Source organism: Dysgonomonas sp. HGC4 (assembly GCF_001261715.1).
Taxonomy (GTDB): domain Bacteria; phylum Bacteroidota; class Bacteroidia; order Bacteroidales; family Dysgonomonadaceae; genus Dysgonomonas_A.
On the sequence record NZ_CVRU01000191.1, the window covers coordinates 1 to 43,498 of the forward strand.

25 protein-coding genes are annotated in these 43,498 nt (G+C 36.7%); 10 read left to right on the top strand and 15 right to left on the bottom strand.

What is annotated here, in order from left to right; genetic code table 11:
* Positions 1 to 539: 539 nt before the first annotated feature.
* Entirely contained in the window at positions 540 to 1,364 is an 825-nt protein-coding gene (gene pdxY, locus HGC4_RS17625; RefSeq protein ID WP_050711457.1) for a pyridoxal kinase, read from the top strand.
* 34 nt (positions 1,365 to 1,398) lie between these two features.
* Here the strand turns inward: pdxY and HGC4_RS17630 are convergent, their stop codons facing one another.
* The 11 genes from HGC4_RS17630 to HGC4_RS17680 form a co-directional block, all read right to left on the bottom strand.
* Positions 1,399 to 2,715, bottom strand: coding sequence for a TolC family protein (locus tag HGC4_RS17630; RefSeq protein ID WP_050711479.1), 1,317 nt, complete (start codon positions 2,713 to 2,715; stop codon positions 1,399 to 1,401).
* A gap of 31 nt (positions 2,716 to 2,746) precedes the next feature.
* On the bottom strand, positions 2,747 to 5,794 hold the full coding sequence (locus HGC4_RS17635) for an efflux RND transporter permease subunit (protein WP_050711458.1): 3,048 nt from the start codon (positions 5,792 to 5,794) through the stop codon (positions 2,747 to 2,749).
* Between the two features lie 102 nt (positions 5,795 to 5,896).
* The gene (locus HGC4_RS17640) at positions 5,897 to 6,988 is read right to left on the bottom strand and encodes an efflux RND transporter periplasmic adaptor subunit (protein WP_050711459.1); all 1,092 of its coding nucleotides are present in this window, start codon (positions 6,986 to 6,988) and stop codon (positions 5,897 to 5,899) included.
* Positions 6,989 to 7,181: 193 nt separating this feature from the next.
* Entirely contained in the window at positions 7,182 to 7,997 is an 816-nt protein-coding gene (locus HGC4_RS17645; protein WP_050711460.1) for an SDR family oxidoreductase, read from the bottom strand.
* Positions 7,998 to 8,013: 16 nt separating this feature from the next.
* The gene (uxuA, locus tag HGC4_RS17650; RefSeq protein ID WP_050711461.1) at positions 8,014 to 9,189 is read right to left on the bottom strand and encodes a mannonate dehydratase; all 1,176 of its coding nucleotides are present in this window, start codon (positions 9,187 to 9,189) and stop codon (positions 8,014 to 8,016) included.
* A gap of 76 nt (positions 9,190 to 9,265) precedes the next feature.
* The gene (locus HGC4_RS17655; RefSeq protein ID WP_050711462.1) at positions 9,266 to 11,389 is read right to left on the bottom strand and encodes an alpha-glucuronidase family glycosyl hydrolase; all 2,124 of its coding nucleotides are present in this window, start codon (positions 11,387 to 11,389) and stop codon (positions 9,266 to 9,268) included.
* A 172-nt stretch (positions 11,390 to 11,561) separates the two neighbouring features.
* The gene (locus HGC4_RS17660) at positions 11,562 to 14,213 is read right to left on the bottom strand and encodes a glycoside hydrolase family 3 C-terminal domain-containing protein (protein ID WP_185099988.1); all 2,652 of its coding nucleotides are present in this window, start codon (positions 14,211 to 14,213) and stop codon (positions 11,562 to 11,564) included.
* 77 nt (positions 14,214 to 14,290) lie between these two features.
* Positions 14,291 to 16,225: a sialate O-acetylesterase gene (locus tag HGC4_RS17665; protein WP_199327724.1), complete on the bottom strand. Its 1,935-nt coding sequence runs from the start codon at positions 16,223 to 16,225 to the stop codon at positions 14,291 to 14,293.
* 6 nt (positions 16,226 to 16,231) lie between these two features.
* Positions 16,232 to 18,739 (bottom strand): glycosyl hydrolase 115 family protein, encoded by a 2,508-nt coding sequence (locus tag HGC4_RS17670; protein ID WP_050711465.1) that lies wholly within the window; start codon positions 18,737 to 18,739, stop codon positions 16,232 to 16,234.
* Between the two features lie 225 nt (positions 18,740 to 18,964).
* Entirely contained in the window at positions 18,965 to 20,920 is a 1,956-nt protein-coding gene (locus HGC4_RS17675; RefSeq protein ID WP_050711466.1) for a RagB/SusD family nutrient uptake outer membrane protein, read from the bottom strand.
* Positions 20,921 to 20,931: 11 nt separating this feature from the next.
* A complete protein-coding gene (locus tag HGC4_RS17680; protein ID WP_050711467.1) occupies positions 20,932 to 23,988 on the bottom strand; it encodes a SusC/RagA family TonB-linked outer membrane protein in 3,057 nt (1,018 codons plus the stop codon).
* 460 nt (positions 23,989 to 24,448) lie between these two features.
* Here HGC4_RS17680 and HGC4_RS17685 point away from each other — a divergent pair, with 460 nt between their 5' ends.
* Both HGC4_RS17685 and HGC4_RS18750 read left to right on the top strand, forming a co-directional pair.
* A complete protein-coding gene (locus tag HGC4_RS17685; RefSeq protein ID WP_050711468.1) occupies positions 24,449 to 28,552 on the top strand; it encodes a hybrid sensor histidine kinase/response regulator transcription factor in 4,104 nt (1,367 codons plus the stop codon).
* A 268-nt stretch (positions 28,553 to 28,820) separates the two neighbouring features.
* Positions 28,821 to 31,526 carry an endo-1,4-beta-xylanase gene (locus tag HGC4_RS18750; protein WP_157258383.1) on the top strand — a complete coding sequence of 902 codons (2,706 nt, stop codon included), beginning with the start codon at positions 28,821 to 28,823 and terminating at the stop codon, positions 31,524 to 31,526.
* A gap of 91 nt (positions 31,527 to 31,617) precedes the next feature.
* Here HGC4_RS18750 and HGC4_RS17695 read toward each other — a convergent pair whose 3' ends face one another.
* Positions 31,618 to 32,424, bottom strand: coding sequence for an MBL fold metallo-hydrolase (locus tag HGC4_RS17695; RefSeq protein ID WP_050711469.1), 807 nt, complete (start codon positions 32,422 to 32,424; stop codon positions 31,618 to 31,620).
* A 179-nt stretch (positions 32,425 to 32,603) separates the two neighbouring features.
* Between HGC4_RS17695 and HGC4_RS17700 the strand changes: the two genes are divergently transcribed.
* The 5 genes from HGC4_RS17700 (at position 32,604) to HGC4_RS17720 (ending at position 39,308) form a co-directional block, all read left to right on the top strand.
* On the top strand, positions 32,604 to 33,053 hold the full coding sequence (locus HGC4_RS17700) for a GNAT family N-acetyltransferase (RefSeq protein WP_050711470.1): 450 nt from the start codon (positions 32,604 to 32,606) through the stop codon (positions 33,051 to 33,053).
* 191 nt (positions 33,054 to 33,244) lie between these two features.
* On the top strand, positions 33,245 to 36,466 hold the full coding sequence (locus tag HGC4_RS17705) for a S41 family peptidase (RefSeq protein WP_242047121.1): 3,222 nt from the start codon (positions 33,245 to 33,247) through the stop codon (positions 36,464 to 36,466).
* A 207-nt stretch (positions 36,467 to 36,673) separates the two neighbouring features.
* Complete coding sequence (locus HGC4_RS17710) at positions 36,674 to 37,219, top strand: lipocalin family protein (RefSeq protein WP_050711471.1); 546 nt, start codon at positions 36,674 to 36,676, stop codon at positions 37,217 to 37,219.
* A 256-nt stretch (positions 37,220 to 37,475) separates the two neighbouring features.
* Positions 37,476 to 38,336 (top strand): deoxyribonuclease IV, encoded by an 861-nt coding sequence (locus HGC4_RS17715; RefSeq protein ID WP_050711472.1) that lies wholly within the window; start codon positions 37,476 to 37,478, stop codon positions 38,334 to 38,336.
* Positions 38,337 to 38,375: 39 nt separating this feature from the next.
* Entirely contained in the window at positions 38,376 to 39,308 is a 933-nt protein-coding gene (locus HGC4_RS17720) for a DUF1848 domain-containing protein (protein ID WP_050711473.1), read from the top strand.
* A gap of 46 nt (positions 39,309 to 39,354) precedes the next feature.
* On the opposite strand, the gene HGC4_RS17725 is transcribed toward HGC4_RS17720, so the two are convergent.
* Positions 39,355 to 39,810: a GNAT family N-acetyltransferase gene (locus tag HGC4_RS17725; protein ID WP_050711474.1), complete on the bottom strand. Its 456-nt coding sequence runs from the start codon at positions 39,808 to 39,810 to the stop codon at positions 39,355 to 39,357.
* A 147-nt stretch (positions 39,811 to 39,957) separates the two neighbouring features.
* On the opposite strand from HGC4_RS17725, the gene HGC4_RS17730 reads away from it, so the two are divergent.
* Entirely contained in the window at positions 39,958 to 40,377 is a 420-nt protein-coding gene (locus HGC4_RS17730; protein ID WP_050711475.1) for a VOC family protein, read from the top strand.
* A 105-nt stretch (positions 40,378 to 40,482) separates the two neighbouring features.
* Complete coding sequence (locus HGC4_RS17735) at positions 40,483 to 41,418, top strand: helix-turn-helix transcriptional regulator (protein WP_185099989.1); 936 nt, start codon at positions 40,483 to 40,485, stop codon at positions 41,416 to 41,418.
* A gap of 167 nt (positions 41,419 to 41,585) precedes the next feature.
* Here HGC4_RS17735 and HGC4_RS17740 read toward each other — a convergent pair whose 3' ends face one another.
* Together HGC4_RS17740 and HGC4_RS17745 are read right to left on the bottom strand one after the other, a co-directional pair.
* On the bottom strand, positions 41,586 to 42,170 hold the full coding sequence (locus tag HGC4_RS17740) for a sugar O-acetyltransferase (RefSeq protein WP_050711477.1): 585 nt from the start codon (positions 42,168 to 42,170) through the stop codon (positions 41,586 to 41,588).
* Positions 42,171 to 42,290: 120 nt separating this feature from the next.
* Positions 42,291 to 43,445, bottom strand: coding sequence for an aldose epimerase family protein (locus tag HGC4_RS17745; protein ID WP_050711478.1), 1,155 nt, complete (start codon positions 43,443 to 43,445; stop codon positions 42,291 to 42,293).
* Positions 43,446 to 43,498 lie beyond the last annotated feature (53 nt).

A 43,498-nucleotide genomic window follows, 5' to 3' on the forward strand; every position in this document is an offset into this window, starting at 1 on the left:
AATTGTATTAGATAAAATATGGAATGTAATTTGTCAATATCATCACGTAATGAAAGGATTAAGTGATAAAAGAAGATACTATTAGATTGTAATGGAAATGGTAAATTCATAATTTATTTTCTGAAGATAATAGTATGAGCATTTATGTGTTGTTTTAATGTTTTCACATTTAGATGTTTATAGTAGTTTGTGCCTGTGTGTGATATTTATTATGTTTTATAGCATGTTTAGGATCTGAATAAAAATATGTTTCGAAGATTGGCTTGGTTCAGTGATTTTCTATAAAGGGAGTATATGACTGATTGTAAAGAAAAGGGTTGTTTTAATATTAGTATTTGGCATTCTTTATGACCGTGTTTTATACAAATTCCACTCTTTACGTCGAAAAATAAATCGATTAATACTATAATCAAAATCTGTTTAGCAATTCTTATTAGGTGATCATGGAGCACTATTTGGAAAAATATGAGAAAATTTAGATACTATTACTATTTTTCGTACATTCATATTATAATCTTCGAAAGAAACAGATTCTTATAATGAAAAATAAAATACTTTCTATACAAAGTAAGGTTGTATATGGTTATGTAGGAAATAATATTGCAGAGTTGGCAATCCAATTACATGGATTAGATGTGATTTCGTTTCCAACAGTTTTTTTATCAGCACATACAGGGCATAGACCCATTCATGGAAAAGCTATTTCAAAAGAATTTTTTGAAGAACTGATTCTGGGAATCGAAGAGATTGATGTCTTGAACTCTACATTTTGTGCTATCACAGGGTATATAGGTTCTGAAGATATTTTACTCTCTTCGTCAGAGTTTATACAAAGAATAAAAAAAGCGTACCCCGAAAAGTTATATATCTGTGATCCTGTGATGGGTGATATAAGTACGGGACTTTATGTTCCGGAAAGTGTCGCGGCAAAGTTGATGGCTACTCTTATTCCTCATTGTGATATACTAACGCCCAATTTTTTTGAACTGGAATATATTCTTCAACGTAAAATATCTACAATAGGGGAGATTAAGGAGTCTGTAAAAGCCAATTCACTTTTAGCCAAAAAGATTATAATTGCAACAGGTTGTCATTTAGAAGATACCCCCGAAGGACAGATTGAAACTATTGTGATAGAAGGAGATAGAATAGAACGAATTTACTCATACAATATAGATATTGATACAGTAGGTACGGGAGATCTTTTTACGGCGATTTTTGCATCACAGCTAGCTAAGGGTAGAGATATTGTTGCTGCTGCTATAATAGCTTCAGAAACAATAAGCAGTGTGCTTGGTTATATAGTAGAAAAAGGGATGGATGAAATGAATGCCGAATGTTTACTGAAATATATCAGAGAGTGAAAGATCGTGTATAACCTTTCACCCTCATTATAATTTAATATATGTAAGACAGCATTTTTCCACTAAGCTGAATTAATGATATTTCGCAAAGCTTAGTGTTGTATTGTGCAAGTATGAGCCGATCTTCGGCTTCTAATAAACTGTTTTGTGCTTCACGCAATTCTATACCAGATAAATCACCCAGTTTATAACGTTCGAGAGCAATTGTATAATTATCTTGGGCGGTTTGGAGATTCTCTTTCTCCAGATTGGTAAGTTCCATGTTATTTTGGTATGCCATCCACATTTTCGAAAGATCGGTTCGTAGAGAAAGTTCTACTTGTTGATATTCAAGCTCTTTATTTTGAACTTCTATTACGGCATTTTTACGTTTACGCTCTCTATTAAAACCGTCAAAAATATTGAATCCGACAGTAACACCATAGTTAAAGCCTAAGTTTTTCTGACGGTCAAAAGAGCCTACCTCATACATGTTTTGAGTGACTCCGTATCCTGCATTTACTTTTACATAAGGAAAGTACTGACTTTGTATGGCTTTCAGATCGAGAACACTAATGTTTTTGTCTCTTTTATATAATTGAAGGAAAACATTCGAACCTTGTAAATTTCTCCAGATATCATCTTTGTTAAGAAATGGATTAAAGTCAATGATAGAGTCAGTGATTGATAAAGGTTGTTCTACATCATCCATCGCCATCAGTTGATTGATTTGTACAAGGGAAGTAAATATAACTTCGTTTTGCTTGATCAGCATCGAGCTGTCTGCATTGAAGTCTACCTTTGCTTGTTGTAATTCGAGTCTCGATCCCGCACCTATACTGTAACGAGCCTCTACTATTCTAAGACGTTCTCTCGATAGTTTTACTGCGTATCTAAGGTTATTTAACCTTATCTTTTGTTGTATGTAATTATAATATTCATTGGAAATATTCATCACGAAATTTTCAATGGCTAATCTTGTATTTAAGTCTCCTATTTGTTGAAGTTCTTTTAAGCGCCCATAATTTGCCTGAATATTAAATCCATCAAAAACAGTCCAATCTAAATTAATACCGGCATTTAATGCCTGATTATGCACGCCATTATTCTTATTTATATCTCCCGAAGTTAAACGCTGTTCCGTATTATTTACCGTTCCCGAATAACCACTATTTAGGTTTAAATAGGGTAGGTATCCGGCATTACCTATGGTTAAATTATTATCGGATATACGTTCATCATTGCGGGTTATTCTTATTTCATAATTACGATCTAAGCCTATTTCAATACAGCGCTTTAAATCGAAAACATCCTGCGCAAATAGACAATAGGGTAGGGCGAACAGTAATATAATAATGTAATGTTTCTTCATAATTTCAAAAAAATCAAATTTAATCAAAGCCTTAAGCTTTCTCTTCATTTTTTTTAGGCTTCTTTGTTCTATCAGTAGATATATATAAATACATAACAGGTACAATAAATACTGTAAGGAATGTAGAGATAGTCATCCCTCCAATTACAGCAATACCCATTGCAATACGTCCGTTTGAACCTTCGGCATTAGCCAATACCAATGGTAATAAACCTAATATGGTTGCAAAACTGGTCATAAGAATAGGGCGTAAGCGTTGTACTGATGCTCCTCGAATAGCTTCAAGTCTATTCATGCCGGTTTCTTGACGTTGATTAGCAAATTCGACTATAAGAATACCATTCTTTGCAACTAAACCAATGAGCATAATAATACCTATCTGACTAAATATATTCATTGTAATACCTCCAATATACATGAACAGCAATGCACCTGCAATAGCTAATGGTACGGTAAGCATTATGACAAGAGGGTCTTTGAAGCTTTCGAACTGCGCTGCTAATATGAGGAATATAAGTACTATGGCTAATAGAAATGCAAACATAAGGCTTGAAGAACTTTCTCTGAAATCTTTAGAATCGCCAGCTAATGCTGTGCGAAAATTCTCATCCAGAGTTTCTTTTGCTATGCGATCCATTTCGTTTAGTCCTGCACCTATTGTTACTCCTGGTGATAATCCTGCGGATACGGTTGCCGAGTTGAAACGATTGTAACGATATAGTTGTGGAGGTGCTACACTCTCTTCGAGTTCTACCAAGTTATCTAATTGAATCATATTTCCGGTTAGATTTTTGACATATATCGATTTTAAATCTAATGGAGTATTTCGTTGTTGGCGATTTATTTCTGCTAATATCTGATACTGTTTTCCATTCATATAGAAATAGCCCATACGCTGTCCGCTCAGTGCATATTGAAGCGTTTGCCCAATATCGCGAGTGCTGACACCCAATAAGGCAGCTTTATCTCTATCTATTTTTATTCGGGTTTCGGGTTTCGTAAATTTCAGATTTACATCAGCCATCTGAAATAAAGGGCTTTCATTTACCTTTTGCATAAATAGAGGTATAAACTCTTCCAACTTTTTAATATTGGGGGCTTGCAAAACGTATTGAATAGGCATACTTGTACGACGTCCTCCAAAAGTAGATTGTTGTTGAACAAAAGCCCTGGCTTCGGTTTCCTTGCGAAGTATGGGAGAAAGTCTATCGGCTATCTCCATCTGACTCTTTTCGCGATCGTGAATATCGGGTAGTATCACAGTTATATTTCCGCCACCACTTCTGGCACGCATAATATTAGACAGCCGTTCAGGTACTACTGAGTCAACTATCAGAGATACCTTTTCTATATAATCTCTATAAAATTCGTATGTAGCACCTTCGGGGGCACTCACTCTTATCGATATTTGAGATCTATCTTCTAATGGAGCCATTTCTGATGGTATATTTTTACCTAGAAAGATAATTCCTATAAATGTGATTATTATGATAGGCCATACTAGAAATTTATGAGCTAAGAAGTAATTTAAACCTTTACTATATAAAGAATTCAGCCCTTTGAAGAAAGGATCGGTAACGCGGTAGAACCATCCCGGTTTATCATTCCTTTTTAGCAATTTAGTGGCTAACATTGGGGTAAAAGTAAGAGCGACAAAGGATGAAATAATTACAGACCCTGCAATAACCATACTAAATTCGCGGAATAAACGCCCTGTCATACCTTCAAGAAAGACAATAGGGAAAAATACTGCTACTAATGTTATTGTTGTAGAGATAACGGCAAAAAGAATTTCTTTAGTACCTTCTATACCAGCTTCAAGTGGAGCCATTCCGTCCTCTATCTTCAGATAAATGTTTTCTGTGACCACAATGGCATCGTCAACTACCAATCCTACTGCCAGAACAACGGCTAACATGGATAAGACATTAATAGAATATCCTGCAATATACATTACGAAGAAAGCACCAATCAATGATATCGGAATCACCACACAGGGCACTAATGTGACACGCCAGTCGCGTAAAAAGAGAAATATAATTATTACTACCAGAAGAAAAGCTATGTAGATTGTTTCTTCTACTTCGCTGATAGATGTTCTGATGAATTTAGTGTTGTCAAAAGCAATTCCAAGTTGTATATCATCGGGCAAATCTTTTTTCATTTGTTCCAATCGAAGCATTGTTTCGTCTGAAATTTCTATTTGATTGGCTCCGGGTTGAGGGATGATAACGACACTAACCATGGGTATGCCGTTTTTGCGCATAATGTTTCTTTGATTCTCTGGTCCTAGTTCTGCTGTACCGATATTCCCGAATCTAACAACATTATAATTATCTTCTTTGACAACGAGGTTGTTAAACTCCTCGGGTGTCTCCATCAATCCGAGTGTTCTGATCGATAGTTCTATTTTGTCACCTTCTATACTTCCCGAAGGCAGTTCGACGTTTTCTTTATCAATAGCATTTTTTACATCCATGGGAGTTATTCCATAGGCAGCCATTTTAACGGGATCGAGCCATAAACGCATCGAATATCTATGCTGCCCCCATATTTCAACGGCACTCACATTGGGGATGGTTTGCAGACGCTCTTTAACAGTAAGTTCGGCTATCTCACTTAATTCGAGTAGAGATCGTTTTCCACTCTGAATAGTCATTTGTATGATTGGATTGGCATCGGCATCAGCTTTCGATACAGTCGGAGGATCACAATCACGAGGTAAATATCTTTGTGCACGTGAAACTTTATCGCGTACGTCATTGGCTGCTGTTTCCAGATCAACATTTAATTCAAACTCAACCGTAATATTGCTCGAACCTTGACTACTACTACTTACAAGTGAGCGAATACCTGGAATACCGTTGATATTTTGCTCTAAAGGTTCGGTTATCTGACTTTCTATAATTTCAGCATTTGCTCCCGGATAAGATACGCTTACTGTAATAATAGGGTTATCTATATTAGGATATTCCCGAACGCCCAGATAAGTATAACCAATCATCCCCAAAATGAAGATAATTAGCATAAATACCGTTGATAGAACGGGACGACGTATACTTAATTCTGAAATAGTCATATGTATGTAAACTTTAGATCGTAACTTGAAAACAACAACTTAGCTATCCTTATTACCCGATTGGAAACTTGAATAACAATAGAAAAAAGGTTCTTTTAGACCTTAATCTATATTATCGAGTGTGACTGGCATTCCATCTCGTAATTGCATAACTCCGCTAACAAGAAGAGTATCTCCCAATTTCAGCCCATCTAAGACCTGAATTGAAGAAGCTGTTCTCATTCCTTTTTTTAATTCTACCTGATGCGCTTTTCCATCTTTATAGATATAAGCAATATCTCGTCCCATTTCGGCAACTGTTGATAAACTGGGAATAACTAATGTGTTTTTTATCTCCTGTAATTGTATCTCAATATTAGCAGAGTGTCCGGGCTTTAATTTGCCTCCTTCATTTTGATAAATGGCACGGGCTTTTAAAGTAAGTGTTTGCTTGTCCAGATTGGACTCAATAGCGTATACTGAAGCTTTATATTTATTAAGATCATTATCTAAGGTGAAAATAAGGGGAGTGCCTGCTTTTATATCATTGGCTTGTCTTTCGTTGACCGAAAATTCGATTTTAAGGGGAGATATTTTTGTGAGCTTAGAGATAATTGTTGAAGAGGTAGCGTAAGCACCTTCACTCACAAGACGTAGACCGATAACTCCCGTAAAAGGTGCTCTAAGTTCAGTTTGAGCTATCTTTGCTTTTACTAATTCTATGTCGGCATGCAATTTACCTAATTCGGTGTTTACTGATTCGTATGCTTCTTGACTTACTGCATCTTTTGCTAAGAGTGATTTTTGACGAAAAACACGATCTTCAGCCAGAGGTTTTTGAGCTTCGAGTTTCTTTAGTTCTGCTTGTAGAGGGCTGTCATTTACTTTGGCTAATAAATCTCCTTTTTTGACGAAAGATCCTTCTTTAAAATAAATCTCAGTAATTTTCCCAGAGGTTTCGAATGCTAAATCAACTTCTTCATCGGGAATCAATATTCCCTTTGTTCGAAAAACATCATTTAAATTCTCAAATTTTAATACCTGAGCATTTACATTCAATGATCTTTGTTCTCTACTTCCTCCTTTATCCCCTCCAAGTATTTGAGAGTCTTTATTTCCCAATGGGAGCATGTTTTTTATGTTGGGGTAAAATGCCATTCCGGCAATTATCAATACGATAGCAATTATCAGTGCTATTTTAGCCTTTTTATTCATAAATATAATCAGTAAGGGACAATTGTGTAACTACGTAAGGTGTTTGACAAATATAAAGACAAAAGGTTTAATCTGGTATTCGAATTTATTTAATTATTCTACAAACAAAATAACAGACAGATATAAATAAAGTAAAAAACCGCCTGTTATTAATCCTAATAACAGGCGGTTTTTATTTTATGATGTAAATTATTTATACTCCGCTAAAGGCTGAAAATCCACCATCTACAGGAAGAACAACACCTGTAATAAAACTGGCGGCAGGACTACACAAAAATTGCACGGCTCCGTTCAGTTCCGTAATGTCTCCGAAACGATTCATAGGTGTTTTTGCTAAAACCTTTTGACTTCGTTCGGTCAGAGACCCGTCGGGATTGATAAGTACGGCTCTGTTTTGATCTCCAATAAAAAATCCGGGAGCCAATGCGTTTACTCGTATACCATCACCATATTTCAGCGCCATCTCGGTAGCCAACCATTGAGTGAAATTGCTGATTCCTGTTTTTGCAACCGAATAACCGGGTACTCGTGTAATAGCCGAATAGGCAGCCATAGAAGAGATGTTTATAATGCTTCCGCTTTTTTGTTCTGACATTACTCTACCGAATACCATAGATGGATAAACCGTGCCATTCAGATTGAGGCTGGTTACCTTTTCCCAATCGGCTATCTTCATATCAAAAAATGCCTGATCGGGTGCTAATGTTGCTCCCGGCATATTACCACCGGCTATATTCAGAAGTATATCAATACGTCCCCATTTGGCGAGGATTTCCTGTGCTACCTTTTCGAGACTTTCTATATCAAGCACATTACCTATGATTCCGATCGCTTCGCCTCCCAGATCGGTAAGCTCTTTGATCCTTACATCGAGTTGTTCCTGACGAATATCTATGGCAACTACTTTGGCGCCTGCCTCTACAAAACTCTTTGCTATGCTACCACCAAGAACGCCTCCTGCCCCTGTAATGACAGCAACTTTACCTGCAATACTAAATATTTCGTTCATCTTATTGTGTTTTTATTTATTGTATTTTCAAATCATTATTTATTGTTGCCATCACACCATCTAATTGGGCTAGGGCGTACATTCTCCCATAAAATGAATAACCGGGATTATATCTTTTTTCGCCATCATCCAACATCAAACGACCGTGATCGACACGCATGGGAAGCGAAGGATTTTCCTTTTCGAATACTCTGACTACGTCAATCAAATGTCCTCTTCCTTCCAGATGGGGAGCTTCTATAAAATTTCCATTTTCAAGAATATCGGTACTGCGGAGATGCACAAAGTGCGTGCGTGAAGCAAATTGAGCGGCCAATTCCGGTACATTGTTGTGTATTCCCGAACTTAGCGATCCACCACAGAATGTCAATCCGTTATGGGGGTTATCGACAGCCTTCAAAATCCAGCTAATGTCATCACCACTGGTCACGATACGAGGTAATCCTAACATCTGATAGGGTGGGTCATCGGGATGTACACACATATTCACACCATATTTTTCACAGACAGGCATTATCTGTTCTAAGAAATATTTCATATTTTGGCGTAATGTATCACGGTCTATCCCATCATACAGCGAAAGCAGGCGTTTGAAAATAGCTATGGGATTTTTGTCTCCTTCTTTGATATTACCATTTATAAAACCTTGTGTTTTTACGATAATAGTATCTATTAAAGCATCTTTTTCGGCTTCGGTTATTGTTTTACCAAGTTCTTTGACCCGTGCTAACTCGTCGGTTGTATAATCTTTTTCTGCACCTTCACGTTGAAGAATATAGCAATCGAAATAAGCAAATCGGGTTTTATCGAAATAAAGAGATGAAGTTCCATCCTCCCAAGGATATTCCAGATCAGTACGAATCCAGTCGATCACAGGCATAAAGTTGTAGCATATTGTTTTAAGACCTCCTTTACCCAGATTTTCCAGACTTATTTTGTAGTTTTCGATCAATCTGTCTCTGTCTTCTCCTGCATATTTGATAGCTTCGCTAACAGGCAGACTCTCAACTACTGACCACCGAAGTCCTGTATCCTCAATATACTTTTTCAGATCGAGAATAGCTTCTAAAGTCCAGATTTCGCCATTAGGTATATCATGTAGAGCTGTCACTATTCCTTCTACACCTATCTGTCTGAGTATTGGAAGGGTTATTTTATCTTTCTTACCAAACCATCTCCAAGTTTTTTCCATGATTCTAATAATTATAGTTTGTAGTAGCAAACCTATGTGTTCATCCTATTTTAGATGAATACATAGGTTTACTGCTTTAATTGTGATGTTTCATATCCAGTTTTATCTTCTTCAACTCTTCCAATTTGTGCATGGGCGGTTCTATATCTGAAGGAATTGGACGTTTAGAAAATGTCTGAAAATAAAGCAGACACGCATCTTTCCACCAAACAGCATCCTGTGATTGTATCTCTAATTTCGATTTTACATCATTGAAACGCTGTTCATCTATATATGGCTGCATTTGATTCCATGTTTTCTGAAAGCTTCTGACTTGTTGAACTCCTGAGTCGTATTTATAACATAGTTCATCCCACATAATATCTCCGTTTTTCATCTTATAGTTCCAAGGTATATGATGAAACCAAAGTAGTAAATTTTCAGGACAACGTGATGGATCATTATAAATTTCTTTCAAAGGCGAGAAATATTGCGAAACAGCATTGCTTCCTGTCGTAGTACGATCGAATCCGAGTCCGATAGAGTCGGCATTGTGATAATACCAAGGCATCCAATCGGGGCGAGCATTAGGCACATTTCCCCAAGGTTCAGGGCCATAATGATGTCCGAAAGCAAATATGTGATGTAAGCCCATCGGCATCATGTAGTCAACAACTGCTTCACGAGATGTTAGCATGATATCTTTCACAGGATTCACAAAGTCTTTGTTATTAGAGAAAGTCATCTTTATCCATTCATCAGCAATCTGTTCCGAGGTCAATTGATTATCCCAAGCCAATCGCCCGAAAGCGTACCAGTTGGACTGGGCAAAATGATGTCCGCACCAATTAGTATCTTCGCCGATATTGGCAACGGCTGAAATGGCGGTCAGTGTATGAGGTCTCAATGTACCGTCTGTTATTTTAGAAATAGTAGAACCTTCTCCGTTTGAATAGGTATCACTGTCGAGTGTTTCTTTGAATAAGGGTGCTAAATAAGCCAGATGATTCGAAAACCCGAGATACTCTTGTGTAATCTGAAATTCTACCATTTCGGACGTTTTTTGCATAGCTCCAAATAATGGGCTGAGCGGTTCACGAGGTTGAAAATCAATAGGTCCGTTTTTGATCTGTATGATTACATTATCTCTGAATTGCCCGTCCAAAGGCATAAACTCCAGATAGGCTTGTTTTGCCCTGTCTTCATTGCTTGGGTTGTAAACAAATGCACGCCACATCACTATTCCGTTATATGGTTTTAAAGCATCTGCTAACATATTGGCACCGTCGGCATGAGTATGCCCGTAATCTTGAGGACCCGGTAATCCTTCGGAATTGGCTTTTACTAGGAAACCTCCGAAGTCGGGAATCAGATTGTATATCTCTTTTGCTTTATCGTTCCACCATTTTATAACCTCTGTGTTTAATGGATCGGAATTGGGTAGTCCTCCTAACTGTTTAGGGGATGAAAAGTTAACAGCCAAATATACTTTTAGACCATAAGGACGGAATACATCTGCTAAAGCTTTTACTTTGGTCAGATATTCTTTACTCAGTATTTGGGGACTGGCATTTACGTTATTTAAAACCGTTGCATTTATACCTATTGAGGCATTTGCACGGGCATACGCTTCGTATCGTGGCGATAAAGTATTGGGTAATTCATCCCATTTCCAGAGCGAATATCCTGCATAACCCCTTTCGACAGTTCTGTCCAGATTATCCCAATGATTAAGGATGCGGATATCGTATTTAGGAGTTTCTTCGATATTTACAGATGCTGACAATTGATTTGTTTGGATCAATCGCAGAAAATGGAATACTCCGTAAAGTAACCCTATCTCAGTGTTCGATGCAATGGCAATACTATTTTTGCCTCCCCTATTTATATCTCGGATAATGTACCCATCCTTGCCTAAACCATCAAAGTCTTTTTGTGGAATAATAGAAGCTATATTTTTACTCTTTGAAGTTCCTATAATCAAAGAACTATTACCGATTGTTTGGCTTATTTGTATATCTTTTCCTGAGAAAGATTGCCATGCAATAGAAAGTTCATTAAGAGCTTTATCTAAAGTAGGACTGTTTTCATCCATCGTTACTTTCGAAAAATCATAAAGTATTTCAGGAGGTGTATATCTTAACCATAGTTTGCTCCCCTCTTCCGCAAAAAGCGAAAAGGCGAACAGAAAAAGAATCAATGCGTTTATTATGTATTTCATAAGTTGTAAGGTTTCAGACCTGTTAAAGTACACCATTTTGTTAAACACAAAGTACACAAAGTCAATGCACAAAGCACGGAAAGCTTTTTCTAGTCATTATTTAGAAGTGTTCTTTGTGAAAAATCTTAGTGATCTTTGTGTTTAACTCAATGGATATTATTTTTAAATGGAATTAGTCTTTGATATAAAACGTATTTCCAGTAATCTGAATTTCTTTTTGAACCACTTGTTTCGAATTGATGGCTTTGCTGTCAGGTTGTTTTCCTCCGATCGAAAGTAATACTTTACCTGTAGAAACCTGAGCCAGATTTTCTTTATCACGTCCGGCCATTTGTTTTGGAGTTACAGTGAATTCAACGGTTTTGGTTTCTCCTGCTTTTAAGTGAATACGTTTGAATCCCTGCAAAGCTCTGATGGGAGTTTTCAATTTGCTGTCGGGTAGGGAAACATAGAGTTGAACAACTTCGTCACCATCCATCTTGCCTGTGTTTTTTACATCTACCGAAATAGTTATGTTATCACCAGACTTGATTGTTTCGGGTGCATTTTTGATAGCGTATTCAAAAGTGGAATAACTTAATCCATAACCAAATTCATACAGTGGAGCACCTTTGAAATAACGGTATGTCTTGCCTGTCATATCATAATCGCTGAAAGCAGGTATTTGATTGATATCCTTATAGAATGTCAACGGTAAACGTCCGGCAGGATTGTAATCTCCGAAAATAATATCGGCTAGGGCAGTTCCACCCTCTTGCCCGGGATACCAAGCTTCGATAATGGCAGGCATGTTTTCGGCTTCCCAATTGAATGCTAATGCACTACCGTTCAAAAATACCAATACGGTTGGTTTTCCTAATTTGTGAATCTCACGAATCAAATCGGTTTGCGTACTCGGTAGTTTTATATCCAAGCGGTCGCCACCCGAAAAGCCTTCTACCTTTACAGGCATTTCTTCACCCTCTAATAAGGGGCTTAGTCCCATACAAAGTACGATCAGATCAGATGATTTTGCTAAATCAATAGCTTCCTGTTTTAAGTTTGGTTTCGGTGTGCCCCAAAGCAAGCGCATAATGGCATATTCGGTATTATCCTGAACATATTCTAAGCGAATATTATAGGCTTTTCCACCCTCCAGTTTCATCAATTCATATACTTTACGAGGATGGTGTACATCTTTCCATTTGGTAACTAACGAGTCATTCAAATATAGGTTGAATCCTGAGAAACCTTCACCTCCTAAAGCATATTCACCCGATGTGGGAGGTACAAGTACACCTGTCCATCGTACAGAGAATTGATCGTATTTCATGTCTTTGAAAGGAGCAGTTGTCCACCAGATAAAATCTACATTCGGATCGATTTGCGAGTGTGCAGGTTTTCCCTCCCATTTGATATTGAAGAAATACTCAGCCTTAAGACCTTTTTGAGATTTACTTGCATCCGTAAATAAATATTCGGAAGGGATGGCTTCAAAGTAGGGTAGTTTTTCAGCCAAAGCACACCCTTGGGCATAAACGACTTCTGCATTCGGTAGTTTTTCACGCAGCCCTGTTAACGGGGTTTTAGGATTAGTAGGGTAGCCGTTGTAGTTTCCCAGCAGTACCTCTAAGTCATCTGCATTGGGTCCTATAACAGCTACCTTTTTCACCTCTTTGCTGAAAGGCAATAGATTATTTTCATTCTTTAGTAATACCATTGATTTGCGTGCAGCATCCAATGATAATGCCTGATGTTCTTTACTTTCTACTACATCGTAAGGTATTTGAGCGTATTTTACATCTTTATCATTGTCCATCATGCCGAGTTTAAGCAAGGCAAGGAGCACACGATGAACCGAAACATCCAATTCGGCTTCGGTAATTAAACCCTGCTCAACAGCGGCTACCAAATGTATATAAGTATCACCGCAATTGAGGTCTGTGCCTGCCTTTACTGCCATTGCAGCCGCTTCTTCGGGAGTAGATACTATGTGATGAGCATTTTTTTCGTAAAAATCACGAATCGCCCAACAATCGGAAACAATATACCCTTTGAATCCCCATTTTTCACGAAGCATGCTTTCCAAAAACTTATTACCGCAACAAGGTGCTCCTCTGAAACTCTGATAAGCACACATCACCGAATATACATGGGCATCCTGCACGGTTCTTTTGAAATGAGGCAGATATGTTTCTTCCAGATCGTAATCGTTAGGCCATACATCAAACGAATGTCGTGTAGATTCGGGTCCGCTGTGAACGGCAAAATGTTTGGCAGTAGCTACCAGTTTAAGGTATTTATCGTCATCTCCCTGCAATCCTTTGATGAAAGGAACAGCCAGCTCAGCAGTCAGATAAGGATCTTCTCCGTATGTTTCCATTCCCCGTCCCCAACGTGGATCACGGAAAATGTTGATATTCGGAGTCCAATAAGTTAATCCCTGATAAATACCACGCTTACCTCTCGAAGCATACTCGTGATGTTTGGCACGTGCTTCGTCCGAAATAGCGTCTGCAATACCAAACATTTCGTCACTGTCCCACATGGCAGCCATACCGATTGCCTGAGGAAAAACGGTTGCTTTACCCGAACGGGCAACACCGTGCAGGCACTCATTCCAGAAGTTATGAGCAGGAATGCCCAGATGTTCTACTCCGGGACAATCGTATCGCAGCATATCTACTTTTTCCTGTAACGTCATTCGTGATACAAGATCGGAGGCTCTTTCCTCAAAAGAAAGAGAGGTGTCCTGATAAGGTTCAATCTTTTTGCTGTTGCATCCCGTCAATGTTAGGATGCTTAGACCAAGCAAAAAAGGTTTTAAGTTTTTAAATATTTTCATAATTATCATTATTAAGGTCTGCGACCTATTGTTACTTACTGTTTATATCTATATGGATAATAAAAAGGCCTGTGACCTTACCAATTATCTGTTCTGAAGGGACTAGAGGGTAGACCTTCTTTATTCCGTAAGTTAGCTCCTTCGGGATTGTCTGCCCAAGCATATCTGACAGCAAGAGGACTCTTCACTTTGTCACTCCATACAATCACTTTATCCCCTTCAGTTTTAGCATCTGCCCAAACAAATTGTTTGTCTTTTCCTGCAACAGCAAAGCCTTTGAGTTTTTCAGTAGAGGCAAAACCGTTTCCAATCTCAGTAAACGAAAGGGTTATTTTACTGCCATCCACAACCATGCTATTGTATCGAGGTGCTGAACTTATGATCTTTTTATCACCGTAAGCGATTTTCATTGCGCAGAGAGCCAAACGGTGTCCAACTTCTTTTTTATTTAAAGGATGAATGTCGTTCCATTCTCCCAAATCTATATTAACAGTCATCCCTGTATTTGGAATCTCTAAAACTTTTGATTGTGCTTCTCGTAACATTGCCCAATTGCTCTCGGAAGGCTGTTTTTTAGCCATCATAAAGTTGGGAAGCTGTGCTAAAATAAATGGTAAATCAGCTCTGTTCCATTTCATCCGCCAATCAGTGATTAATGCCGAAAGCAGGGCACTATATTCAGTGGGTTTGGATGTATTTGCTTCACCTTGATACCAGATCACACCTTTGATAGGATAATCAATTACCGGAGCTATCATGCCATTGTAGAGCCCCATGGGTTTATACTGAAAAAAGGTCTGTGGAGCTAAAGGTTTCATTTCTGCCCCTAATTTATATTTCCATTCTCCTGTCAGGTCAATGGATTCATCCCCAACAATAACTTGATATGGTTTGTCTTCTACAAATCCGCCTTTTCCTATGGAGTTAATAACACGTACTGCTACTGAATTTTTCCCTTCATGGAGAATCCCCAAAGGAATAGTATAAATACGTGGAGGATATTGATAGGAGGTTGTTCCCACAAATTTGCCATTGATATATGCCGAATCGCTATCCACAATACAACCTAAACGAAGTACGGCAGGTTTACCGACCGTTGAAGCCGGAAGTTCAAAATCTTTGCGAAACCAAAATGAACCGTTTATATTTCCGATTCTTTTATCAACCCAATATCCGGGTAAATTGATTGTTCCCCAATCGAATGTATTCAAATCACTTTTAAACCAATCGGATATACCTTTGTCTTTCTGATTTAAAGTAGAATACCATTGATTTGCGATTTTTTTCTCCTGAGCTTTGATACTATCTATGTAACCGACTTGAGCAAATTGCTCGGCTGTTTGTAAATCGGACGGAAATTCTTTCAAAGCATCTTTGCTAAGCCAGGCTTCGATGGGCGAGCCTCCTGCACTCGAGTTGAGTAATCCTATCGGAACTTTATATTTATCGTATAATTCTTTGGCAAAGAAGTAAGCTACTGCCGAAATATCTAGTATATTTTCAGGCGTTGCCGATTTCCACGAACCGCCATTAAGGTCATCATTCGTCTTTTCAAAGTTGTAGTTTAGAGGAACTTTTAAATGTCGGATATAAGGATTATTTATCTGACTGACTTCCTGTTGATATAAATCCAATACCCTGCGGATCGGAATTTCCATATTCGATTGCCCCGAACACAGCCAGACATCACCAATCAAGATATCATGGATAGAAATATCATTTATCTGCATCTGATAAGGACCTCCTGCCTGTTGAGGAGGAAGTGAGACTTCCCATTTCCCATTTGAGTCAGCGGTAGTCTTATATGACTTATTCAAAAAACTAATTTCAATGCTTTCGTTCTCAGATGCCCATCCCCAAAGTTTTAGCTCTGTATCTCGCTGTAAAACCATACCATCACTAATCAGGACGGGGAGTTTTACCGATGCTCTGCCCGAAACAGTACATAGTAAGGTGAGTAGCATTATAAATGCTACCTTCCTTATTGATATGTGTTTTTTTATGATTTTCATCTCATTCTATTTTTTGACCTTACTTTCAGGAGCACCTAAGTAACTGGTTTTTAAACCTCCTAAATCGAGCATTACTTTTTGTAAGACAATTCCCGGATCTAATATTCTGAATCGTATGGTATGCAATCCCGCCTTGTCAATCCGATGGTTTGTAACCGATTCGATAATGCTGTTGGCAACCCAAACTTCTCTTTCCTTTTCAGTATATGTCTGATTGAAATTGACTATTTGTTCTTCACCTCCATCAATAGATACAGCATATCGTAACCCTTTATTCGAATTAAAGTTGAGGGTGGGAGAGAGCAACACAATCAACCGTGCCTCACCTGTACTTGTCAGATCCATATCGTATTCAAGATATACATTATCGCCTTCTTTGGGAGAAACTGTTACAGGGAAAGTGGTAATTCCCGAAAGAGTTTTTCCGAAATCGGGAATCACTTTCCACGATATGCTATTGCCATCTTGTAGACGGGTAAAATGTTCAGCTTCAATAGATACATATCCGTCTGCTTCGGAGAATACTTTTTCTTTGTATTCCATGGTTGACATTATGTACTCGACATGAGGCATCACGCTTTCTTTGGGTTGCTGCCAATAAGTATATCCGATACGGACTTGATCCATCATATGTGCCCATTTACCACCTGAGATATTCTCGTTGTAATGTACGGTCAAAAGCGAATCCCTCTCGAAACATTCTTTAGCCTTATCTGCCCAATAATTTGCCTGAACGTCTTGTTTCTCGGCATAAAAACGATTCTTAGCAACAGCAAAATACATTTCATATAGATTGGAGCAGGTATTGATAGGGAATAATACCAATTGATCGAAAGCATCTTTGTAATTATTAGGAATCACATTGTATAAACGCATGGCATCTATAACCAGATTTCTGTAATCGTTAACTACGGTTTCGAATTCATTGTAATTTTCGAGACTGTATGTCTTCTCATTCAACAATTCAGGAGTAACCCTGCGATTGTATTTTGTATAGAGATTTATCAGACGAGCTGACTCTTTACTATATTTTTCTCCAAACTGTTGTGCAGACCATTTTTCGGTATGCTGTAAGAGATTATCTGCATTGAACCGATTGGGATTCCAAGCCATATCCAAAAAGAAACTGATCGGATATTCCATCGGTTTAAGATCGCCTACGTTTACGATCCATATTTTATCAACACCATATTGATAAGTCAGGTTCATTTGTTCCCAGATACGTTGGACTTGGCTGACATTTATCCATTTATAATTACGAGGTCCACCTACATAATCGAAATGATAATACATACCATATCCGCCTTTACGTTTGGGAGCATTCAGGTCGGGAAGCTTGCGTACATTTCCCCAATTGTCATCGCACAGCAAAAGAGTAATATCATCAGGTACACGCATTCCTTTGTCATAATAGTCTTGTACTTCTTTGTATAAAGCCCATACTTGTGGCACGGTTTCCGCTTTTTTACCTGTAACTTTCGATATAATATTTCGTTGATCTTTCACTATCTTTTGAAGCAGGGTAACATTGCTTTCTTCGCTCATGGGTTCGTCTCCATCGCCACGCATGCCCACTGTTACTATGTTTTCCCAGTTTTTCATACGTTCGATACCTTCCCTCCAAAATTCCTGTAATATCTTTTGATTTTTGTCGTAATTCCAAGCACCCTTTCCGTATCTGCTCCATTCGGCATGAGCACGCCCCATTGGTTCGTGATGCGAAGTACTTATTACAATCCCGAACTCATCGGCTGTTGGTCCATTAAGAGGGTCATCATCATAAAATGCACTTCCCCACATGGCAGGCCAGAGAAAATTACCCTTTAAGCGAAGAATCAACTCAAATACTTTCTCATAAAATTGATGATTGTATCCTCCGAAAGTAGCTTTACTCCATCCTGTTAAGGCAGGAGCTTCGTCATTTAAGAAAATGCCCCGATACTGAACGGCGGGTTCTCCTTCGGTGTATGTGCCCGGTTTTACATATAAATCTTTCTTGTTTTCGACAGGTACATCTGCCCAGTAGTACCACGGCGAGACGCCTATCTGTGCCGATAATTCGTAAATACCGTATATTGTACCTCGTTTGTCGCTGCCTGCGATAACTAAAGCGGCATCTATTCCGTCGGTGGGATTCTGTACTGTTTCTATAATGTACTTTTCGTTCTTTCCTGTAAGGTCTTTAGCTTCTATTTTTCCTTCCTGTATCAGATTATCAATAATTGACGATTGACCGACAGTGCCGATAATTACAGAAAACTTCGTAGCTTCCGATGAAGGAATATTTCCCGTTACTTTTCGTAAATCTTCTTTAAAATCGTTTACTGCACGCAGTACACCTTTGTAATCCGTATCATCTGTAAGTATAGATGCAGGCTTTCCATCAATAGCTAAAGGAAAGTAAGAGGCATTCTTCTGAGTGAATACAAACTGCTCTTTGTCAAAAGCAGATATTGTATTCGAGAAAATAAGAAGCTGTAAAAATATGATCAGGTATAAATTTCTTTTAGCCATAGTTTTCTATTTATAATCATACAATTTTACATATTGAATACTACACTCCTTTATTGAGATACAGAAATGTGAGCCTTGATTCCTTCCTTAAATTTGACTTCATCAATAACTTCTGTTTCAATTTAATAAAGTAAGACAATATACTTTATTTTCATGTATTATATTCTTTATGTAATGAGAAATCAGCCGGACGAACCGAATCGTCCGGCTGATCTCCATGATTTATTAATAACCCGGATTCTGATAAGCTGCTTTATCGGCAGCACTCATTTCCATACCATCTATCTGACCTGTAGGAATAGGTCGTAAATAGAGATAGGGTTGAATATTTCTGGTACCTTTTTTAGGTGTATGATCTCCGGGAGTAGTTCCGCAAATTTCAAAAGTCGAAGCAAGTTCGCTCCATTTTTGAGTACGTACTAAATCCCACCAGCGATAGCCTTCGCCAAAGAACTCGCGTGAACGTTCAGCTAAGATATAGTCAATAGTTATTGTGGCGGGAGTTGCTGCTATCATTGCTGCACTATTATCCTGTACTTTAGCCATATTACCGTTGTTACTCCAATTCCACTTACCGGCACGGGCTCTAAGCACATTAACCAGTTCTCGGGCACTTTGTCCCGCTGTTGTAGTTGCTCCTTTTACAGCAGCTTCGGCTGCTACCAAATAAAGTTCGGAGAACTTGGCAATAGGGAAAGGACGGGTGATACTACCATTGGGTTGTCCGAGTCCGGTGCCATTGTCTGTACGATAAGTACCCAGTTTCCAAAGATTTGGAAAGGCATATCTACTTATGCCGCTTGGTGCTATCACAAAATCGGATCTACCGGGCAATACGCCTGCACCAACATTGCTTTTGTAGACAGAATTAGAGTAATCTATAGGCGTCGTTGGTTCTTCATCAAGTATAGTAAGGATTGCATCACCCGGATATACAGGCATGCCATTTGCATTGTAAAGAACCTCATTTTTCACCCCCGCTTTGTTCCAGTTGGCACGGAAAGAAGTTACAAATGTACCATCGTAACGAGAATCAATAGCCTTATCAGTAAAAGTCTTTGTCACTACATCGATGGTAGGTGCTATACGTGTCCATGGACGTCCGTAGGCTTGAGCTGCTTCACGTTGAACAGATCTTATTTTAGCTCCTGCCCAATCGGCTGTAGTGGCACTTTCGAGACCAGTATAATCCCATGTAGCCATCCAAACAGCAAAGTTTCCAGGAGATCCTCCGGTGTTATATGAGTGGCTTTGCTCTCCATCGTAATATTCGCTCGATTCGGTATGATCTGCATATAACAGCATTTCCTTATTACGGTCGTTTTGTGCCAGATTAACATCATAATATGTTTGTTGCAAGCCGAAAGGACCGGGATTGGCAATGGCTGCTGTAGCTATATTATAAGCTTCCTGATAATACCATTGTGCATTGTGTCCATCAGGATCTGTTCTTGGAGTCTCCGGATAAGTAGGTATGTTCTTGGGGTTTTCGAGCCACCAACCATAAGTCAGATAAGCTTTTGCTAAGTATAAACGAGCTAAAGTTTTGGTAACACCTCCGGTAACACGTCCGTTGTCAGGTAAATCGGTTATTGCGGTAAGCAAGTCTGGAAATACTGCCTTAGTATATACTTCAGGAACAGTATTGCGGACAGAAGTTCGAGAAGTGGAAGTGTTGAACTTCAATTCACCTGCTCCTAAATCAAGAGGCACTCCTCCAAAAGTTTGTACCAATGTAAAATAATCAAACGCTCTGAAAAACCTAGCCTCCGCAATTAATGCTTTTGAAATAGTTTCTATTTGGGCGCCATTTTCAATAATACCACTGGCTGTGTTGATATCGGAGTATGCTCTTCCCCATAGAACATCGGAACGACTACTGGAAGGATTCAACGATCCTGCTCCTGAGAGGTCCATATCCTTGGAGTTATTATCTCCGAGACTGCCGTATGTATATTCATCAGTTCCGGCTTCACAGGCTATCAGCCAATAGCCATTTCCATATACGTAGCGTAGATTTCCATATAGCGAGGTTATTCCCCCTATAACACCCTTTTCGGTTTTAAAATATTCGGGAGTATAAATACCACGTGGAGTTTCGTTCAAAATATCGGAACACCCTGTAAAGAGAGATGCTAAAAGGAGTGTCGCTATATATTTTTTTATATCTGTTCGTTTCATATCGGTCTTTTTTAGAATGTTAGATTTAAGCCTATCAAAAAGTTACGGGTCGAAGGGGTGTTTGTTCCTATAACCAGAAGACGTTTTTGGTATCCGGTGGTAACTGCTTGATTTTCGTTACCCAGAGAGTTTGTTTCTGGATCCATTCCCGACTCATCATAATAGGGCGAAAATAGGACAAACGGATTCTGTATTGTAGAATAAACATATAGTTTATTAACACCTAATTTTTTAGATAATTGAGGATTGAAAGTGTATCCTAATGTAATATTACGTACTTTGAGATACGTTGCATCGAAATAACCGAGGGTAGTACCATACTTAGGATTATCGTTACTTGTTATTCCTCCAGGTTTAGGATATTTAGCATCTGTATTTTCGGGAGTCCAATAATCTACTTTCACGTTTCCTCTTCGTCCGTTCAACATATTGAGATATCCTGTTGAAGAATAGAGGGAACTAATAAGGGTTCCACCTCTTTGGAATGCTCCTATGACGTTAAAATCGAATCCTTTATAAGCTACGCGGGTATTGAAACCTCCCTGAAAATCAGGATTTACATCTATGATTTGTCTGTCACTGGCATTAATCGCTCTCTTGGGTGAACCGTCTTCGTTAAACTCGCCGGTATATTTTACTTTAACCATACCTGCATTTCCTCCCGGTTCGAGAATATCACGGTATTTGTCTTCTTCCTGCCAAAGACCTATTTTCTCATAATCGTATATTACGTTAATGGGATGTCCCACAAACCACCAGTTATTTTCATCTGTTGTTTGTCCCGAAGCAAGTGCAACCAATTTGTTTCGGTTAGTATATAGATTAATACCAAGATCCCATGTCCAACCATTGCTATTATCTAATATGGTTCCATTAAGTGTAAGTTCAAATCCTTTATTTTGAGATTTTCCCACATTAGCCATATAACTGCCTACACCTGTTGTTGAAGGTAGATTGACTCTCAACAAAATATCTTTAGTGTTCTGTACATAATATTCAGCACTTCCCGAGATTCTGCCATTTAGGAATGAAAAATCGACACCATAGTTCCATGTTTCAGAATATTCCCAACCTAAATTTTGATTTGGTAGTTCAGAAACATAATATCCGACTGTATTTTCATTACCAAAATTATAAGGTCTGGTACTTAGAAGTCCAAGGGTTTTGTAAGAATCGATAGATTCATTCGAAGTTTGTCCGTATCCAACTCTTAACTTTAGATTATCCATCCATGTAACACCATCCATAAAGGCCTCTTTTTTGATATTCCAACCTGCAGATACAGCAGGATAAGTATGCCATTTATTACCAGGAGCTAATCTTGAGGAAGCATCAGATCTAAATGCCAAACTCACCATATAACGATCGTCATAAGAGTACATCGCACGTCCCATCCATGACATCAAACCGCTTTGGTAATATCCTTGATTGGCAGGACTTACTGTAATTTCTCCTGTAGCTTGTCCCAAATTGTAAAACTGGAAGGCATCATCAGGAATACCCTTTGCCGACATTTGAGATTTGTTATATTGAGTCTCTTCAGCTGAGTATAATGCTACAACATTTAACGAGTGTTTTTCTGCAAAGATGCGGTCGTAAGTCACTAGATTTTCGACTGCCCAGTTAGTTGTATGTGAATTAGAGATGGTTGCTGTTGAAGGATTGGTTGGATCGTAACTAAATACACCTTCTCCCGTATAACTTCCTGTATTGTTTTGGCGATAGTTTAAACCTAAGTTTAGTCGGTATTTCAATCCTTCTACACCCGGAATTTTTACTTCACCATATACTGTATTGTATGAGCCAAATGCTCTACCTTGATCTATCCATTTGTCACCTAGGGCATCTATCGCATCTCTTGAATATGCCCACTGTTCGTCAGCTGCCATTTTTACGGTTCTTTTCCACGTACCGTCTGCATTATAAGGGTTGGAGATTGGTGTAAGACTTAAGCTACCGTATGTACCCAAATTACCTCCATTGGAGACAGAATAGTTATTATTTGTAATAAACCCAAATTTCAAACTCTTACCTATTGCCTGATCAAGTGTACCTCGCATTGAATAGCGGGTAAAATTTTGTTGAGGTATTAAGGCTTCATCACGTAAATAGCCAAGGCTGAAATTATAACTGCCTTGTTCAGTACCACCTAAGATGCTCAAATCGTGATTGGTTACCATACTGTTTTGATATAATAGATCTTGCCAATCGGTATTTACATCATTCAATTCGTCAGGTCCATTTTGGTATTTTCCGGCAAATTCACGAAGTTTTACATACTCTTGTCCATTCATCATCGGATATTTGGCAAAAAGAGTTTTCATTCCGACAAATCCATTGTAAGATACCGATGCTTTAGCTCCTGCTAGCCCCTTGTTAGTAGTGATCATTAAAACTCCATTTGCTCCACGAGAACCGTAAATGGCTGTTGATGAGGCATCCTTTAGAATGTCGATACTCTTAATGTCACTGGGGTTAATGTCACTTATAGATCCTGGAAACGGAATTCCATCCAATACAATTAGTGGATCATTACTTGCATTAAGAGAACGTGTACCACGAATACGAATTTGCATGGGCGAACCTGGTTTAGATGAGGTTTGAGACATGTCTACTCCGGCAAGGCGACCATATAGAGCCGATGAAACATCGGTGGCTGCCATTTCCTTTATGGCATCTCCTTTTATGGAAGCCACTGAACCTGTTACAGCCTCTTTGCGTTGAGTACCATAACCGATAACCACTACTTGATCTAATACTTGTGTATTTTCTTGTAGCATGACATCAATTTTGGTTTTTCCTGAGACATCGACTGTTTGGGTGATATACCCTAAATAAGAAAAGTCAAGTTTAGCTTTAGAGGAAACATTCAGGGTGTATTGTCCTTCCAAATCGGTGACAATACCATTAGCTGTGCCTTTTTCTACCACACTTACTCCTATAATAGGATCACCTTGGGCATCTTTCACAACTCCTTTTACGGATATATTTTGTGCAGACAACCACAGTGGAATAAAGAGAAATAATAATAAAACCCGAATGGGTTTCGTGATAATAATGTCTTTCATGATGTTGGTAATAAAATTAGTAATTCAGAGGTTACTCTTTTTTTCTTTGGTATTTAATGAATAGAAATTCTAAAATATGCTTGCGGCATTTGTACTCATTTTGAAGATTTAGATTTAAATTATTTAACATTTTTTGTGACGTTTCGAAATTATGAATAAATAAACTATTGCCCCTTGTAAAATGTATCTTATTATTTTGATGCTGTAACATATTTTATGTACTCGTTACATTTTGTTTTGTGTATGTTACATCTTATTGTTCATAGTACGATAACCCTTATTTATCGAGATTTTAGGCATTATTTCTCGACTTAGTATTTAGAATATTCTTTATATTTGGAGAAATACTATTTATGTACCCTTAATAGATCTAATATCCACAATCCTATAAGCTTTTATTGTATAATAAAGTTAGATAGAGCTTCTTGTGGAAGTTTTAAATGAACCAATGTGTTAACAAATGAAAAAAACAATTGTTCTAATATTACTAGCATTAAGCATTATATTTTGCAATGAATTATTAGCCCAAAACCGAGAATACTATTCTACTGATAATGGGTTATCTAATAGCCTTATCAATCAGATATACCAAGATAAAAAAGGCTTTATATGGATTGCGACAGAATATGGTCTAAATAAATTTGATGGGATTAACTTTACTATCTATAAGCATATTGATGGAGACTCTACTTCGCTTAAGCATAACTATGTGCGTACTTTATTTGAAGATAGTTCGGGCAATTTTTATGTCGGAACCATCGTTGGGTTAATGAAGTATGATTGGTCTACCGACTCGTTTCAAGACATAAAGATGTATCGTGATGGAAAGATCGTTCGTCCTCATATAATTTCTATTATCGAAACTCATAATGGTGATATTTGGCTGACAACATCAGGACAAAGTATTTTTATCCTGAAAAAAGGGACTGATAATTTTTTGTCTGACCCCATATTAAATAAATCTCTTAGCAGCAGTTTTCTCAATTCTATTTTTCAAGACTCAGAGTTTAATATCTGGATAGGTTCTGAAAATGATGGACTTAATTGTTATGATCCGCGCACAAAAAAGACTACTGTGTTTAAAGCTCCGCACGATATTAGCAGTAACAACATATCGGCTATTAAAGAAGATATAGAAGGGAATATTTATGTAGGTACACTTACTCAGGGTTTGAACAAATACAATCCGAGAATGCAAACTTTCGAGCCTATTTTATATAAAGGCAATACACAATTACTGGTCAACTCATTAATGATAAACAAACAAGATCAACTATATATTGGTACTGACGGACAAGGGTTGATGATGTATAATAAGGAAAAAAATATAATAGAAGATTATGAAGTAAACTCTCCTCCTTTTGACTTTTCAAAGGGGAAGATACATTCTATTCTTCAAGATAAGGATCAGAATTTATGGTTGGGGATTTTTCAGAAAGGCATTATTTTTATTCCGGTTTTAGAGAATAAGTTTAATTATTATGGATACAAATCATTCAAAAATAATCCGATAGGATCAAGTTGTGTTACTGCAATTTATAAAGATAAAGAAGGTATTACATGGATAGGTACTGATAATGATGGTATTTACGGGATAAATAATAAGGGAGTGAGGGTTTCTCATTTTTATCAGACAGCCTCTCCAACCTCTGTTCCTAATATTATACATTCTATTTTCGAAGATTCTTCAGGCGATATGTGGTTGGGCTCATATACTAATGGGTTGGCTAAGTTTAATTCGAAGACGGGACATTGTGATTACATTAAACGTTTTAGCAAAGAAAAGGTATATTGTATAAGGGAAGATAAAAATAAAAATTTACTTATTGGTACATACGGTTCAGGCTTTTTCATGTTAGATAAAGAAGGGAAAGAGGTAATTCATTATGAATCATCTAAACAGGAAAATGATAGCCTTGCTATTAATGAATTATCGAACGATTGGGTTAATTATCTGATTTGTGATAAAGAAGGCTTAATTTGGATAGGTCATTATAAAGGTGTAAGTTGTTTTGATCCTTCTAAAAAGACATTCCTCTCTTACTTTGGTAAGAATAATTTATTACCCGGTACTGTTGTTTTTTCGTTGTTGGAAGACAAAGCTGGAAAAATTTGGATAGGGACTTCGTCTGGATTATATTGCTTCGATAAGCAAACTCAGCAAATGAAATCGTACACAACGAAAGACGGATTGTCGAACGATGTGATATGTGGTATTTTAGAAGATGATCAAAACAATATATGGATCAGCACTTACAATGGAATAAGTAAATTTAATAGTAAGGACAACCGTTTCATTAATTATTATGCAAGTGACGGGTTACAAGGAAATGAATTTACGAGAGGAGCAGTATTTAAAGATAGCAAGGGGACACTATTTTTTGGAGGAATAAATGGAGTGACAAGCTTCGAGCCTAAAGAAATAGTAGAAGAAAAAAGAGAGTTAAATCTCCTGTTAACAAATTTCTATCTGTTTAATCAACCCATAAAAAAAGGGGATAAATCGGGAGGTCGCGAAATAGTTTCAACTTCGGTTTTAGATGCCGATTCGTTTATTTTATCGTATTCAGATAACACTTTTAGTTTTGAGTTTTCTACTCTCGATTTTATTAATCCCGAGCGTATATCGTATCAATATATGATTGAAGGCTTAAATTCAGAGTGGATGAGTACTTCTCCCGGAATTAGTAGGGTAACATATAATAATCTGCCTTCGGGTACTTATACTTTCAAAGTAAGGGCTTACGATAATGATAACTATTCGCCTGTTAAAACTATTCGTATTGTGATTACTCCTCCTTGGTATAAAACGGTGTGGGCATATGCTGGCTATGGATTATTATTCATCTTTGTTATATATGGAATAGTTGGCTATCTTTTTTCTAAGATTAGGCATAAGCAGGAAATAATGGAAAAGGATCATGCCGAAAAGATTAGCGAAGCCAAGTTGCAGTTCTTTATTAATATTTCGCATGAAATAAGAACTCCTATGACGTTAATAATTAACCCACTGGAGAAATTAATTTCGGAGAATAAGGATATTGATAAGCAAAAAGTCTATATGATGATTTATCGAAATTCGCAGCGTATACTTCGACTAATCAATCAGTTGATGGATATTCGTAAATTGGATAAAGGACAAATGAGGCTCAAATGTCGTGAAACAGATATAGTAGGCTTTATCGAAGATCTGATGCTTACGTTTGAATATCAGGCAAAAAAGAATAAAATAGATTTTACTTTCGAGCATGAAGACAAGTTGCTGAAAGTATGGATTGACCTAAATAATTTTGATAAAGTTCTGTTGAATATTTTTTCGAATGCTTTTAAATTTACACCTGAACAGGGAAAAATTACTGTAAAACTAACAGCGGGAAAAGACTCTTCGACCAGAGGACCGTTGAAAGAATACTTTGAGATCAGTGTATCTGATACGGGTATTGGAGTTGATAAAGATAAAATAGAAAAGATATTCGAACGCTTCTATCAGATTAATAATGATCAGACTAATTCTAATTTTGGAACGGGTATCGGTCTGCATCTTTCACGCTTGTTGGTAGAATTACATCATGGGGTTATTTATGCCGAAAATAGAAGTGACAGACAAGGAAGTCATTTTATAATTCGGATACCTTTAGGAAACACTCATTTTAATCAGGAAGAACTTCAAATTTTCGAAGAAAGTGAATTGTTGATTGAAAACCGTACTATAAACAGAGCAGAAACAAATAATAAATTTGAGGAAGAATTTGAGGAAGAAACAAATAAACGTACCAAGTCGAGGACAAAATATCGTATTCTAATTGTAGAAGATGAAGATGAAATAAGACAATACATGAGAGATGAATTATCTTCAGAATACCGTATTAAAGAGTGCCCGAATGGAAAAGAAGCCCTTGAATATATTCTGAGAGAAAAGCCCGATTTAGTAATAAGTGATGTAATGATGCCCGAAATGGATGGCATAACCTTAAGTCGGAAGATAAAACAGAATATCAATATAAATCATATCCCGATTATCTTGCTGACAGCAAAGTCGAAAACCGAAGACAGGCTCGAAGGACTCGAAATAGGTGCAGATGCGTATCTTGTAAAACCCTTTAATACGGATGTCTTAAAACAAACTATAAGTAACTTGATAGCTAATCGCGAACGATTGAAGAGCAAATTCAGTGGAAGCCAGCAGCAGGATGATAAGATTGATAAGATAGAGATGAAGTCTTCGGACGAAATCTTGATAGAAAAAATAATGAAGGTAATCAATGCAGATCTTTCTAATCCCGATTTGAATGTGGAGATGCTTGCAAGCAGTGTTGGGATGAGCCGTGTGCACATGCACCGAAAATTAAAAGAATTGACTAACCAATCAGCTCGCGATTTTATTCGGGGCATAAGGCTAAAACAAGCAGCTACATTGTTGAGAAGTAAAAAGCTATCAGTTTCGGAAGTTGCTTATGCTACGGGATTTTCCAATTTATCGCATTTTTCTAATTCATTCAAAGAGTTTTATGGTGTATCGCCTTCTGAATATATTAACTCGAATCCTTCTGAGGAATCTGAGTGATATATTGAACCTAATTTGTGAATATTAAATACTATAACTCGTAACCGGATGTTGTTATTTATTACTACATTTTAGAGGTACAGCTTTCTTTAATATTTTAGAAACCCTGGCAGCAAATAGGTATGAGACCTTATTTGTAACAAAGAGGAAAATAAATGTTACAAAAAAGAGAGCCGAGGTTTCGTGCTCAAAAGGATGTGTAACAAATATTCTTTTGTGCTTATTGTACTCGTTCTACTTTTGCATATCATCATACTATTATAATGTTATGCAGAAAATTTTAAAACTAATACTGGTCACTGCTATAGGTTTTCAATTTAATCCTTTAGCAAATACGAAAGTCTTGGCACAAACTAATCAGGCTAAGTTTGATTATTTTGAATATCGGGGAAATGACAGCCGTTTTAATCGAAAAATAGACCCCAAGAGTGAGTACTTTAATCCGATAGTCACCGGTTTTTATCCCGACCCGAGTATCTGTCGAAAAGGGAATGATTATTATATGGTACATTCTACATTTTCGTATTACCCCGGCGTACCTATATTACACAGTACAGATTTAGTGAACTGGACACAAATTGGTTTTGTCTTGAATCGCCCTTCACAATTAAATCTAGATGGTATCAGATTGTCAGGAGGAATATATGCACCCGATATACAATATAATAAGTATAACGATACTTTCTACATGATAACAACAAATGTAGATGGTATTGGCAACTTTATAGTGAAAACGAAAGACCCGCAGCTAAATAATTGGTCTGAGCCTATATTGCTTCCTAATGTGGGAGGCATAGATCCATCTTTATTTTTCGACGATGACGGCAAAGCATACATTATACATAATGATGCACCTGCAGGAACTCCTGAATGGAGTGGGCACAGAGCAATTTGGATACATGACTACGATACCGAAACAGACAAAACTTTTGGAGAACGTAAACTATTATTGGATGGAGGTGTAGATCGAAGCACAAAACCTGTTTGGATAGAAGGTCCTCATATTTATAAAGTAAAAGGTAAATATTATCTGATGGCTGCCGAAGGAGGCACAAGTGTAAATCACTCCGAAGTAATACTTCGTGCAGATAATGTAAAAGGTACGTATGTCCCTTATGAAAATAATCCTATTCTTACCCAACGGGGTATGGCTGAACCTCGTCCGGATATAGTAACGAGTGTTGGTCATGCTGATTTAATAGAAACTCCCGATGGAGAATGGTATGCTATATTCTTAGGATGTCGTCCTTATGAGGAAAACTATTATAATACGGGGCGTGAAACATTCTTATTGCCAGTAAAATGGGAAGATGGCTTTCCTGTTATACTAGATAAAGAAATCCCTGTTCCGACAGTTGTGAAGAAAAAAGGACTTAGCCCAAGTGGTACAAACTTTTTCTCAGGTAATTTTACTTGGAGAGATGATTTTCAACTGAATACTTTAGCACAAGAGTGGTTAACTATACGTACACCTCGCGGTGAGTGGTGGCATTTAAAAGATGGCAACCTTGTATTAGATGCTATTCCTAGAAGTATATATGATGTAGATAACCCTGCTTTTATAGGTAGACGTCAGCAACATCTTATTTTTGAAGCAGAAACAGAAGTACAATTTACACCTAAAAGTTCTCACGAGCTGGCAGGATTGGTCTGTTATCAAAACGAAGCATTCAACTTTGTTTTTGGAAAAACGATAGATAATAACAGAGAGATATTAGTCTTGGATCGTTCAGAAAAAGAAAGAAAGCGTATTGCTCAGGTTTCCATCCCAGACGAATATTTACAAAGCTCAGTCCGATTAAAGGTTACAGGAGTTAATGATAAATATAGCTTTTCTGCTTCTTTTGATGCAGGAAAGACATGGCAAATAGTTGCCGAAAATGTGGATGCTAAAAATTTAAGTACACAATCAGCGGGAGGCTTTACGGGTGCCATGATAGGAATGTATGCTTCTTCGGCAAATATAATTCCTGCATTGAAAGATGTATATAAGGACGATTTTCTAATAGGAGTAGCCGTATCCATGAATCACTTTAGAGGTCAGGAAGCAGCTATGATAAAAAAACACTTCAATAGCATAACAGCAGAAAATGATATGAAACCATCAAACCTCTTAGTAAAGGGTGGGGGATATAATTACAAGAATGCAGATCGTATAGCTCATTTTGCTCGAGAGAATAATATGAAACTGCGTGGACATACATTGGTTTGGCACAATCAGACTCCCGAATGGTTCTTCTTAGATGATAAGGGCAATCCGTTAGATTCGACCGAATTATATAATCGTATGGAGAAGTATATGACAGATGTTATGACTCATTTCGAAAACGATGTATATTGCTGGGATGTAGTGAACGAGGCATTATCTGATAAACCCGATGAATTTTACAGAACAGATAGCCCTTGGTATAAAGCTTGCGGCGAAGGTTTTATAGAACGAGCTTTTAGAACAGCACATCGTATTAATCCCAATATAAAATTATTTTATAACGATTATAATCTTGTGCAACCACAGAAACGAGAAAAAGCCTATAAATTGCTCAAACGTTTGAAGGAAGCAGGTGTACCTATTCAGGGAGTAGGCATGCAAGGGCATTGGAGTATGCAGGATATTACACGCGAGGATATTCAGAAATCAATAGATATGTTTTCGTCTTTAGGTCTTGAAATTCAGATTACCGAATTAGACCTTACTGTTTATACCACATATCATGGTGAAGGAGCCAAAATACAGGTAAAAGAAACTCGTGCATGGACACCTGAGTTGGCTAAACAGCAAGCCGATATTTATAAAATGATATTCGAGGTTTTCCGAGCTAATAGAGGGAAAATTACAGGAGTTACTTTCTGGGGACTGGCTGATAACTATACATGGTTACACAATTTTCCTGTACCGAATAGACATGACTATCCCTTCATTTTTAATAATGAGCTAAATATGAAGCAAAGTTTTTGGAATATAGTGGAATTCTAATTGTTAATTCGAGGTTTATGTTTTTGGTAGTAGGGGGTATTCTATTTGAATACTCCCTATTTTATAATGCTACTCAGGTAAGCTAGTCTTACTATATTTCGATTCTTAATCCTACACCTACTTCGTGAATCGAAATATGCTTATTTATTTCAGCCTTGGCTTTAAAGGAAACACAATGACAGGGATATAATTCTTTAATCTTATTCTCTTCGAAATATTTGATAGTACTTAGAAGCTGAGGAGAGATATCAAATAAATGGAATCCTCCAATAACACCAATAATACGCTCTTCTGCTGTTACTTGTTTAGCATATTCAATAATATTGCAAATGCCACTGTGTGAACATCCTGTAATAATAAATATTCCATCATCGCATTTATAGACAAGTGCAGTATCGTCCATCAATAAATCATCAGATTCAGAACCGCAGTCTTTTAATACTCCTATTGGTTGTCTTTTTTCAAAATCATTTAAAGTAGGGATTTCTCCCAGAAAAGTAATATTATCGCTAATTTTAAGAGGTGTCTTTGATAAAGTCAGCTTACAAAGTTTCTCTAATTGCTTAGCAGTGAAAGGCGATCCTATAGATTCGTTTTCGAATGTTTTTTCTTTAAAAGCATAAGGGTGAGCAACTATTCTCGTATTAGAAAGATCTACTTTTTCGCATAAATACTTTAATCCTCTAGTATGATCATCGTGCCCATGAGAAATAGCAATTGTAGATACAGCATTTAGGTCAATAGGCAAAGCTTCTGCATTTTTTATGAATACATCCGAATATCCAACATCCAATAATAACTTGACCCCATTATCTTCAATATAATAGCAAACAGCAGGTTCGCCACAATAGTACTGATCAATCAGAGTGTTATTATCTACTAATACTGTTAATTTCATAAATAGGCTTTTAGCTGATAAATAATGGCAAATATAATAAATATAAAATTGAAGAATCTATGATTAAAAAGTTGAGCTTTCCACCTAAAGATACACTCCTTTATAGTTATTTATAGAAGTGTTTCGAATACAAAATTAAAAAATGTAATTTTGAAAGTTCAGCTTAAAATTAAAAGAAGATGATAATAAGGAAACACACCGATAGTGATAGGAAACGGATAATAGAGTTGTTAAAGTTAAATACTCCCGAGTATTTTTCGCTTGAGGAAGAAGAGGACTTAATTGATTATTTAGATAATCATGCCGACAACTATTATGTTATTGAAGACGATAATGTGATAGTAGGATGCGGCGGTTTTAATCTATCGGAAGATGGAGAGACAGGCAAAATATCATGGGATATTTTTGATCCCCAAAGACAAGGTAAAGGTTATGGAAGTGCATTAACTAAATTCAGAATTCAGAGGATAAAGGAAATTGAAGGAGTGAAGATTGTCTCGGTAAGAACATCACAATTAGTATATCCGTTCTATGAAAAATTTGGCTTAAAACTTCGAGAAGTTGTTAAGGACTATTGGGCTGAAGGATTCGATTTATATAGGCTTGATTCAGATATAAATCTCATTTAATAATTGATATTTTGATTGTCTATTGATCTTTCTGGAGTGATAAATGCGATGCAAATTATTCTTTATAGAGAAATTTGAATAGATAATTGTAAAAAACAGAATAAAGAGTTTCTCTTTCCATGCAAACTTCTACCTTTGCTTTTATATGAAAAATTAACTATTGCATTATTATGATTATTAGAAAAAGGATAATGTTACTTTTATTATCTGTGGCATGTTCTGTTCCGCAGATTTTTGCACAAGAAGCACGTTTGTTACGTTTCCCATCTACAAATGGACAGGAAATTGTGTTTTCTTATGCGGGTGATTTATACAAAACACCAATTAATGGCGGCGAAGCCAAACGACTTACTTCTCATGTGGGGTACGAAATGTTTCCAAAGTTTTCGCCCGATGGTAGAACAATTGCTTTTACAGGGCAATACGACGGTAATACTGAAGTATTTAGTATACCATCGTCGGGAGGAGAACCTCTTCGTTTAACCTACACGGCAACAAATAGGAGAGATGATATTGGCGACCGTATGGGACCCAACAACATTGTAATGACATGGACACCTGATGGGAAAAATATAGTGTACCGTAATCGCATTAGCGATGGTTTTATAGGACTTCTTAAGCAGGTTAGTAACGAGGGAGGATTGTCAGAAACTATTCCATTACCCGAAGGTGGCTTTTGTAGTTATTCGCCAGATGGTAAAAAGTTAGCATATAACCGTGTAATGCGCGAATTCCGTACATGGAAATACTATAAAGGAGGTATGGCTGATGATATCTGGATATATGATTCTGCCAATAAATCGGTTGAAAATATAACAAATAATGATGCGCAGGATATTATGCCTATGTGGATTGGTGATGATATTTATTTTATCTCCGATCGCGATCGTACAATGAATATCTTCGTATATAATACCAAAACGAAGCAAACTTCTAAAGTAACCAACTTTACTGAGTATGACGTGAAATTTCCAAGTCATCATGGTAATACAATAGTGTTTGAAAATGGAGGATATATTTATAAACTAGATGCTATAAATAAGCAAGCTGTTAAAGTAAATATCTTGTTATCATCAGATAATATTTATGCTCGTAGTGAAATTAAGAATGGCGAAAAATATTTGAATGCAGCAAGCCTTTCTCCTGATGGAGAGCGCTTAGTGGTTACTGCACGTGGAGAAATATTTAATCTTCCTGCTGATAAAGGTGTAACAAAAAATATAACACGTTCGCCAGGTGCGCACGATCGTGATGCACAATGGTCGCCCGATGGAAAAACGATTGCTTATATTTCAGATAAAACGGGTGAAACCGAATTATACATACAAGATGCAATAGGATCTGAGGCGGCTATTCAACTGACAAAAAATAATGATACTTATATTCGTGATTTCAATTGGAGTCCCGATTCTAAATCGATCGTATATACAGACCGAAAGAACCGAATTAATTTAGTAGATGTTTCAACGAAACAAAAAACTATATTGCTGACCGATCCTGTAAGTGAGCCAAGTGGTGTAACTTTTTCTCCTGATAGTAAATGGCTTACTTATAGCCGTATGGAGTCTAACGAATTCAATGTGGTATATGTGTTTAATATTGCAGCTAAAAAGGAAACAGCTATTACTGATAAATGGTACGAATCGTATAGTCCAGCTTTCAGTAAAGACGGTAAATATTTAATATTTGCTTCTGCTCGCGATTTTAATCCAATCTATGGGTCTAAAGAGTGGAATCATATATACCCTAATACAAATGGTATTTATGTAGCTCTTTTATCAAAATCAACACCTTCACCATTTCTTGAAAAAGACGCAGAAGTAAAAGTTGAAAGTAGCAGTACTCCTAAGTCGAATGATCCAAAGAAAGCAGCAGCTGAGAAGAAAGATTCTGCAACAGTTGTAAAAATAGATTTTGACGGAATAGCAGATCGAATTGTAAAACTTCCTCTTGATCCTTCTAATTATTGGGGCTTTTATTCGGATGGAGCAAAAGTATATTATAATAAAGGTGGATCGTCTTTTGTTTTTGACCTGAAAACTCAAAAAGAAGAAACAATAGCAGAAGGCGCTACTATATACATTGAAAATTACGATAAGAAAGCTTTGTTTTTGAAGAACAAGCAAGTATTTGTAACTAATATTCCAGCTGGAAAAGTAGATTTGAAAGATCCGGTTAATCTTTCTAATATGAAGATTACTACCGATTACCCACAGGAATGGGCTCAGATATTTAATGAGGCATGGCGTGTTTATCGCGATGGATTTTATGTGGAAAATATGCATGGAGTAGATTGGAAAGCAATCAAAGAAAAATATGCAGTTCTTTTACCATACGTAAAAAATCGTTTAGACCTTAATTATGTTATTGGTGAAATGATTGGCGAGCTGAATTGTGGTCATGCATACGTAAATCCGGGAGAAGTAGATCGTCCAGAGCGTATCAATACAGGATTGTTAGGTGCTGAAATCTCTAGAGATAAGAGTGGATTTTTCCGAATCGAGAAAATATTGCAAGGAGCTTCGTGGAGTAAAGATTTGCGCTCTCCTTTGACTGATGCGGGAATAGAAGCAAAAGCTGGAGACTTTATTGTTGCAATTGACGGAATTCCGACCAATAGTGTGAATGATATGTATTCTCTATTAGTTGGTAAAGCAGGTGTTCCTACTGAAATTTCATTGAATAATAAAGCTGAATTGGCAGGAGCACGTAAAATAGTAATAAGTCCTCTTGCTGAAGAATATTCATTATATCACTACGAGTGGGTACAAAATAACCTAAAGAAAGTAGAGAAAGCTTCGAATGGTAAAATAGGTTATATCTATATTCCTGATATGGGACCTGAGGGACTGAATGAATTTGCACGCTATTTCTATCCTCAATTAGATAAAGAGGGATTGATTATAGATGATAGGGCAAATGGAGGAGGTAATGTCTCACCAATGATTTTGGAACGTCTTGCTCGCGAGCCTTACCGTTTAACAATGCGTCGTGGTTCAACTCGTATCGGTACCGTTCCTGATGCAGTTCAAGTAGGACCTAAAGTTTGTTTGATTAATAAATATTCGGCTTCCGATGGAGATCTTTTCCCTTGGGGATTCAGAGCCTTAGGTTTAGGTAAACTTATCGGTACACGTACTTGGGGTGGTATTGTTGGTATATCGGGTTCTTTACCATTTATTGATGGAACAGATATACGAGTACCTTTCTTTACCAGTTATGATGCTAAAACAGGACAATGGATTATAGAAAATCATGGTGTTGACCCAGATATTCTGATAGACAATGATCCCGTTAAAGAATGGAATGGCGAAGATCAACAGCTGAATAAAGCTATTGAAGAGGTAATGAAAGATCTTAAAACCAGAGAACCTCTTAAACCGGTTCCATCTCCAAGAGTATGGAATAAATAAAGAGAGTAAAAAATAAATATAGAATAGGCTTACATAAAAATGTAAGCCTATTTTTATAGTAGCCAATCTTCTTTATAGGGTTGGGGCTAGTTGGATTGCAAAGTTTCTGGAAATTGGTAGTTCCGAACAAAACAATGTTTCTCAGTGTTTTAATTAGAATTGAAGCTTTCCTTAGAAAGCTAATATCTACATTAAAACTACCAGATTATGAAAAATAGAAATTTATTGATTGGTTGCTCGGCATTAGTTGTAGGTGCAACTCTTGCTTTTGCACTTAAGTCTTGTAAAACAATACCTAAGGGGGCTGTTGCTGTAAAACCATTCGATAAGGAAAAATATTTAGGGAAATGGTATGAGATTGCACGTCTGGATTTTCATTACGAAAAGAATATGAATAATACATCAGCCGAATATTCATTAAATGAAGATGGTAGCATTAAAGTTGTTAATAGAGGGTATAATTACATAAAGAACGAGGAAAAGGAGGCTATTGGCAAAGCTAAATTTGTAGGCTCATCGGATGAGGCAAAACTTAAAGTATCTTTTTTTGGTCCATTTTATGCAGGTTATAATGTAATCGCCATAGATTCTGATTATAAATATGCCTTGATTGCAGGTAAGAGTCTTAAATACTTATGGTTGCTCTCACGAAAAAAAACGATGCCCGAAAAGGTAAAGCAAGCTTATCTTAAAAAGGCAGAAAGTCTGGGATATGATGTATCTAAGCTCGTATGGGTAGAACACCATAAATAAGTTTATTTATATTGAGTGTTATATGTGTTAACTTTTATCTATTTATAATTGTTGTTGATAGACTGCATGAGTAAATAATATATGGACTATCTTTATATGCTAAAGATTGCATAACGAGATATTCTAAATACTGAAAAAGTAGAAGTATATTAATTATATTTCGTCGCTATAGTGTTAGATATTGCAATGTCTGACACTATTTTATTGTATGCGGAATATTGTTTTTGAGTAATATAACTAATAAGTAAAATAAAAAATGTTGAATATAGGATGTCATTTGTCTATATCGAAAGGCTATGAAGCCATGGGTAAAGACGCTTTAAGTATTGGTGCAAATACTTTTCAATTTTTCACACGTAATCCTCGTGGAGGTAGTGCTAAAGAGATAGACCCGAAAGATGCCGAGGCTTTGGCTCGATTAATGGACGAAAATAACTTTGCTCCTATATTAGCACATGCTCCATACACCCTAAACTTATGCTCAGCCGAACCTAAAACGAGAAAGTTTGGTAGAGAAATGATGGCTGATGATTTGCGAAGAATGGAACAACTACCATGTAAACTATATAACTTTCATCCGGGCAGTCATACCTCTCAGAGTGTTGATGTGGCTATCGGACAGATTATAGAAGCGCTTAATATGCTTATAACTCCCGAGCAAACTACAATTGTATTACTCGAAACAATGGCAGGTAAGGGGAGCGAAGTGGGCAGAACATTTGAGGAATTAAAGCAAATATTGGATGGCGTAACTCTACAAGATAAAATGGGCGTTTGCCTCGATACTTGTCATTTATACGATGCAGGGTATGATATTGTAAATGATCTGGAGGGAGTTATTTCTCACTTTGATACGGTAATCGGCTTAGAAAGATTATATGCTATACATTTAAATGATAGTATGAATCCTAAAGGAAGTGGTAAAGATAGGCATGCAACCATTGGCGAAGGTACCATTGGTTTGGAGACGATGAAGCGCGTAATTAATCATCCAAAGTTGACTCATTTACCTTTCTATCTGGAAACTCCTAACGAGTTAGATGGTCATGCCAAAGAGATTAAAATACTCAAAGAACTATATCAAGAAACGGACCGTACTACAGTAAAAGCTATCTGATAGATAAAATTGAAGAAACCTCGAAAAGTCGATAAGGGTATGATAATAAGTGCGAGTAGACGTACAGATATTCCAGCTTTATATTCCGATTGGTTTTTTAACCGATTGAAAGAGGGATATGTTCTTGTACAAAATCCAAGAAATCCTTATCGATTTAGTAAAGTATTGTTGAATTCACAAGTTGTGGATTGTTTTGTGTTCTGGTCGAAGAATCCACTTCCTATGATCAATAGGCTGAGTGAGTTGGATAATTATAAGTATTATTTTCAGTTTACATTAACTCCCTACGAAAGAGATATCGAAATAAGATTACCGTCGGTTGAAAAAAGAATAGAGATATTTAAGCGACTGTCAGATAGAATAGGAGGCGACAAAATTGTTTGGAGATATGACCCTATTTTTATTAATGAGACGTATTCTATAGAGTTTCATCAGGAAGCATTTTTTCGAATAACTTCACAGCTGAAAGATTATACGGAGAAATGTATAATTAGTTTTATCGATCATTATGCTCATATAAAAAACGTTTTTGATAGGTTCCATATAAAGCCAATGTCAGATTATGAGATTAAATTGATAATGGAATCTTTCTCGAAAATAGTATCTGAATTTAATCTGAAACTCAAAACATGTGCGGAAGATATTGATTTGAATGAATTCAATATATCTCATGGTGTTTGTATTGATAAAGGTTTGATAGAGCAAATTATAGAGTGTTCACTGATTGCTAAAAAGGATAAGAATCAGCGGGCTATGTGTAATTGTATAGAAAGTGTAGATATTGGCACTTACGATACCTGCCCTCATGGTTGTATATATTGTTATGCAACCACTAACAGTGATAGAGTATATCGGAATATAAAGTTACATGATAAAAAATCCCCCAAACTTTTAGGTCATCCTAATGAGACAGATATTATTACTCTTAAAGAGATGAAAGCCTTGAGAACAAATCAAAAGACATTGTTCTGACAGAATAAAGCTTGTTGTATATAAGTGATTATACTCTAAGTTAAGTTTAAAAATGATATAGCATTTCACCCTTAGCATCTATAAAACCATATTTTTCATAGACCGATCTACCTGCATCTGTAGCATTTAGTAAGACTTTTTTATAACCTAGATTTTTAGCTTCATCCATTGTCAATGAAAAAAGATGGGAAGCTATTCCTTTCCCTCTAAAGTTTGGTACAGTGTACATGTTGCTAATATAGGCTACTTTTCCATTGCGAGAATCTCTGTTGGGAGGCAATAGATAAAGAGTTAATCCGCTTGTTGCAACAATCTCATTATTGTCTAAAGCTATCCATGCCACAAAACTATTGTTATTAAGAGCATTTTCGAAGTATGCTTTATTATTTATAAATAATTCTTCTGTATCTGTACTAATGTTATTAACTTCATTAAGAAAGTCTACTCTTGTTTTTGCCAGTAAAGAAATGTCATCTATTGTAGCCTTGCGATATTCTATCATATTCAATTCAATATTTTATAATTATAAAGAGGACTAAATATAGGAAGTTTCTGATAATTATTTCAAAAATTGCGACATAGGGTTGTCGCAACCCCTATCTATTTTTGTTGTTGATAAGAGAATCGTTAAAACAAAAAACAGACAATTATGAAATTGAAATTACAATTGGTTTTTCCTGGAACATGCGAAGAAGCCTTTAACTTGTATAAAGAAGCTTTGGATGGTGAAATTGCTTTTCTATTCAGAAAAAGAGAGGATAAAAGTATTGAAGTTAGCAAAGAAGAGGGTGAGAAAATTTCTCATATGGTTCTAAAAACTAAATACTTTGAAATAGGAGGGCAGGATGCTGATAGAGGAGAAATAATAAATGGCGGAAATAATGCCAAACAAGTGTTGGTTTTTACCAATATGGAAGAATTAAACAACGCATTTGATTTACTTTCTAAAGATGGAGAAATTACAACTCCTCTCGAAAAGACATTCTTCTCAGAAGCTATTGGTGAAGTGGTTGATAAATTTGGTATCCGATGGCTTATAATGATGACCGATGACGATTATTCTGCTTAATAATAGTAGTGTATATGAAAAAAAGGATTGGCAGAATTTTTTATTGTTCTGCTGATCTTTTTATTTTTAGTCGTAATTTCACCATAGTAATAAATTACCATGCCTATGAATCGTATAGATCGGTTATCTGCCATCTTAATAATGCTTCAATCTTCTTCATCCGTAAAAACGAAGCATATCAGCGATCGCTTTAATATTAGCGTTCGAACGGTTTATAGAGATATAAAAGCTTTAGAAGATGCGGGTATTCCTATTACAGGAGATTCTCGTGTAGGTTTTTCGTTGGTCGAAGGTTTCAAACTACCACCACTCATGTTTACCGAAGAAGAGGCTTTTTCATTTTTGGCAGCAGAAAGATTAGTTGATAGGTTCTCTGATTTTGGCTTTAAAGAGAATTACCGATCAGGTATTGAGAAGATTAAGGCTGTGATGCGTTTGGCTGAAAGAGAGACCATTGATAACTTTAGTCCTACAATTGATTCATTGGATTTTCAATTTCAGAATCCGACTGATTCTCAGAATATTCTTCAAGCGGTAATGAGACAAATTGCAAATAGAAAGCAAATTGTGATTTCTTATTTCTCTTATAATAAGCAAGAGCTATCAAACCGAAAGATAGACCCGATAGGTATATTCTTCTCGATGTCTAATTGGTACTTAATCGCTTTTTGTCATATTAAAAAAGATTACCAAACTTTTCGTGTCAACCGAATTAAGAATATTATTGAGACAGACAACAACTTTGAACGTGAGCATCCATCATTTAAATCGTTATTAAAAACACTAGGCGATAAGCAAGATTTACACGAAGTGATTCTTGAAGTAAATAAAACAGAATATTCACTGATTGATGAGAGTAAATACTATCAGGGATTGATAAAAGAGAAAGAAGAAGGAGAGAAAGTTGAATTACATTTCATGGTTTTCTCTTTAGAACGATTTGCCCGATGGTATCTTTCTTTTTTAGATGTCGCTAAGATTTTGTATCCGCAAGATTTTAAGAAGATTATCAAAATTATAATTAATAATGCTAAAATGTAGCTATGCCTTATACCTCTCCCTTTATTTACGGTATAACCCATTCATATAGATTGGCAATCAATCTCAACGGAATTTAAGGATATGTCTTAAATAAAGAAAGTAGTTGTTGGACTGCAACTACCTTCTTTATAAAATATTTCAATATATATTAGTTATATATATCGGAATTAAGGTATTTGTATTTTAGATAAATCTTCATCTTTATTCAGTTTTCGGATAACTCTTGCAGGATTACCCACCGCAAGAGAGTCTGAAGGGATGTCTTTTGTGACTACCGACCCTGCTCCAATAACGCATCTATCGCCAATAGTTACACCGGGGCAAATGGTAGAATGTCCACCAATCCAGCAACGTTTACCTATTGTTACCGGTTTGCAATCTTCCCATACATCACGCTCGTTAGCATCGAGAGGATGCTGAGCTGTATAAATGTGTACTCCGGGAGCAATTAGAGTTCCATCACCAATAGTTACCTTTGCTCCATCCAAAATAACTGCTCCAAAATTGATGAAAACTTTATCTCCTGCATAAATATGATCACCATAATCACAATAGAAAGAAGGCTCAGTATAAAAGTTATTAGCAGAATTTGGAAATAATTCTCGCATCACATCATGAAACTTATCTGTATGATATTCTGTAACATTCAGTTTGTGAAGAAGCTTTTTTACTTCGGAGCGGATAGCTGTCATTTCTTCGCTATGTGCCCAATAAGGCTCTCCTGCAAACATTTTTTCTTTTTCGGTTCTCATTCTTATATTTTAGTTGTATCGCGTTGTCGTTGGTAGGATCAGAATTATGTATTTGTTCTCCGTGAACGAACATATTGGTTTGCCTCTACGCCAAAGCGAAAAGAAAAGTCTTAGACCTTTTTATTTTTTTGTTGAAAATTTATAAATACAGGTTTGTACATATTCTTCTCCCGGATTTAGTCTTGTTGACGGAAACTGTGGTTGATTAGGAGTATCCGGATATTTTTGTGTCTCTAAAGCTACAGCTTCTCTGTAATTATGAGCTTTGCCGTATTTACCGATAACTTTCCCATCCAGAAAATTTCCACTGTAAAATTGTATTCCGGGTTGGTCTGACCATACTTCCATTACTCTACCACTTGTAGGATCGTATAAGCTTGCGATAAACTCTACATCTTTCTCAGTTTTACGATCTACAACCCAATTATGATCATATCCTAAGCCGTTTTTTAGTTGTTGGTCGTCAGCATCAATTCTAGCTCCGATAGTTGTTGGAGTTCTGAAATCAAATGGTGTTCCTTCAACCGAAGTAATTTTTCCCGTTGGAATTAAAACACTATCTACGGGAGTTATGCCACTAGCATTGATCGTTAACAGATGATCGGTAATAGTTCCATTGCCTGCTCCTTTAAGGTTGAAGAATGAATGATGCGATAGATTTACATGTGTTGGCTTATCAGTTGTGGCACTATATGTAATCTTAAATTCATTTTCAGGAGTAAGTGTGTATATCATTTTTACGTTTACAGTTCCGGGGAATCCTTCTTCTCCATCGGGAGAAGTATAAGACAATTGTATTCGATTTTTGCTTATGCTATCCACATTCCATATCTTCATATCAAAACCATCGGGACCACCATGAAGCGTTTGTCCATTATTATTAACGGGCAATTGATATTTTACACCATCAATCGTAAATTGTCCTTTTGCAATACGATTTGCATATCGCCCCACAACTGGACCTAGACAACGCTCTCCTTCATAATTCAAGTATTTATCGATGTTGTCATGTCCGAAAACAATGTCCTCATATTTGCCATCTTTATCGGGAGTCCAAAGAGAAATAACCCGTCCTCCAAAATTAGAAACTTGCATGGTTATGCCATTTCCCGAATCTAGAGTATAAAGTTTAATGTCTTTGCCATCTACTATTTTTGTAAATGCCGAATCTGCCATCAATGTAATTTGTGATCCTGCAGTTTGTTCAGGTTTAGCTTGTTTATTTCCACATGAGAATAAACAAAGTGCTATTCCTAGATAAAATATCTTTTTCATATATGTATAAATTAGGGTTGTTTATCTAATATCATAGTAATAAAAAGGTCTGA

Excerpts from the sequence above, each read along its gene's own strand:
- HGC4_RS17715 (WP_050711472.1), top strand. The coding sequence starts at position 37,476 with ATGTTGAATATAGGATGTCATTTGTCTATATCGAAAGGCTATGAAGCC.
- HGC4_RS17735 (WP_185099989.1), top strand. The coding sequence starts at position 40,483 with ATGAATCGTATAGATCGGTTATCTGCCATCTTAATAATGCTTCAATCT.
- HGC4_RS17660 (WP_185099988.1), bottom strand. The coding sequence starts at position 14,213 with ATGAAAATATTTAAAAACTTAAAACCTTTTTTGCTTGGTCTAAGCATC.
- HGC4_RS17740 (WP_050711477.1), bottom strand. The coding sequence starts at position 42,170 with ATGAGAACCGAAAAAGAAAAAATGTTTGCAGGAGAGCCTTATTGGGCA.
- HGC4_RS17725 (WP_050711474.1), bottom strand. The coding sequence starts at position 39,810 with ATGATAGAATATCGCAAGGCTACAATAGATGACATTTCTTTACTGGCA.
- HGC4_RS17730 (WP_050711475.1), top strand. The coding sequence starts at position 39,958 with ATGAAATTGAAATTACAATTGGTTTTTCCTGGAACATGCGAAGAAGCC.
- HGC4_RS17645 (WP_050711460.1), bottom strand. The coding sequence starts at position 7,997 with ATGAACGAAATATTTAGTATTGCAGGTAAAGTTGCTGTCATTACAGGG.
- HGC4_RS17745 (WP_050711478.1), bottom strand. The coding sequence starts at position 43,445 with ATGAAAAAGATATTTTATCTAGGAATAGCACTTTGTTTATTCTCATGT.
- HGC4_RS17655 (WP_050711462.1), bottom strand. The coding sequence starts at position 11,389 with ATGAAATACATAATAAACGCATTGATTCTTTTTCTGTTCGCCTTTTCG.
- HGC4_RS17700 (WP_050711470.1), top strand. The coding sequence starts at position 32,604 with ATGATAATAAGGAAACACACCGATAGTGATAGGAAACGGATAATAGAG.
- HGC4_RS18750 (WP_157258383.1), top strand. The coding sequence starts at position 28,821 with ATGCAGAAAATTTTAAAACTAATACTGGTCACTGCTATAGGTTTTCAA.
- HGC4_RS17680 (WP_050711467.1), bottom strand. The coding sequence starts at position 23,988 with ATGAAAGACATTATTATCACGAAACCCATTCGGGTTTTATTATTATTT.
- HGC4_RS17640 (WP_050711459.1), bottom strand. The coding sequence starts at position 6,988 with ATGAATAAAAAGGCTAAAATAGCACTGATAATTGCTATCGTATTGATA.
- HGC4_RS17665 (WP_199327724.1), bottom strand. The coding sequence starts at position 16,225 with ATGAAAATCATAAAAAAACACATATCAATAAGGAAGGTAGCATTTATA.
- uxuA (WP_050711461.1), bottom strand. The coding sequence starts at position 9,189 with ATGGAAAAAACTTGGAGATGGTTTGGTAAGAAAGATAAAATAACCCTT.
- HGC4_RS17695 (WP_050711469.1), bottom strand. The coding sequence starts at position 32,424 with ATGAAATTAACAGTATTAGTAGATAATAACACTCTGATTGATCAGTAC.
- HGC4_RS17705 (WP_242047121.1), top strand. The coding sequence starts at position 33,245 with ATGTTACTTTTATTATCTGTGGCATGTTCTGTTCCGCAGATTTTTGCA.
- pdxY (WP_050711457.1), top strand. The coding sequence starts at position 540 with ATGAAAAATAAAATACTTTCTATACAAAGTAAGGTTGTATATGGTTAT.
- HGC4_RS17635 (WP_050711458.1), bottom strand. The coding sequence starts at position 5,794 with ATGACTATTTCAGAATTAAGTATACGTCGTCCCGTTCTATCAACGGTA.
- HGC4_RS17720 (WP_050711473.1), top strand. The coding sequence starts at position 38,376 with ATGATAATAAGTGCGAGTAGACGTACAGATATTCCAGCTTTATATTCC.
- HGC4_RS17685 (WP_050711468.1), top strand. The coding sequence starts at position 24,449 with ATGAAAAAAACAATTGTTCTAATATTACTAGCATTAAGCATTATATTT.
- HGC4_RS17670 (WP_050711465.1), bottom strand. The coding sequence starts at position 18,739 with ATGGCTAAAAGAAATTTATACCTGATCATATTTTTACAGCTTCTTATT.
- HGC4_RS17630 (WP_050711479.1), bottom strand. The coding sequence starts at position 2,715 with ATGAAGAAACATTACATTATTATATTACTGTTCGCCCTACCCTATTGT.
- HGC4_RS17710 (WP_050711471.1), top strand. The coding sequence starts at position 36,674 with ATGAAAAATAGAAATTTATTGATTGGTTGCTCGGCATTAGTTGTAGGT.
- HGC4_RS17675 (WP_050711466.1), bottom strand. The coding sequence starts at position 20,920 with ATGAAACGAACAGATATAAAAAAATATATAGCGACACTCCTTTTAGCA.